The sequence below is a fragment of the Spirulina sp. LEGE 11439 genome (assembly GCF_059821285.1).
The window spans coordinates 1-51,433 of the sequence record NZ_JCAMRX010000045.1 but is presented as its reverse complement, the minus strand read 5'-3'; the positions used below and the strand labels follow the sequence as shown (position 1 = coordinate 51,433).

Below are 51,433 nucleotides of genomic sequence, written 5' to 3'. Positions count from 1 at the left end.
CTGGTGACTGGTGACTGGTGACTGGTGACTGGTGACTGGTGACTGGTGACTGAAAAATAGGCGCGACAGAGACTTGGCATTAAACGGGCAAATTGATTGAGACGATCGCGATCGATGGCACTATCGAGGAGAGGCTGCCAACAACTATTCCACTCATCTTGAGAATCCCCCAAGGAGGTTTCGCGATCGCTAAAGGAAGGACGCAACCCCGGTAAAAATTTACCTCGCGCCAGTAGATCCAAACTCCAGCGATATACTTGCGACCAGAATTGGATTGAGTCCCCTAAGTCCCCCCGACGCGATAGTCGGGATCCCAAAGGTAATCCTTGTAATAACTGCACGGTTTCCCATCCATCCAAAGCGATTCCCTCAACCTGCCACCATTGCAAAGAAATATCTCGTCGCGAGATTTCTCCCTCACCTCCGGAAAGTATGGGGAAAAAATGACGCTGGGAGGAAAGAGAGTTTGCCGCAGAACTTTTCCGTTTTCTGCCCCTTCCTCTCTTCTCTGTTGTTTCCGAGGCCTCCCTCTCTTCCTCACGACTGGGAAGCGCGATCGCCAGACTCGTCCAAGGAAAGTCATCATCGCGATCGGGGAGAAAAATTTTCCGAGCAGTCAGACATGACAAGAGTTCGTCACGCGTCATCCCCAAGGGATGGCAGGGAATCTCTCCCTTCTCCGTCAATCCTTCTGAAGTTCTCGTCCGCCACGTTTCTCCCCAGAGGAAAAAATAACCGTTCTCGGCGGCATTCAAAATCCAACTCCCGTGTAAAATCGCCATATTTTTGATCTCGTTTACTTCTAAAATTGCAAATTGTCAGTAGCTCAATTCTGAGGTTTCCAGACATACGGCTGAAATGTCTGAAAATAGTTTTCAATATCACATCCTTCCCAATGCAAGAAGTCCGCACTCGAATTGCGAATTGCAAACGGAGCGAGTCCAGAAATGTTAGGATTGCGAAAGAGAAACAGTGAAAAAATAAAAGGAAAAGCACGCAAGATGCAAGAATTTGAAAAGTCAATATCCTTTGACGGACGGGATATTCGACTCCAGACAGGTTTCCTCGCTCCTCAAGCTGGCGGTTCGGTGTTAATTCAATCGGGAGAAACGGCGGTTTTAGTCACGGCAACTCGCGCTGCAGGTCGAGAAGGCATTGATTTCCTCCCTCTATTGGTGGACTACGAAGAACGACTTTACGCAGCCGGGCGCATCCCTGGCGGTTTTTTACGCCGAGAAGGCCGTCCTCCAGACAAAGTGACGCTGACCAGTCGCTTGATCGATCGCCCCATGCGTCCGTTATTTCCGCAATGGATTCGGGATGACATTCAAATCATAGCAACTACCCTCGCCCTTGATGAAGAAGTCCCTCCAGATGTTTTAGCCGTCACGGGAGCTTCTGTGGCCGTACTGTTGGCGCAAATTCCCTTTCAAGGTCCAATGGCTGCCGTTCGCGTTGGCTTAGTCGGGGATGATTTTATCATTAACCCCACCTATCGGGAAATCGAACAAGGAGATTTAGATTTGGTGGTGGCTGGCTCTCCCGATGGTGTCGTTATGGTGGAAGCTGGAGCTAATCAATTGCCGGAACACGATATTATCGAAGCGATCGAATTTGGCTACGAAGCCGTACAGGAGTTGATTTCAGCGCAACGAGAACTCTTGGTGGAGTTAGGATTAGAATTGGTTTCCGAAGAACCTCCTAAGGAAGATCCCGCTCTTGGGAAATTTGTGGAAAAATGCGCCAAAGATAAAATCAAAAAGGTCTTGGCTCAATTTGATTTCGATAAAAAAGCCCGCGATACGGCTTTAGATGAGATCAAGGCTCAAGAAGTGACCGCCGCGATCGCAGAATTACCCGAAGATAATGCCCTCAAGATAGCGGCAGAAGGAAAGATCGTCGATACTCTCTTCAAAAAGCTGACCAAAAAACTTATGCGCCTACAAATCATTAAAGATGGCGTGCGGGTGGACGGACGCAAGTTAGATGAGGTGCGCCCCATTAGCTGTCGCACGGGACTACTTCCTCGTCGGGTTCACGGCTCAGCGACTTTTCAACGAGGACTCACACAAGTTTTGTCTTTGGTAACTTTAGGGACACCGGGAGACGCGCAGGATTTGGATGATTTGCATCCACAAACCGAGAAGCGCTACCTCCATCATTACAATTTCCCCCCTTATTCCGTGGGAGAAACCAAACCCATGCGTTCCCCCGGACGGCGAGAAATCGGTCACGGCGCTCTTGCAGAACGGGCGATCTTGCCGATCCTGCCTCACCAAGACGATTTTCCTTATGTCGTGCGGGTCGTTTCTGAGGTGCTGTCTTCCAATGGTTCTACGTCCATGGGATCGGTCTGTGGTTCGACCTTGGCGTTAATGGATGCGGGAGTACCTCTTCGCAAACCCGTAAGCGGGACGGCGATGGGATTGATTAAAGAAGGAGATGAAGTCCGCGTGCTGACGGATATTCAAGGCATTGAAGACTTCTTGGGGGATATGGATTTCAAGGTGGCCGGGACGGATAACGGTATCACCGCCCTCCAGATGGATATGAAAGTTACGGGATTATCTTTGGATATTATTGCCAAAGCGATCGAACAGGCGAAGGATGGACGGCTACATATTTTGGAGAAAATGCTGGCGACTTTGGATCGTCCTCGCGATCGCCTTTCTCCTCACGCCCCGCGCCTGTTAACGATGAAGATCGATCCAGATTTAATCGGCTTGGTGATTGGACCCGGAGGTAAAACCATTAAGGGGATTACGGAACAAACGGGAGCCAAAATTGATATTGAAGATAATGGCACGGTGATGATCTTCTGCAACCGTCAAGAAAGCGCCCTCGAAGCGCGGCGCATTATTGAAGGGATGACGAAAAAGCTCAATGAAGGCGATGTTTATGTGGGTCGCGTGACTCGCATTATCCAAATTGGGGCATTTGTAGAGATTCTCCCAGGTAAAGAAGGGATGATTCACATTTCTCAATTGGCAGATTATCGCGTCGGGAAGGTAGAAGATGAGGTTGCAGTCGGTGATGAGGTGGTGGTAAAAGTGCGCGAGATCGATTCTCGCGGACGTATTAATCTCACTCGTCTCAATATTCACCCCGATGAGGCCGCAAAGGCTCGTGAGGAGGCTGCGAAAAACAATTAACGATTGAGTTCGTATAAAGAGCGATCGCACCAAGCGCGATCGCTCTTTTCTCTCACTCTCGAACAATTATCGAGAAATGTTTGAAACTGCAAAAATCCGTAGTTTCTTTAAAATCCCAAATCTGCCTTACCATTTTCTGCGGCGACTAACACCTCCTCATCGGTTTTTTCACTCCAATCTGTATCACCAATTTCTCGATAAAAGTCGCTATCATAAGCACGAGTCCTTACGACCACAGGCATCGGCACCGCATGACCTAAAATTAATGCCTGTTGTTTGGAATCCAACTTCGCTAAAACCGATCGCAGTCCTTGACCGCCAGAAACGCCGGTAAAAATGGCATTAATATCCTTTTCATCGTTTAACAAACAAGTGACGCGGGTTCCGACTTGAGACATCACCTCGGGATCGATTCCTGAAGGACGCTGATCGACCACCAATAAGGTAACAAAATATTTCCGCATTTCCCGCGCAATCGTCCCGAAAATCGTTTGATGCACGATCGCAGAATCGAGAAAACGATGTGCTTCTTCAATAGTAATCACCAATTGCCGAGGACGATCTTGAGGATTTTTAGAACGCAAAAAGAGATCGGCTTTATTAACATAATTGCTGTGAATGCGACGGGTGATCATATTCGTCACCAACATATACGACAGCATATTAGAATGAGAGCCAAATTCAATCACGATATGCTTGCCAGCATCAATGGATTGCAAAAGGCGATCGATATAATTATGAGGACAAACCGGACGAATATATTTTAAATGATCGAAACGCATTAACTTCCGTTGTAGCGCCATAATTGAACCCATATGACCTTGTTTGGTTTCACAAAATTCTTTAATATCTTCATTGGTCATATTTAATAACTGCACCATCCATGCCTTACCAAATTCAGACGCGAGAATATTAGCATTGTCGATACTGGCATCAGAAAGCCCGAGTTCGTGGGCGACTAAACGCAAATCTTCCATTTCAATTTGATCGTAACTGAGGAAAAGTTCTTGGGCATTGGGAACGCCTCTACGCTTAGTTGCAACGTTATCTAATGTATAAATTTCCACCTGTCCGGGAAACAGTTGCGCTAATCCTTTCACAGTACTCACACCCTTACCTTCTTGCATCGCGTCCCAACCATATTCCGAGTGCATATCAAACATCAAATTCACTGCCGCTTGTTTACGAATAATACCTGAAAGTAACAAGCGGGTTAAAAAAGATTTCCCCGTTCCAGATTTGCCAAAAATACCGTTACTGCGCTCAACAAAACGATCTAAATTGATGCAAACGGGAACATCCATATCGAGAGGTTGACCGACGGAAAAATTCTTGCGTTGCGGATCGTCTTCCCAACCAAAAACAATGCGAAAATCTTTCTCGCTGGCATCAAAAACTTGACTGAAATGAGTGGGAATTGTTTTAACCGGAAGGAGTACTGCGTCGCTATTACTATTGGTTTGAAAAGAGGCGAGAGAGGTATTCTCGACATCAACAATTCCTTGACTTTCTGGGGTGAACATGAGCATGGGAGATAATGTCACCATGCCATAAGTCCCGCTTCCTGCCAAAACTTCCCGCAAAAAGCTATCTTGAGGGGAAGGTGGATTGCTAAAAATTCTCGGAGTGGAGGTACCGAGGGCAACATCTGTGAGCAAACAGAAGAATCGCGATCGCGTTCCTTCCACGACTAAAAATTTCCCAACGCGCATATCTTCTACCGAAATATCGGGATGCAAGCGCACTTCTAAACCTTGCATCAAGGAACCTTGAATGACCGATCCGAGGGGAATATCTGGATTCATACAGTCAACGGGCAATTGTACTATTCTTTCTACAGTACATCTTTTTTGCAAGAGTGCAACCAATCAGCAATTCTCAAATTTATTGAGATGAGTCGGTTGAGGGATGCGATCGCATCTCTCAACCGATATTAACTACCTTTCTGGATGATTTGTAGACAAAGGACAAGGGATAGATTTTTCTCCAGTCCAGTCAGTAAAAGTATTTTCATCCCGGTAATGTCGAGGTGTTTGTAACAACAATCGCCAAACTTTGCCGACCTCCAATAAATTAAAGCGATCGGGATAGTGAGTTTGCAAAAGTTCTTGTACCATCGGATAATAATCTGAGTTCATACCGGGAAAAATATGATGCTCTGTATGATAGGAGAAATTCAAATGCAGCACATCAAATATTTTCGGTACTCGCAGAGAAACACTATGAGCGAGGGGATCGTTCACATCGGTCATCCGACAGAGCATATGATTGGTGTAAATGTAAAACATCACGCCACTATAGCCAATCCAGATCGGCAAAAAGTAACCCAATAGTAACTTAATGGGATTAAAATCAAGGAAAGTCAAGATACTCAAATGAATCCCGATCGCCAGCAGTAATTCCCAACCAATAGCCTTCCGTTCTTGAGAGCTAACGGTAAAGGAAAATACGGGATATTTCGTCGTACCATTATTAAACAAAAACACCGAACTGAGATTTCGAAAAGTGTGAATACCCCAAGAGTGTGCCATGCCAATTGTCAAAAAAATGGGATTCACTTCTGCTGAAGGAACAAACTGATTTTGAATCCATTTTCCCCAGTTTTTAGGATGTTCGGCTAAATAATTTCGATCTGGATCTTGCAAGGAGTTCGTCTTATTATGATGCTCTCGATTATGAACTGCTTTCCATAAAGTGGGTGGCATCCATAACAAAGTCAATCCGAATAAACCGATCGCTTGTTTTAATTGAGGATTTTTAATGGTTGCACTGTGCATGATATTATGCGTACTAAATAGTGCAATTATCACACTATTACCCATAATTACAGCAAAAGGTAAATACAACCACAATAAAGACGTATTCCAGCGATCGAGATAATCGGCAATCCCCCAACCTAGGATCAATATAGTTAGATTAATCCCTAGGATCAAAACGTGGTTTTGGTTGGGTAGAAATGCTTCAGGAGGCAGTAATGGACGCAACTTTTTAGCATATTCAGACTGAGCAATTAAGGGTTTAGACTGAACAAGATTTACCATGAATTATTTAATTCCAAAAAATAGAGGAATGGTATGATGCAAATCAAGTCTATCAATAAATGGTTACGAGTTAAACCAATTGCGATCGCATAACCAATTAAAGCCACGAACGTCAGTTAAGTTATATTGTAAAGGGGTAATGGAAATATAATTCTCGCGGATGGCCTGCACGTCCGTAGGAATCTGAGGGGGTAAGTGTAAATGTTGCGGTTGTTCGACTTCTTCGACGACTTCCCCCGACAGCCAATAGTAAGTTTTTCCACGCGGATCGGTTCGTTTTTCAAACTGTTCGATATAACGGCGAATGCCCTGACGAGTGAGGAGAACTCCGGCAATTTCTGCCTCTATCACAGGGGGGATATTAACATTGAGTAATGTAGCTTCCGGTAAGGGATTTTCTGCAAATTTATCCAGTAATTCTCGAGCAAAATTTGCCGCCGTGGGAAAGACTTTTTCGGTGAAACTGGTTAAACTAAAAGCAATACTGGGAATGTCTTCCATTACCCCTTCCATTGCGGCAGAAACGGTGCCGGAATAGAGAATGTCCGTACCGAGATTGGCCCCTTGATTGATGCCAGAAAGAACCATATCCGGGCGTTCTTCGACTAACGCATAGAGAGCGAGTTTGATACAATCGGCGGGAGTCCCAGAACAAGACCACGCCGTAACCGAGGGATGATAAATAGAATCTACTGGATAGGCACGGATCGGCTGGTGTAGTGTCAAACCGTGACCGGTGGCCGACCGTTCGCGATCGGGACAAACGACGGTGACGCGATGCCCGGCTTCTGCTAAAGTATCGGCTAGGATTCGCACGCCGAGAGCAAAAATCCCGTCATCATTGCCGATGAGTAAGTTGAGAGGGCGATCGCATTTCATCATTTGTTATTTATTATTCGGTTTTATTATTTAACAATTATTCATTATATCTTCACGCCAACATTGCGCCAACATTGCGCCAACATTGAATCATTGCTCTTTGACTTTGCTCGGAAACCAACAACAACTAACAACAAAATCATGAAACGAACTGCTTCTAACAATCGCTTTATATTAATTTTCTCGATCCTTCTCATTATTCTTTTGATTGGTGGGTCCTTGTTACCATTGATGGGAAATTTTCAAAGCGATCGCGTCTCCCGAGGGACGGCAGCCACTCCAACCCCGCAAATTTCTCCTGTTCGATCGGAGAATCTTGATGCGAAAGCGCAAGGTTACGAGTTAGTTTTACAACGAGAACCCGATAGCGCTACTGCACTACAGGGGTTGATCGAAGTGCGCTTGGAACAGGGGAAACTCGAAAAAGCTCTACCTCCTCTCGAACGTTTGGCTGAATCTCATCCCCAACAACCCGATTATACGATCCTGCTCGCCCAAGCGAAGGAATATTTAGGGGATGACGAGGGCGCTTTTCAAGCCTACGATCGCATTCTCAGCACTGCTCCCGGTTATATTAAAGCCTTACAGGGCATGGTTTCTTTACAACTGAAAAACAAGCGTCCCGAACGAGCGATCGGGCAATTACAAGCGACGCTACAAACCGCAGCCCAAGCCAATGCCGTTAACCCCAGTAGCATAGATGTTGCTTCCGTGCAAATGTTATTGGGACGAGTTTATGAAAACCAGAAACGCTATACCGAAGCGATCGCAGTCTATGACAAAATTATCGAGACCAATACTGAGGATTTCCGTCCGGTTTGGGCAAAAGCAGAAATTTTCAAACAACAAGGAGAAATCGATAAAGCACGTCCCCTTTACTCTCGCGCCGTAAATCTTGCCCCACCTAAATACAAAGATCAAATCAAACAACTTGCTGAATCAATAAGCAATGAACAGTAAACAATTGATTTCTGACTCTTCACTCTTCACTCTTTACTCTTCACTCTTATAAAATGTCCAATACTCAAACACGTAAGGCAGATCATCTGCGAATTTGTTTAGAAGAAGACGTACAATTTCGTCAGAATACCAATGGTTTCGATCGCTATCGTTTTCTGCACGCTTGTTTGCCGGAATTAGACTACAATGACATCGATTTAAGCACGACTTTTCTGGGTAAAACCCTCGGTTCCCCTTTTCTCATTTCCTCAATGACGGGAGGCACCGAACAAGCCAAAATGATTAATTATCGCCTCGCAGAAGCCGCGCAAACTTATAAACTCGCAATGGGAGTCGGTTCTCAACGCATTGCCGTAGAAAAGCCTGAGGTTGCCGATACTTTTGCCGTGCGAAATATTGCCCCCGATATTCCTCTATTTGCCAATCTTGGAGCCGTTCAACTTAACTATACCTACGGCATCGATGAATGCTTGCGCGTAGTGGACATCTTACAAGCTGACGCGTTGATTTTTCACCTTAACCCCCTGCAAGAGTGCATTCAAACCAACGGCGATAAAAACTTTAAAGGTTTACTTGACAAAATCGCAAAAATATGCAAAAAAATATCCGTTCCCGTCATCGTCAAAGAAGTCGGTAACGGCATTTCGCCGCAAATGGCACAATATTTGGTTGCGGCTGGGGTGAGTGCTATCGACGTGGCTGGAGCCGGTGGCACCTCATGGGCAAAAGTAGAAAGCGAACGGGCTACGAATACCTTACAGCAACAACTGGGACAAACCTTTGCCGACTGGGGAATTCCCACCGCAGAATGTTTGCTGGGAATTCGCAACCTTTATCCCGAACTGCCCGCGATCGCCTCGGGAGGACTGCGAAATGGACTCGAGGCGGCCAAAGCGATCGCCCTCGGTGCAGACTTAGTGGGTTTAGCCTTTCCCTTTCTCCAAGCTGCCTCTGACTCTCCCGCAGCGATCGATAACCTCGTTCGATTGTTAGAAACCGAACTCAAAACCGTTCTCTTCTGTACGGGAAATAGAACGATAGAAGAACTCAAGCGATCGAATACCCTACAAAAAAAAGCATGAAATCACGGGATAAAGAGGGAAGAAGAAGGAGGAGGAGAACGGGTATTTTTGTCTCTATCCCCATCTCAAACCCCCAATTCCCCAACCGAAATCCCTTACATCGCTCGGCTTTCGCGATCGCGATTAACATAAGCGCACCAAAAGCGAGCGAGATCTTCCGACTGTTTGCGAGCTTCCTCACAGATTTGATACATGCGGCGCGGCCGACCCCGGCCTTCCACCTTTTTCCAATAGCCGGCGATGGTTCGTTCCTGTTCGAGAAACTTGAGGGCACCATAGAGAACCGTATCGGATAAACGGTAAGTCGGTTGCGTTTTCTCGAGTTGCTCGATCAATTCCGTGCCATAGGATTCGCCATTCAACAAGACCGACAGAATGTAACACACTGCCAACTCTTTATTGAGATAGTTTGGGGGAGGATTGTGAAAGAACTGGTAAATATCTTCAAATTTCATTTTTTTAACCCGTCAAGTTTCCCAGTTAACTACGTTCAAACTCACTTGTTTTGAATCACAAGTTGCTGGCGTTAACTGTGGATGCACCCCAGCAGATCGGTGAATATTCTTGGTAAATGCTTTCGAGTAATACGCGATCGCACGCTCGAGTATTTTCTTAACATTTTGCCGCAATATTCTGCTCGGTAAAATTGCCTACTCGACATTGCCGATTTCAGAACCCATCATTCAATCTGGTGAATGAGTCGGGTGAAATTGCAGATCGAACCAAGTTTTAGCTTTTGTTACCGATCCATTGTATAGCGATCTTCTCGCTGGTTCTCTAGAGTTCGGGAGGAATTTTCTCCGCCGAAATACTGAAAACAAATTAAGACCGCATTGCCAATTGCTGGGATATTTGCTCAAAGGCAAGCGCATGCTAGATAAGGGAAGGATTTAACCGCTCGAGAGACTTGTCCGATCGGTCGAAAAAACGCCCTTACGAACGCTCTTGCCTCACTCATTCCAATATCTAGAGTAACAGTATTTTTATCTCGGAGGAGCAAAAAAATTCCTAACAAATCCCGACTCGAAAAAGATATCTTGTTTTTCCTCTACCGCACCCTGCGATCGCCATCAGGAAATCTTGACCTCCAGACGACCGCTTCTTAATAAAAGTTTCCCGAGAAAAAATTCTTGTGACTTTCTCCATTTAAGATGGAAAATGCAAAAGTCCGAGGCGATCGCGAGAGAAAGAAGCTCATGAGCGAAAAAAAGCGAGGGGATCTGGCATCCCCCATCCCCCAAAAAGTCCAGCAAGTCTCCTCCGACCTGAAATGGGCCGGTCGGATCGGATTTTGGCTGCAACTGGTTTTGGGTGTAATTTCTACAGTTACCGTCCTTTTTGCCAGTTCCAGCTTTATTGGTTCGGATAATATTGCCAATACCCAAGGTACGGAATTGGGCGTATTTTGCGCGGTATTGGGGCTGCTAGCTTTGGGAATTAGTATTTATTATTCCTTTCGCTACATGGCGATCGCGCAAATGCTACAAAACCCCGAGCCAACCCAACGCCCCAACCGCGCAGATACCGTTAAAGTGATTCGGGCGGGTTTAGTGGTGAATTTAATTGGCATGCTGCTGACGATTATTGGGGCAGAAGCTAATGTAGGATTGGTTTTAGCGAAATCTCTCGCTAACCCGCCCGGGGCGATCGCTAATGTCGATCCGCAAAAATTAGTCAATTCGATCGATCTCCTTGTCATTCAAGCGAATGCAAATACGATCGCCGCTCATTTTTCCGGAATTGTCTCTTCCCTGTTACTCTTAAATCGCATTACTCGTTAATTTTGTTATTGGTTGTTTGTTATTGATTGTTTGCCCTATTACCCAAAATGCTAGATCTCAAGCAAATTCGCGAAAATCCAAAATTCGTAAGCGATCGTCTCGATCGCCGAGGAGGAGATTACGATCTCTCCCTCATCCTCGACTTGGACAAACAACAGCGAGAATTACAACAAAAACGCAGTCAATTACAGGCACGCAGCAACGAAATTGGCAAAGCGATCGGACAGAAGATGAGAGGAGGAGGAGATCCAAAAAGTGAAGAAATTAAAACCTTAAAAGAAGAAGGAAATCACGTTAAAACGCAACTAGCAGCATTAGAACCTCAAGAAAAAGAACTCATTGCCCAAATTAACGAACGCCTTCTACAACTACCAAATTTGCCTGCAGACTCTACCCCAATGGGGGCAAATGAAACGGAAAACGTCGAGATTTGTCGTTGGGGAGACGAATATTTAAGAGACGGAGAAAATATTCTTCCGCATTGGGAAATTGGCGAAAAATTAGGCATTCTCGACTTTAAACGCGCAGTTAAAATTGCTCAAAGTCGCTTCGTTAATTTACTGGGTAAAGGGGCGGCTTTGGAACGTGCCTTAATTAACTTTATGTTGGATCGACAAACCGAGGCGGGTTATGTAGAAGTCATGCCTCCAGTGCTGGTCAATACGCAAAGTTTAACGGGAACCGGACAGCTACCAAAGTTTGCCGAGGAAAGTTTTCAATGTGCTGAAGATGACCTTTGGTTAACTCCAACCGCAGAAGTTCCCCTCACGAATTTATATCGCGAGGAAATTCTCGACGCAGCCGAACTGCCTATTCATCATTGCGCTTATACGCCCTGTTTTCGTCGAGAAGCCGGAAGTTACGGCAAAGATACGCGCGGATTAATTCGCTTGCACCAGTTTAATAAGGTGGAAATGGTTAAACTGGTGTCCCCCGAGACTTCGATGGATGAACTCGAAGCAATGCTTAAAAACGCGACAGCGATTTTAGAAGCGTTGAAACTGCCCTATCGCGTTATCGAACTGTGTACCGGAGATTTAGGCTTCAGTGCCGCGAAATGCTATGACATTGAGGTATGGTTGCCATCTGCGGGCAAATATCGAGAAATTTCCAGTTGTTCTAATTGTTGGGATTTCCAAGGCAGACGCGCTAATATTCGTTTTAAGGAAACGGGAAAAAAAGGAACGAAATACGTTCATACTCTCAACGGTTCGGGACTTGCGATCGGTCGTACCATGTCAGCAATTCTCGAAAATTATCAACAACCCGATGGGACTGTTAAAATTCCTGAAGTCCTACAACCTTATTTGCAATTTGAAGTATTAAATCCGGTAACTAATAACCAATAATTAACAACAAACAACAAAAATGAGTTTTATCGATCCCAAAACTGATTTTGCCTTTAAGAGAATTTTTGGCTCTCCCAAAAGTCAAGATGTTTTATTGAGTTTTTTAAATGCTTTACTATATGAAGGTGAATCTATTGTAGAGTCAGTTGAAATTGCTGACTTTAATGCACGATCGCTCATTGCCGAAGAAAATCATCCCTTAACGTTAAAAGCAATCCTGAATGGAGAACATAAATGTATTTTCGATCTGCAATTTTTAAGTTTAAAAACTTTAGGTAAACGAGTTTTATATCACGCTGCCAAGAGCTATTCACAACAATTATTTGACAAAAGAGAAAAAACGCCAGAAATCAAGCCCTTAATGGCAATTTATTTAACAGATTTTATGATGTTTGAGGAGATCGATACTCCGATCTCTAGATTTGCCTTTAAAGAAATTGAGACGAATTTGAGTTATCCCAATGGTGAGTTAGGATTGTTTTTTGTAGAACTGCCTAAATTTCAGAAAGAATTAGGAGCATTAGAAACGATTGGCGATCGCTGGATTTATTTTCTTAAAAATGCCAGTATTTTAGAAACGATTCCCGAACAATTGGCTGTTGTTCCTGAAATTCAGCAAGCTTTTGCCCTCGCAGATATAGACTCCTTAACCCGCGAAGAATTCGCCCTCGTTCAACAGCAATTACTCGCGATCGCCGATCGCCAAAATGCGATCGTCCTTGGTAAAAATGAAGGGATTCAGGAAGGCATTCAGCAAGGTAAAGAAGCAGGAATTCAAGAAGGCATTCAACAGGGTAAAAATGAAGGAATTCAAGAAGGCATTCAGCAAGGTAAAACTGAAGGGATTCAAGAAGGTATTCAGCAAGGACGACAGCAAGGAATTAAACAAGGGCGACAAGAAGGCATTCAATTTGGTAAATTAACAATTATTCTGCGCTTATTAAACCGCCGTTTTAAATTAGATGTGACTATCCAAGAAAAAATTAAATCTTTGTCGAATGAACAATTAGACCGACTCGCAGAAGCCGCTTGGGACTTTATTACCGACTCAGAACTAGAGGAATGGTTAGAAAAACAAGCCGAGGGAGAATAAAAGATTAACTTTGGTAAAATTTGAGCAACAATTTGAGAAAATTGCCGTCATGGGAAGACTGGGAAAGGATCGATTTCTCTTTTCTTCTGGAAAATATTCTCTTAATCCTATCATCCCGATCCGAAAATGAACTTCAGAAAAGCAAAAAAAGCAAACCAGACTCCTCAAGATATGCTGAAGGTAACGGGGTTGGCCGCGATCGCCTTCTTCGCTGGGGAATTTCTCGCCTCCCATCTCGCGTTATCGCAAGTTTCCCCGCCCATTTTTGAAAGTCCGATTATTTCCCCCTTTGTTGCGCCTAATACCCCCAATACGATTATGATTCGCGGTATTAGTGGAGGAGAAGTTGCTGCGAGAAATGTTTCCGATCGCGTGGATACTCCTACGGGTCCCTGTGTGGGTTTTGTCGATCGCGAACCGGATCACGTGGTCACGCTAACGGGTTTCTTTAATTTTCTCAATATTCAAGTTCGCAGTCCAGCCGATACGACCATCGTGGTGAGCGGTCCCGGGGGAACGTGGTGTAATGACGATTATCAAGACAAGAATCCCGGTATTGCGGGAGAATGGTTAGAAGGTCAATATCGCATTTGGGTAGGGTCTTACGAGAAAAATCAATATCATCCCTACACGATTCAAATTACACGCGGAAACTAAATCGGCAAATTGTAAATAGCGACTGTAGTAGTTATTTTTTACTATTCTTCCTTACATCAGGTTTAAATTAAACGTGAATACACCCGCTCATCATCCTTCGGATAGATGAGGGGCTTCACTCTCCCATAACGTAGAGAGACTCAAAACAGATTGATGTTGCGCCATAATTGCTAAAATCTGGTGCAATTCGCTTGATGCGACGTAAAGTTTTATCATTGACCCACAACACGATGGGCAAGCATAAAGATTGGTTAAATCCATTGCGAACAAAGTTAGTTTCTTCGAGTAATGTCTCGAGATTGACAACTGACTCTAAACCCGTCACGGCGAGGACATCGGGAGGATTGACACTTTCGCGACGCGATCGCGCGACAGCTTCGAGGGTATCCAACAAATGAACGACAGAAGGATGCAGCGTAACTTCTTGTAAGGCGATCGCCGCGTCATTTGAAAGGTGCTGCATAATTTTCCGACGCACGCGCGAACTCTCGCAACGTGCAAAAATTAAAGCATATTCTCCTCGAGCGATCGCGATCGCTCTTTTTAAATGGGATAAACTCTGCTGATTCTTCCCGGATAAGTAGGAAGGCAAAGAACGAATCGGCTCGGTCTCCGTTGTATAGCGATTAATTAAAGATTGAATCATTGTTAAAGCTGCCATTTTATAGTAAATCCTGGGACTTAATTATATTGTGAACGCGAATTGAGAATTTGCAACAACCAATTTTCCCTACAATCTCTGGAAAAAGGTTTCCGCTCGATAATATTAATTGATGAGTTAATATTCTAGAACTATCGAGAGAGAATCTCAATCCCTCACACCCAAATCCGTAAAAAATCTTAAATTTTTGTTGCGTTTACGATTAGTCCTCACTTTTCAAAACAAAGGAACTAAACAAAATGGCTATTGAATTCGGACGGGACATCTGCGGCAATTTACCCACATCGGAAACGCGAGAATGGTTAGTCACCAATGGGAGTGGCGGCTATGCGGCAGGAACGGTTTCTGGCGTACTGACGCGGTGCTATCACGGTTTGCTCGTTGCGGCTTTGAATCCGCCTTTGGGACGGACTCTGCTTTTAACAAAACTTGACGAACTCATTCAATATCGCGGGCAATTTTATCCCCTTTATACCAACCGTTGGATCGATGGTTCTGTTGATCCTCACGGCTATCGGGAAATTGAAAGTTTTCAGATCGAGGGATCCCTCCCGATCTGGAAATTTGCGATCGCAGATGCACTGCTGGAAAAGCGTATTTGGATGCCGATGGGAGAAAATACAACTTATATTCGCTATACTTTGCATCGCGCTCGCTCCCCTTTGTCTCTCTCCATTAAAGCACTGACCAATTATCGCGATTTTCACAGCCAAACTCACGGCGGAGATTGGCGCATGAAAATTGACGCGATCGAGGGTGGAGTCAGTGTTAAAGCCTTTGACAGTGCTACTCCTTTTTATTTATTCGCCACCCGGGAAGGCAATAATGCCTTGCCCAAACCTCAATGGGAGTCCGCTCATATTTGGTATAAAAACTATGGATTGAGTGTCGAGAAATATCGCGGACTCCCCGATCGCGAGGATCATCTCTATGCCGCTAATTTAGAAGTGACTTTACAGCCGGGGAATTCTCTCACTTTAGTTGCCAGTACCGTGCAAAATCCCAATCTTCAAGGAGGAGAAGCGTTAAAACAACGTCAAGATCGCGATCGCGAGTTACTCGATCGCTGGTATAGCACGCCCTATCTCTTTGCCCCCGAAGAGTCCCACAAGACAGCACCTGATTGGATCGAACAATTAGTTTTAGCCGGCGATCGCTTTCTCGTCGATCGCCCCATTCCCGATGAACCCGAAGGCAAAACAATTATTGCCGGTTATCCGTGGTTTGGAGATTGGGGCCGGGATACGATGATTAGCCTACCCGGTTTGACCCTCTCCACGGGTCGTCCGGAAATCGCCAAGACGATTCTGCGGACGTTTGCTAAGTATTTAGACCAAGGAATGTTGCCCAATTTATTTCCCGATGGGACAAACAGTCCGGAATACAATACCGTCGATGCCATTCTCTGGTACTTTGAAGCCATTCGCGCTTATTACGCTGCGACTAAAGATATTAATTGCATTCGCGAGTTATTTCCGGCTTTAGAAGAAGTTATCGATTGGCACATTCGCGGCACTCGTTACAATATTCAAGTAGATTCTAAAGACGGCTTGCTGTATGCCGGAGAAACCGGGGTGCAACTGACGTGGATGGATGCCAAGGTTGATGATTGGGTGGTCACGCCTCGAATTGGTAAACCGATTGAAGTGAATGCCCTTTGGTATGGTGCTTTAGTGATTATGTCACATTTAGCGAAGGAGTTGGGCAAGCCATCGGAACGCTATGAAGGCATGGCACGGAAAGCGATCGCGGGTTTTAGCCGCTTTTGGAATTACGGTATGGGATATTGTTATGACGTTATTGACAGTCCAGACGGAAACGATCCCGCATTACGTCCCAATCAAATTTTTGCCGTCTCTCTACCGGCTGCACTCTCACAAATTAGCGGCTCACCTCTGCTCCTCCCGCGAGAACAAAAAGGAATTATCGATGCTGTCGCTCAATCTTTACTGACATCTCACGGGTTGCGATCGCTTTCCCCAGACGATCCCAATTATGCAGGCGTTTACGGCGGCGATCGCTATGAACGAGATGGTCATTATCATCAAGGGACGGTGTGGGGGTGGCTCCTCGGTCATTTTGTCCAAGCTCACTTACACGTTTACAACAATCCTGCTTTAGCGAGGGAATTTCTCGCCTCCATGGAACACCATCTCAAAGATGCTTGCGTGGGGAATCTCAGTGAGATTTTCGATGGGGATGCACCCATGACTCCGAGAGGGGCATTTGCTCAAGCGTGGACGGTAGCAGAGGTGTTGCGAGGATGGTTGCTCGCTCGCTAAAATGGCTTCTCTAGAATTATTTGTTCTTTTGGACTCAGAATTAAGGAGGGGCAAGTAAATAATCTAATACGCGATCTCTTCCTTGTTTTGCGTCGTCGCGATCGGGGTTAATTTGTAAAATTTTCTCGTAAATTGCGAGGGCATCTTGATAGCGTTTCATCCCTTCTAAAGCCAAACTTTGACCGAGGAGAACTTCTAAATTATCTGGGCTGAGGCGAGAGGCTTCTTGATAGGCTTGTAAGGTTTGAGGATAATAGCTGGAATTGGATTGCGCCAAACAAAGAAGAACGATCGCTTGGTTATTCCAAGATTCAAGACTATCTGGGTTTAACCGAGTTGCTTGTTCCATTGGCGATAATGCTGCTTGACATTTTTGCAGATAAAATAAAGAAACACCTTTGTTTGTTAAAATATCCGTGCAAGTCCGTCGATCTCTCGGGCTTATCTTGGCACTAATATCTAAGGTGGGCATCTTCAAAATATCCTCACAAGTCATATCAGTAATTGGACGAACCGGGACGACTAACGCTTGATTGTAGGCTTCAACCGCTCTCTCGTAGCGAATGGGGGCAAGGGAACGCAAAATTCTCCCGCGATTAAACCAAGCATGGATATAATTGAGATCGAGTTCGAGAACGCGATCGAGTAAATTCTCGGCATCAGAGACGTGCTTTTGAGCATTGGCGAGCAATCGTTGTTGTTGGTCAATGGTCTCGACTAAGAGTCTTTCTTGCTGTTCGGCTTCATTCAAATACCACAAGGCGATCGCTTGATTATTCAAGCTTTCGATATATAATCGCTGCCATAATTTTTCTAAAATTCCGCTATTCTCCCGAGCAATCTTGAACTTGCGAAGCCGTTTATTATTCGGATTGAATTGTAGTGCTTTTTCCACGGCTTCTAGTGCTTCTGAATATCTGCTTAAGCTCATCAAAGTGCGAGCGTATTGATTCCAAGCAAAAGCATCATCTGCATCCGTTCGCTGAGGAAGCTCGAAAGATTTTTCACAAGCTTCGATCGCCTCTTCGTAACGTCCTAAATGATTGAGAGTCGCGCAATAATTGACCAGTAAAAAAGGTAAGTCGGGTTTTAATTTTAGCGCGTTTTCATAAGAAAATAAGGCGTTGTTATCTTGACCTAAAGCAGCGAAGAGAAGTCCGCGATGAGTCCAGAGGATTGCTCGATCGCGATCGCTCTCCAAAAAGCGATCGTAAATGGAGACTAAAACTTCTAAATTACCGCAATTTTGTTTTACAGTTTGGTAGTATTTGAGTTGTAGGAAAACCGTACAGCGTTCGGCAGTTGTGAGGGCGTTTTCGGGGTCAGAAAGCAAGATTTGATGATATTCATTCAGGGCGTTTTCAAATTTTCCTTGCCAAGCGAAAATTAAACCCCGTTGTAAATTTGCCGCACTGGGTAGTTCTTCCCCCCAATTTTCATCAACCTCTAAAGCACGATCGCAAGATACGATTGCCTCGTCGTAACGACCCAAACGAGACAGGGAAATACAGCGACGCGTTAATGCCAGAGAATGATCGTCTTCGAATTCGAGAACGCGATCGTAGGAAACAAGTGCTTGTTCGTATTGCTTCAGTTCATATAATGCCTCACTCCGAGCCAACCAGAGTTCCGGGTTTTTGCGATCTTCTGCGATCGCCTTTTGGCAAGCCGCGATCGTGTCAAGGGCATTTTCTCGCGAGGAAAGAGTGCGACACAATTCATCCCAAAACTCGAACTCTTCCAACTCAAATTCAGGTAAAGTGAGGGGATTTATTGGAGGATCTGCATTAGGAAGATCGATCTGAGGAAGAGAAGGCGATGACGGAGGAGAAATCCTTAAATCTTGAGATAGCTGCAATTCTGACAATAAAAGGTAATTCTTTAAAAGAGGGTATCTGTTTTCCTTTGCGGCAATAGCACAGAGAGGGAAAACGGTAAGTGCGAGAAATAAAAAACTCGTTTTTAGGACAATAGTAGATAGAGTTGACACGATCGTGGCTCGATACAGATTATTTTGATTTCAATTTATGTTACTATAACTTCAATTCGAGGGCGCTAACTTAGTTAGACTCATTCGCAGTTGAATCGATATTATGAGCGAACAATTTTTTCCTCCTCCCTTCATTAATCCCGATCGCCTCAATGAATCTCCGATTTTAGAGCGCTTAAATGTTTACGATGGACTTGCGATCGATGCAAAGCGCTGGCAAAGCGCCCATCAGTATCATCGCAAGCGACAAAACCTAATTTATCAATCATTAAATCAACCGGGTATTGTGTATGGTTTAGGAATCCGTTCTATTCAGGCTCCCAAAGATATTTCTGAAGAGTTTCGTCAGATTCCTTGGGTAGAAATTCAACCCGGAATTGCGATCGACTGGCACGGGAATCCTATTATTGTTCCCAAACCCGAAACGATGCCTCTCGATCTACCCAGATTATCGCAACCGATGACGGTTTATGTGGTAATTAGCCATCGAGATCCAGACCAATTAGAATATACCGGCGATCGCGAAATGCTGACGGAAAGTTTTCGTTTAGATTTATTCTCAAATCCTCCTCACCAAGGAGAACTAGAATTATGTCGCTTTACTTGGGAAACGCGAGGGAATATGACTCGCTTGAATGCTCCTAATGATGTTTTTGCACCACAAGCGAATGAATTAGATTTACGTTATAGAATGTTGGCTAGTTCGCGATCGATGCGAGAAATACGAGTCGGAATTTTAACTAACCGCGAATCTTATCATAAAAATTTTGAGTATTTTCAAAAATCTGCACCTTCTTTAGATCCAGAGCTAACAATTAATTTGGAGTATTTTAATCATCCTAATTCCCTCGCACCCGATCGAGATGATGTGGAAAAATTAACGACTCGTATCGCTTCTTTGCATCTAAGTTATGGTTTCCATTGCGATCGAATAGACGCGCAAAATAGAAGCATTGATGAAATTGAAAAATTAGCCCTTAAAATTGTATCTTTAGACTTACTATATTGTCTCGAAAACGAACTTGAAAATATAAAAGAAGAAGGTCTTGAAGTGATAAAGACTTACTTGAAAACAGGTGGGATACTATTAATCGAAACCTCTGATAAAGGATGGAGGATTGAAAAGAAAATTGCAACTTTTCTGGATAAACCCAGATCGAAGTTTATGGGAAAAGAGCTAAAATCTTGGCAAGCCTTAGATTTAGATCATCCTTTACACCTTCAACCTTTCCTTTTTTCCATGCTTCCAGAACCTTGTACAGATTTAAAATATGCTGATGGAATTCTGATCGTTGATGGCAATCTCTCCCATTGTTGGGGATTAACAAAAAATCTCGATCTTCCTCGTCATAAGATTCGTACTGCTCAAGAGTTTGGTCTCAATATTCTCCATTTTGCATGGCAGCGTCGCAGGTTAACACAGCTTAGCGGTGCATCTCAAAAAATACCACGAGATAAGTAGATATTTTCAAGATAATTTGTTGTAGAGGAGATAAAAAAATGGGCAATTTTGTAAAAATGCAGCTTTCTAAAAAAGATTTGAAACTGCAATTAGGAAGTCGCGATCGCGAAAGTGAATTTACGGTAATAGTTACGAATCAAAGCGAGAAATTTGTTAGCTTCAAACCCAAACTTTCTATTCGAGAACTCAATCAAACTGCGGAAAATGATTGGTATCGCATTGAGCCTTCTTTTTGTGCAAAAAAACCACCGGGAGATACTACAGAATTTAAAGTCACAATTATTAAACCTCCTTTAAATCTTTATGATGCAACGATTGAAATCAGTTTAAAAGTTTTTGCCATTGAAGATCGTCATATTTATGCAGAAGATATTCTCAGTTTGCGGGTCGAACGTTCGGAACTTCCTTTAAAATTATTATTACCGATCAAACATCTTAAAGTTTTTCCTGGAGAAACTCTCGAAATCCCGATTGTTCTTTATAACTTAATGCCGAATATTATTGATATCGATCTTGGGATTTCTGCTCCCGGTTTGCAAAGGAATTGGTTTAAGTTTAAAAAGTCAAAATTTGGGGAATCGAAGAAATTTGCCCTCGAATCCACACAAGATATAGAAGAAGTTTGTCTATTTTGTCCGCCTAAAAACCCCAGAGAAATTTTAAGAGAAAAATATGAGTTTAAAATTGACGCAAAAAATGATAACTTTCCCACTAATATAAGCGGAACGATTGAAATTCTTCCGAAAGGAGAGGTTGAGTTTAAGATAATAGGAAAACGATTAAATCCCGCCAACTTCTTGATTAAATCTTTTAGAAATCGCAGAACTTATTTACTGAATTTCCAAAATAATAGTAATTTAAAACAACAGGTTATTCTCGATCGCCAACATATTACAGAGGAAGCAAAACGAAAATTTAGTTATCAACTCGACGATGGAGAAATTATCCTCTCACCGGGAGAAGAAAAGAATATCTCATTAATAATTTGGAAGGAACGAACTTGGTTAATTTTATTGAGATTTACTTATCGACTTCAGTTAACGATTGCCCCCATTTTAATCGATCCAGAGTCTGGTAAACCTTCACCTTCATCCCTACACCCAGAAAGTCAAGTTGTCAATTTACCAATGTTTCTGGTGGTTCAATTTGCCATTCAGATTCTTTTATTGGTCGCTTCTATTGGTTTTTGGTGGTTTTCTCCTCAATTTGGCGATCGCCATCAATCTTCTGTCAATGCAGTGCGTTTTAATCGAGATGCAAGTACAGTGGTTAGTGGGTCTAGCGATCGAACCTTACGACGTTGGCAAGTTGATAAAACTTTGTGGCCAGAACATCATCGTCTGAAGGATCGAGGCACGATCTGGGAAGAGATTGACATGAATGGAAAAAAAATTGAACAACCTAACCATGCAATTCAAACTATTCGTGCAACTCCTAATACTTTGACTCAGAATAATATCTTTGTGATGGGTTTAGAGAATGGGGAAATACAACTTTGGGATATTAATAAAGAAATTTTGTTAACTCGACTTTATTTTGTTGACGATCGCGGTGAAGTGAGAAATAATCGGATTTTTGGGATTCATATTACTAACAACTATTTTTTTACCAGTCATGGTAGTAATACCGTTTATCAATGGGATTTAAACAGTATTTTAGATTCGATTGAAACCATCGAAATATTACCCTTGTCTATTCCAATTAATGAAAAGAAACCACAAAATCCTTTGATTACTCCGATTTATTCTCAGTTTGTTCCTCTGAGTTTAGCTGTATCGGAAAAAAACAATTTCCTTGTTCTTGCAGGACGATACAATAAGCTCGCTTTTTGGAGATTTGGGGATAATACAGAAAAAATAAGATATGAAGGTCAATTTTATTTTAAACCGGAAAATTCTCAAAACTCAAAAAAAGAGGTTTTAAAGCCTATTTTAGGTCAACAAAGTTATATTACGAGTTTAGCGATCGCTGAAGGAGGTAGACATGAAACTTTAGCAATGTCAGATAATAATGGTTATATCACTTTATGGAATCTCAAAAAAATCAATCGCTGTATTTCTCAATATTCTAATTCTGATAAAAATACTGACGAAATTAAATCAATTCCTTTACAAGAATGCGGTGCAGTTATCGAACAATGGTCGGACGGTCATCAAGGTCAACCCGTGCGATCGGTTGCTATGACTCCTAATGGTTGCTATCTTGCGAGTACGGGGGATGATGGTCGAGTTAAACTTTGGTTGCTAGATGAAGAAGGAAAGCGAATTGATGAAAAAATACTGGGAGAATTTCCCAAAACTAGACTCAATAGTGTCGATATTAAAGAAGATAAAAATTATCTTTGGGTTGTTAGCGATGCTGCATCTCATCGCATTCAATTATATCGAACAAGCATCAAAAAAAATAATGAGGAAAGATGCTCGCAATCTTTCTAAGTTTTAAATCAGAATAAACAAGGAAATAATGCAAACTCCCATTCAAAATGAACTGGTTTTAAAAGAACTCTCCTCTGGCGATCGCGAACAAAAAGTGCGGCGCGGTTTACCGATTAAAAAAGTATTTTCTCTGAAAAATCAAGGCAAACAGTTAGCAAAAATTCAAGTTCGGATTAAAGGACGAGATGAACAAGCTCAACGCTTGCATTTATGGTGTCCGATCGCGCCAGAATTCTTAGAGTTAGCAGGAAATGAAACTAAAAATTTTACTCTCAATTTTGAAATTCCCGTTGGCGAAAAAGTAGAAGTTTATAATTACGAAATTCTCCTTATTGAATCTTCTCAGTATCCACCGCGCATGACGCGCCATTTTCAACAATTACGCTTACCAAAATCGGAATGGGTAGAGTTTCCAGAATTTCTCGTTCAACCACCAACCAGTGCGGAAACTCCTTATGCTTTGCAAGCAGAAGAATTATTTAAAGTTTCTATGAGGGTTGAGAATCGTTCTGAATTAGTCGATCGCTTCTTTTTAAACTGTCCGGATTTACCGAAAGAATGGTATCAAATTAATTATCCCGGTAACAATTTTGATTCTCTTTTGGAAGGAGGATTGAATCTCAATCCTAACCGCAATGGTATTATTGAATTATTATTAACACCTCCCCAATATGCACCGGCGGGAATTTATTCTCCAACCTTATGTTTAACTTCTAAAAGTTATCGAGAAGTTATTCTTTTAGATATATTTTACTTTAGAATTATTCCTGACGATCGCTTAGAAATTGAGCTTTCTCCTTCTCTCTATAAATTCCCGACACGCAAGCCGAAAAAGAAACGCGATCGCCACCAATTCAATTCTGAAAAACAAGTTTATGAATCCGAATTTTTTGATATTTTTCCTCCCGAACAAGAAGCGCGTTCGTCTTATTTGAAACAAGATCGTTCTACATGGAATCGAACAAAAACAAAACTACAAAATGAATCCTCTCAACAATCCGAACCTGAATTTGATGTTCGAGTCAAAGTGATTAATAAAGGTAATATTAGGCGACAAATTATTGTTAAAGCGGCTGACTCGGAGAATCTGTTTAAATACGATCCTCATTCTCAATTAGTGACTCTCGATCCGGGGGAAATAAAAACTACAGGTTTTCAGCTTAAATCTCCTCAATGGTGGCGGCGATCGCTCAAAGGAACAGGAAAAGAAACTCAATTTTTACCAGAGTTTGAGAATTATCGCGATCGCTTGCTTCCCGATACACAAAAGCCTCCTATTATTCCCGATATTGAAGAACTAAAACGCGATCGAGGAATATATCGCGATAAAAAGTTAAAGATAGAAACAACTCTTCTATTGAAGCCTTATCCTTGGTGGGTTTTATGGATGTTGATTTTATTAATTATAACGATAGTTTTAGTGTCACTGGCTGGATTATCAGTGGCTGCTTGGTTTATGTTTTTTAATATGCCTGCTTCTCCCCAAATTAAAAGTTTAGAAACTGTTGATAGACAACAAAAAGAGAGCAATATCTATAAACTTGAAAATAATGAATCGGTTTTTCTCAAATTTGCGATCGCCGTTCCCGATGAACTCGATACAATTGTGGTGACACAGATTGATGAAAAACAACAGAAAATTCGTAAAACTTATTCTACGTCTGAATTATCGAGTAGTTCTTTTCTTCCGTCGAAAGTCAATCAAAAATCTTCTCTCAGAATTCGCGATCGCTTTTCAAGTCTTCTTGGTGTCCTTAACCCTCGATCGAAGTCAAAATCTTCTCCAGAGCTAGATGTTTACTTAATTGATATCGAACAAAATAAATTAAGTATTATCGAGCAAAATAGACAAGAAATATATTTTAGCTTAGCACAAATACTAAATGAAAAAGCTGAAAGACTTAATCTCTCTTTGCTGGATTTATCAAGTCAAGATATTCAGAGATCCTCAGAAAAAGTAGAGAACGAAAGAGAAGTTTTGTTACCTGGTAAGTATCAATTTGAAATCGAGATTTTTCCCAAAGAATATCAAACACTTTTAGGAGTCAGAAAAAGAAGCAATCAAAAGCACGTTGATTCTCGTATTACTGATACGATTGAAATCACTCCTAAACCAAAACCAAGTTTATCCGATCTGAAAAGCAGTAACTCTGCTTATCAACAAAAAGAACGTCTTCCTTTGATTTTAGAATGGAATGTGAACAATAAAGAACAACTCGGAAAAATCGCAATTTTACGTCAAGCAGAAGCAGGAGATGTAGAAGTTTATAGCTATCTGGCTGATGATATTGAGATAAAAAGCGATCGCAGCACGGAAGAGGAAGAAATAAGCGATCGCAAAAATGCCAAAACTAAACCAGAACGTTTACAATGTGAAGAAAAATCGAACAAACAACTCACTTGTTCTTGGCAACAAGATATTTCTAGTTTATCAGCAGGTCTGTTTACTTTTGCTGTAGAAGTTTTTCCTCGAGATGATCTTGAAAAAGCTAGCGATCGCAAGGAAATTCAGAACACAGTGTTTGTGATTCCCAAGCCTTTACCAAAAATTGAAGAATTTGCTGTAGTTGAAGGGAAATATGAGGAAAATAAAGATGAGATTTTCGTTAACTTTGAGATTGAGAATCCTCAACAAATTAAAGCATTACAGATCCGCTTAAATTCTCAAGATGGTAAATCTAAAGAGTTAAATATATCCCAATATCCTCAAGATTTACAAGAATCTTGTTCAATTCCTAAACCAGAAGAAATTGATAAAAATTTATTATGTCAAAAAATTTCTCTGGGTAAATTACCGAGTGGAGAATATAGTTTTCAGCTTTCTGTGATTCCGAATCTTGAGAATAGCCAAGAAGAAATTACTAAAATTACAGATTCAATTACAGTAACAGCTAAGCCGATTCAAATTATATCCTTTACAATTAATGACAAGGAAGTAGGAAATAAAACTTCTTATCTTCATGCGAATCATACTAAAACTCCCGGATTTCTCAAATTTTCTTGGCAGGTTGAAGGCGGAGAAGAGACAATTGTAGAATTTTTTCCAGTAGGAGGAAAATACAAACTTAGCGATTCTTTCAGCTACGCTTTACCACCGGGGACATCACGAGAAATATTTATTTTGCAAGCGACAGATCCGCTCGGAAAAATAGTCACTCATGTTGTTACAGTACAGGCTTATGAATCAAATCGTCCTTCTTCACCTAACGATCGTTCTGGAGATACTTCGTCACCTCGAGGAGTTCGGAAAAAACCAGCTTTACCTCAACCTTCAGAAAGACCGCCACAGCTTAATTAAAGCACTGCTTAAAGGTATTGATGCAGAGTTTTACCTTAGTTGACCGAACCCAGTTTAATCTTTTTATTTGTGCAATAACAATTTCTCAAATAATGCCTCATAGCGATCCAATGCTGTAGAAAACGAATAAGTTGCGATCGCGTGCTTGCGACTCGCTTCTCCTAACAGTTTTACTTGTTCTGGATGGTTGTATAGCTCTCGAATTGTCTTGGCTAAAACTTGTGGATTTTCTGGCGGAATTACAATTCCTCCCTCACTATTACGAATCGCATTTGCAGCCGTTCCCGTATTCGGAACAGAACCAATGATGGCTCGACCACTTGCCAATAAAACCTGAATTTTAGAAGGCATATTAAAGGAAATGACATTCTTTTTCTGTACAACCAAACCAATATCTGCGGCTGAAAGCATTTCTGGCAATTTTTCTCGCGGCTGAAACGGTCGTAAAGTCACATTATTAATCTCTTTGTTCTGACAATAATCTTGCAATTTTGTCAAGGCTCTTTCCTCTCCGACAATCACCACAGCAATATCAGGAATATCTTGCAAATATCCTGCTGCATCAATAACAGTTTCTAACCCCTGCGTTAAGGCAATATTTCCCGAATACAAAACAACAAATTTTCTTCCTAACCCATTCTCGCGGCGAAAATAATTATCTTCCTTTGATAAAGGCTTAATAAACTCCACATCTACCCAATTAGGAATGAGTGTAATCTTTTCTTCTGGAACATTTTTTCCCAACAAATTCTCTGTAAATCCTTGAGAAATTACCGAAATATTCGTCGCCGTGCGATAATTATACTTCTCTAGCTGAGTAAAAACTTTAATGGCAAATTTAGAAGTTAATAAACCCACATGAACCGCCGCATCGGGTAAAATATCTTGTAAATTTAAAATTGTCGGGCACTTATAAATCCAACCGAGAATTGAGGCAGGAATGCCCACAGGAAGCCCCGGTACTGTTAAAATCAAAATATCTGGTCGTTGATTGTATTTACCGAATAACGCTTGAAAAAAGCTCAAAACCATAAAACTGAGTTCAAATAAAGCGCGATTGAAAAATGTTCGCTTTTGACTCGATCGCACGTAACAACGTTGAATCATCACCCCGTTCCTCTCTTCTACGAGATACATCTTGCCGCGATACTCTTCGTAAATTTCACTTTTAGGATACCAAGGGACTGCTGTTAGCACTCGCACTTCATGCCCTCGCTTAGCCAACCCTTCGGCTAATTCCGTCATTAAAGGAGCAATGCCAATGGGTTCGGGGTAGTAATTGTAGGAATAAAGTAAAATCCGCATTATTTTTTGAGATTACAAGGCTATCTTTCCCTTTTACTCCTTTTTGCACCCTCTGCAATCCCTAGTAAAGGAAAGTTAAGGATCGCGTTAATCTGAAAATTGCAAGCCACAATAGGAACTGAGTCCAATTTTGACGGAGGGCAGATGCACTTGTTTAAATTTAAGAAGATATTCGCAATTTTTATTTTGCTAGCGGTGTTTGGCTTTACCGCTTGCTCATCCTCAACGCCTTCAGAATTTGCCCAAGCTGACCGAGAAAGCCGACAGCAAAATGTCACCACGACAACCTCAGAAAGTCCCTCAACCAGTCCTCAAGCCTCCCCTCAGAAATCTCTCAAGGAAATTCAAAGAGAAAGCAGCAAGCGAGGAGCCAGTGCGGTTGCTGATAATGCGATCGCAGGGGGAAAATTTAATCGGTTTTTCCCTCGACCCGGGAATGGCTATGATGTCGTCTATACCCAAGAGAAAGCGGGATTTGCTCAAGCAAAATGGAAAAAGGGTAGTACAGAATTGGCTGTGATGTCCATTTCCGATACGGCGAGCAATCCTTCGGCTGCTCAGAAATATGCGAGCAGTACGAGCAAAATTAATGGATTTCCGGCTGCCAGTCAAGGGAAAAAAGGAACGGGTGTTCTGGTTGGCGATCGCTTTCAGGTGAAAGTTCTCTCTCGCAATGCTAATTTTAGCGAAAGCGATCGCAAGGCATTACTCGCCAAGTTCAATCTCACTGCTTTGCAAAACCTTGCCAAACCAGCTAATACAGCCCCAACGCGACAAACCAAACGAGATACCAAGGAAGAGTTTAAAGACACTCAAAAAGAAAGCAGCAAGCGCAAAGCAAAGGCCGTTGCGAAAGAAGCTATTCAAGGCTCGAAATTCAACAAATTCTTTCCCAAGCCCGGGAATGGTTACGATGTCGTTTTCTCCCAAGAGAAAAAAGGTTTCGCTCAAGCTAAGCTGAAAAAAGCAGGGAAAGAAGTTGCTTTACTCTCAGTATCGGACATTGCCAGCACTCCTGATGCCGCGAAAAAATATGCCAGCAGTCAAGAAAAAATTAATGGCTATCCCGTCGCCAAAAAAGGCAAAAAGGGAACCTTAGTCTTGGTCAAAGGTCGCTTGCAAGTTCAAGTGATGTCTAAGGATGCAGCCTTTGCTGAAAGCGATCGCAAAGATTGGTTGAAAAAGTTCAATCTTTCCGGGTTAGCCGGATTGGTTAAATAATATTGAATTGCCAAAACAATTAACAAATACTGGAGAAAACAATGAGCAAGCCGTTTTATGAAATTGTCGACAATTTAGCAACAGGAAATATCACTGTTAAAGCCTTAAATGCCCTCGATTTTGTCGCTCCTGGAGAATGGGAAAACATTGTCGGTTTTAAAAACACGATTCGCCAAGTAACCGGAGAAGATGACGACGATCTCATTCATCAAATTGGCGAGCGGGTGATTTGGCTCTACAATGACAAATCTGAGGGCTATCAACGGGCAATGTGGCTGTATCAAACCGTCGATAATGCCGATACTGCATTGGGTGCGGCGGCTTTAGCCAATAAGGTCGGAGAAAAAATCGGTTTTCTCGGCTTTCTCAATAAAGTTACCCCTAAAGCTGATAAAGCGCAAAGTATCGATCTGAGCCTGAAAATTGTGGTCGAATTACTGGCCTTCTGTTCGATTAATGGCATTCCGGGAGATAATATCGGCGATTTTGTCAAGTCTTTGGCCGATTATGGTGGCGAATCGATTATGCGAATGGCCGCGTTAGTTTGCTTTGATGCCATGATTCCTCTCGGTCCGGATTTCATTCAAAAAGCCGGAGATATTATTGAAGGGTTGAGTGCAAATGAGTTGGAAAAACATCCGACTTTTAGTAAAGTTAGCGAGATGATTCCGGGGGGAAGTTCCTCGGGGAAATTGGCTTTTATCGGTAATAGTTTTGGTTCCGTAACAGGTTGGATGAATAATTTTGTCGAGTCTAAAGGTTTAACCGTCGATCGCATTACCGGACAGTTAAGCAAATACGTTGAAATTGCTGACGATAAGCTCGATTATTTGGCAGCTTTCCTTGATATGACTACGAATTACTACGAGCATACCGGAACGCAAACGATCGCCAAACATATCATCGATCGCGCTTACGCCGAAATTTAGCATTTCATTAACATCTAAAAAGAGGGATTGAAAAATCCCTCTTTTGGTATTTTGCCTCGAAAAGCAAGATAAGCTCATTGACTCGATAGCAAATGTACTCGAGTAAATATCGCTCTCGTAGCGATCGTTAAAACTCTAGACTCCTCATCTAGGATTGTTTTTTACGATTGCGAAGCCAACGTTTTTCCTTATGTCTTGCCAGTTCTTTTCGCTTGCGTTTTTGTGCGGGCGTTTCAAAGTGACGATGTTTTTTCATATCGCTAAAAATGCCCGCTCGAGAAACTTTGCGTTTAAATCGGCGTAATGCTGATTCTAACTGCTCGTTTTCGCCAAGAACAACTTGGGCCATTCAATATCCTCCCGCTTTCATTATGTGCAAATAACTTCGGCAATGATGCCTTTCAATTGATAAACAGATGACAGACATAAAACATATATAAGACAGGAAAGGATAGCTTTATTGTCTATCCTCTAACTCTATCATTAGCTTTAGTTGTCTCTTCCTACCTTAATAACGATCGCGCTGCGATGAGAAATTGCGATCGCTATTGTCCCAACTGCGATTGGAAGTCCGGCGCTCCCGAGGTTTGGCTTTATTGACCTTTAACGTGCGACCCATCCACTCCGCGCCATCAAGATTCTCGATCGCCGTCGTTTCGTCATTTTCTTCTTCCATATCGACAAAACCAAAACCTCGTTGCTTCCCCGTTTCGCGATCGATGGGCATTTTCACCCGCTTGACAGAACCATATTCTGCAAAAACGTTCTGTAAATCTTCCTCTGAAATATCATAGGGAAGATTACCGACATACACTGTCATAGCTGACCTCGCGAATTAATTGGATAGTATGTAGAGATTGGAATTCGGAAGAAAGCTTGTGGCTAATACTCAATTGGAAAACCTCTAAGACTAGCAAGACTCAACTACCGATACTCATTCTCGTTTACTATCATACGACAAAAGGCGAGAGTGCGATCGCCCCCTTCCTGCTGTTTTTTTCATAATTAACCCGCCCTTTAGCTAAATCATTCCCATTGGGTCAAAATTTAGCATGGAGTGGGGCGGGTTTCAATCGAACGACTGTAATGGAGAATATGTTTAGCTTTCTTGAACTAAGGTGGACTGGATTCAACCGATCTGGATTCAACCAATCTTATCTTTTAACGCGAACCTTGCATCAGAACGCCGTTTCAGGTGCGATGACCGTGGTTTTTATTCCTACTATTGCAACTCAATAACAGTCACTCACTTCTCAATAGCTTCTAAATGGAAAAATGAATAGCATTGATTGTTCTTTCTATTCATTTAGCGTTCATTGGCAACGCTTTTTACATAACGTTTTTCACATGACGTTTTCTACATTTAGAAAGCGAATCTAGAAAGCAAGCATCGATCGAAGTTCTACAATAGAGAATCCACTTAACTTTTTTGCTGATGCAATCGATCCAGAGATTTAAAGCGATTGGTTCGATTGAAGAGATTGATAATTAGGAGATGCAAATTTTATCAACCTTACTTTTGGTTCGAGGGATTCAGCCTCGTTGCATCTAGCTTTAATTTATCACCCTGTTTTCGAGATGATCAGAGGACTTTATTAAACTTTATTGTTTTTGATAAATTGCAATTGATTCGTAATAACTTGTAACATACGGGCTAGGTTGGGCCATCGCCGAGGGCCGAAACGAGAGATTCTTCGGGCTGATAGCGAATTCCCGCATTTCGCCAACGGTTTAAAGCTTTGCCCAAGCGATCGCGATCGGCAATCAAACTGATACGCACGTAACCTTCTCCTGCTTCTCCGAAGGCATTACCTGGAGTGACGACAACACCAGTAGTTTGCAATACATCTAAGGCAAAATCCGTGGATTTCATGCCTACGGGACAAGGTACCCACAAATACATCGTCGCTTTGGATTTCGGAACGTTCCAGCCCAATTCTGCCAAGCCTGCAATGAGGAAATCTCGGCGGCTGCGATAGCGTTCCTGCACATCCTGCACGTAAGTATCGGGCAATTGTAAAGCTGTTTCTGCTGCCTTTTGAATGGTGGCAAAAATACCGTAATCCAAGTTTGTTTTTAAGGTCCGCAACCCTTGAATAATACGGGAATTGCCCACAACAAAGCCCACGCGCCAGCCCGCCATATTATAAGTTTTAGAAAGAGTGTGGAATTCAACCCCCACTTCTTTAGCTCCTTCTATTTCTAATAAACTGGTGGGTTGATAACCATCAAAAGCGAGTTCGGCATAACAGAGATCGTGAACCAATAAAATCTCGTAATGGCGGGCAAAGGCGACGATTTCCTCAAAAAATTCTCTCGGGGCCGTGGCGGTGGTGGGATTATTGGGATAGTTGAAATAAAAGAGTTTAGCCCGTTGTGCCAAGTCTTCGGGAATGGCAGAGAGATCGATCAACCAATCATTTTCCGCAGAAAGCTGAAGTTGGTGTAATGTGGCCCCAGCAATGAGAGGACCGCGAAAATGAGCGGGATAAGAAGGACTGGGAACGATGACGATATCTCCCGGATCGACGTAAGCCAAAGCGAGGTGTGTTAACCCTTCCTTGGAACCCAAAAGAGGCAAGGCTTCGCTGTCTGGGTCTAAATTGACTCCATAACGCCGCTTGTACCAAGTTGCGATCGCACCGCGAAAACTGGCGGTTCCTTCAAAGGGAGGGTAGCCATGATGGAGAGGATTATCGAATGCTTGAATTGCCGCGTCAATCACAGGACGCGGGGCAAAACCATCGGGGTTGCCCATCCCCAAATCGATTAAGTCCAACCCTTGCTCTCGGGCGCGGGCTTTGAGTTCGTCGAGACGAGCAAAAACGTAAGGGGGTAGTGCTTTAAGACGTTGGGCGGGTACGATCCAATTAGGGTTCATGGCACGGACGAGGGCAATGGGTGAATCGGAGTCGGCGATCGCGACCAAGGATTGCGATAACTGCTAAGTCCCCGATAATCGCATATTTTTTTCACTCTCGCAAACTAAAATTTTTTCACCTCATTTCTTCCTTGTTGAGAGCGATCGGTAAAACGATTGCTGGCGAAAGACTTTGATTCATTTTTACTCGGACTAGAGAAAACGTTAAACTAAATAATATTGCCTCATTTTTCGTAACGATGACTCTCTCATCTTTGAAAACCCCCATTATCTACCCGGAACCGGATGGCGCACCGATGGCAGAAAGCGATCCCGCACGAGATTATCTTGTTTATGGGGTAGAATCCCTGAAACTCTACTACCAAGACCGAGCAGATGCTTATGTTTCTGGCAATCTTTGGCTCTCTTACGAGCGAGGTGTACCGGATGCAGTAGTTTGCCCCGATGTGTTTGTGGTGTTTGGGGTGACAAAGCGACCTCGCAGAAGCTATCGAGTTTGGGAAGAAAATGACAGAATCCCCAGTTGGGTACTAGAAGTGACTTCAGCCAGCACTCATCAAAAGGATGACCGAGATAAGCCTATTATCTACGCTCAAATGGGAGTCTCAGAGTATTTTCAATATGACCCGACAGGAGACTATCTCAATCCGCCTTTGAAAGGTCGGCGTTTGATAGAAGAAACTTATCAAGTTATCACCCCAGAGATTTTAGACGATGGCTCGATATCTCTATTTTCGGAGGTGTTGGCGTTGGAAATGCGGTTATTGTTAGATGGGCGTTTACGGTTTTTTAATCCTCGGACAGAGGAGTATTTGAGAACTTACGATGAGGTAGAACAAGCGAGAGAGCAAGCTGAAGTTGCACGGGAACGAGAGCGACTCAGAGCAGAACAGGAGCGACTCAGAGCAGAACAGGCTGAAACCGCTTTGCAGGAATTGCAAGAGCGCTTGCAGGCAATGGGATTAGATCCAGATAATCTCTCAGAGTAGTGAAATGATTTGCCCGCAAAACTTCCTTATTAATCAATACCCTTTTTAAGATGTGCTATGTTCCAATAGCTGTACTTTTGCCTCTTTAATGGCATTGCGAACTTGCTCGAAGCCCGTTCCCCCATAACTATTCCGGGCTGCAACCACTTTCTGGGGCGCGATCGCCACATAAATATCTTCCTCAAATTTGGGGTGAAGTTCTTTCCATTCCTCCAAAGTCAGTTCCTTGAGCAATTTTCCCGCCGCTAAACTGGTTTTAACCGCTTTCCCGACTAAATTGTAAGCCTCACGAAAAGGGACTCCCTTGGCTGCCAAATAATCCGCCACATCCGTCGCATTGGAAAAATCTTCATCCACCGCACTGATGAGACGATCGCGGTTAAATTCCAAGCCTTCTCGCAATAATACCGTCATTGCACCCAAACATCCTTGCACGGTTTGCACGCCATCAAAGATAGCCTCTTTATCTTCTTGTAAATCCTTGTTATAAGCCAAAGGCAATCCTTTCATTAATACCAACAGCCCTTGTAAATGACCAAAAACTCGCCCAGTTTTCCCGCGCACCAACTCGGGAACGTCCGGGTTTTTCTTTTGGGGCATAATGCTCGATCCCGTGGAACAATTATCCTTGAGCGTAATGAAATTAAACTCCTGAGAAGCCCACAAAATAAGCTCTTCACTTAAACGACTCAGATGCACCATAATTAAACTAGAGGCACAGAGAAACTCAATGGCAAAATCGCGATCGCTGACCCCATCCAAGCTATTGCCATATAAGCCCCCAAACTCCAACTCCGAGGCAGTATAGTGGCGATCGATGGGAAAAGTCGTTCCTGCTAAAGCCCCGCATCCCAAGGGTGAAATATTCGTGCGCTTGTACACTTCTCCCAAACGTTCCCAGTCCCGTTGCACCATTTGAAAATAGGCAAGGAGATGATGCGCCAAACTTAAGGGTTGCGCCCGTTGCAAGTGAGTATAACCGGGAATCGTCGTTTCGACATTCTGTTCGGCGTGTTTGAGGAGAACGTGCTGAAAATCGCGGATTTGTTCGCGAATTTCCTCAATGCGATCGCGTAAATAAAGACGAATATCCGTCCCCACCTGATCGTTCCGCGATCGCGCCGTGTGCAGCTTTTTCCCCACATCTCCCACCAATTCCGTCAAGCGGCGTTCGACAGCGAAATGAACGTCTTCAGCTTCAATGCCCGGATTAAAGCGACCTTCTTGGTATTCTAGGAGAATTTGTTCCAATCCCGTCACCAATTGCAAGGCTTCATCTTTACTAATAATGCCCGTATGCGCCAACATTTTGGCATGAGCGATAGAGCCACGAATATCATACTCGAGCAATTCAATATCGAAACCAATACTGGCATTAAATTGAGCAATAACCGGATTTAAAGCGCTTTCAAAGCGATCGCTCCACGTTTGTTTTGACATGGCAATGATAAAAGATGAAGAATAAAGGATAAAATTTCCCTGTTTTGTCACTGGTGACTGGTGACTGGTGACTGGTGACTGAATAATTAGCCTGCTGTTAGACCTCGAACAACATAACCAATAATAAAACCAATAATTAAAGCCCAAATTTGACCAGAAGAAATGAAATTGTTAAACGCATCTTGCATTTGCCCAATGACATTGGGATCGCTGACTTGTTGTGCCAGAAACATCCCATCAAGAGAAACAGGAGGGAATGCCATTGATAAATTCGCTAAATTTGTGGCGATCGCATCTAATCCCGTCAGTAACATCATTTTATTTTTCCTCGTGTAGTAGTTTGATTCTTTTGCATTTTACAACCTCAATCGCCCGATATATTAATTACGAATTGCGAATTGAATAATTATTCATTGCCAACCTGCATGACCACTAAAGTCATATCATCTTCGTAATGATTGCCCGCGCCAATAAACTGCTCTAGGCGATCGAACAGGAAATCTAAAATAGCTTGCGGGCGATCGCCTTGTTTGCAGGCTTGTTCGATGGTTTGCAATAATCGATCTTCATCAAAGCGTTCGCCTTCTTGATTGACGGCATCGGTAAAACCATCGGTATAATAGATTACCGTATCTCCTGTTTCTAATTGGATGCGATCGTCTTCATATTGAGAGTCAATTTCCAAGCCAATCAGCATTCCCCAAGTATCTAATTTACAAATAGATTGCGTCGCGGCTTGCCAGAGTAAGGGAGGATTGTGAGCGGCATTCGTATAGGATAGAATGCGCGTTTGGGGATCGTATTCCGAGTAAAATAATGTCAAGAAACGATGGGATTTCTCGAGGTCGTCATACATGACCCGATTGAGATGATTGAGAATTCTGGCTGGAGAATGACGATTGAGAACTTCTGCTCGTAACATTCCCCGGGTCATGGTCATAATTAGCCCCGCCGGTACGCCTTTGCCCATCACATCGCCGATCACGATACTCCAAGGAATGGAAGAGGGAAACTGTTGGGGATCGGAACTAAATTGCTCGTAATTGGCGGGAATAAAATCATAATAGTCTCCCCCCACGCGATGGGCGGTTTGACATCGCGCCGCCAATTTCACTCCAGCAATAATGGGGCATTGCTTGGGAAATAAATGATCTTGAATTTCCGAGGCGATTTCCAGTTCGCGATCGAGGCGTTCTTTTTTGCGAAGTTCGTTCGTGAGTTCATTATTGGCGATCGCGACTGCGGTTTGATCGGCGACTAACTGCACTAATTTTTTCCGCGTCGAGGTCCAACTATAGTTCGGATCGTAACTAAAAATATAAAGTCTGCCTCGGTCTTCATTTTTAACGAGAATCGGGGTGCCGAAAACATGAATTTCCTCGCCTAAATCTCTTTTCAATTCCTCGTCTAGCAATTGGGGCTTAAAGGAGGTGACGGCAGGAGCAGCAGGAGAACTCAAACCCATTTCTCGTGTAATGCGTTCGAGCGATCGCCGCATATCCCGACAGGCCTGCCCTTCTTGGCAATGTAATTGCTCTAAGCGCGGCTGGCCATTGGGTTTCAGTAAAACAAGCGCCCCTCCGTCGGCATCCGTCACCCGCGCAGCCATCAAGGGAACGATTTCGAGAAATTGATTGAGATTGTTAAAACTGCGGAGGGCAAATCCTAACGAACTGAGGAGGTTTTGAATGCGATTTTGCTCCCGATGCAACCGCGCGACCAAATCTTTGAGGACAGCAATCGGGGGATTTTGAGAGAGAGAACTATTGTTAGGTGAGGATTGAGGGTGAGGAAGAGGAGCAGCAGTCATTTCAATGAACAATAAATAATGAGCAATACCAACCGCTTAAGTAAGATGGAGGCTTGCAATCGGGATATTTTCTTTTGCCGTTGCCCCTTTGCCCGCGTAGGGTAGTCTCAAGAGTGATACCACCGTTTAATGATTTTGTCAAGTCATAAATTGACAAAATATCAAGAGATTCATCAGAAGTTTTTCCGTTATTTGTCCTCGACGAGTGACAATTAAACGGGAACTTCAATGCGATCGCCTCCCCCGAGGGCAAAGGCATCATGGACGGTTTGCAAGGCTTTAACCCCTTCGGCTTCGGTGACAACACAGCTAATTTTAATTTCTGAGGTGGCAATCATTTGAATATTAATTTGCGCTCGAGCGAGGGCGGCAAACATTTGCGCGGCAACTCCCGGATGAGCGATCATACCCGCACCGACAATACTCACTTTGGCGATATCCGTAGCGATAGAAATGTCCCCCAACCCCCAATCCGAGGCAATCTCAGTGAGAATTTTTTTTGCTTCAACCGCATCGGCACGGGCGATAGTACAGGCAATATCGCGGCTGGCAGAGCCTGCAATAATCTGACATCGCTGGGATTGGACGATGGTATCGACGCTAATGCGATGTTGGGCTAAGAGGTCGAAAATTTGCGCCGCCATACCGAGGCGATCGGGAATATGACGGATGCCCAAACGCGCTTGCGAGCGATCGAGAGCGACCCCTCGGACTGGGGGAGTATTGGGGGAAGGTGGTGATTTGGGGGCGCTTTCGAGGGAAGACGCTCGAATTTCAAAGACCTTGCAAAGGGCGGCGATCGCTTTTTCGCAATCGTCCTCGTCAATGGTACAACTCACCTGAACTTCCGAGGTGGAAATCATATTGATATTTACCCCTGCGTCAGAAAGGGTCGAGAACATTTTGGCAGCGATCCCCGGACGACCGATCATGCCAGCTCCGATAATGGCAACTTTAGCAATATGACGATCGACGAAGACTTCTGCTTCTGTGGAGTTGGGGCTGTTATCAAAGCGCAGGATCGGCGCGATCGCTTCGGCGACAGCTTCGGCGGGCTTCAGGGCATTTTTAGCGGTCGTGAAGGCGATATCGTTGGTATTGCCTTCGTGGATAGATTGGATAATAAGATCGACATCAACACTGTGATGGGCAATTTCTCTGAAGAGTTTGGCGGCGATGCCGGGGCGATCGGGGACGCGTAAGAGTGCGACTTTCGCTTGATCTTTGTCGAATTCTACCCCATCCACCGCTTTATTAATTTCCAAGTTTTCCAGCGATCGCCCTTGTCGCGGTGGAGGAATAACCCGGGTGCCGGGGGTATCGCTCCAACTGGAGAGGACGACGAGGGGAATACCATAATTGCGGGCGAGTTCCACAGCGCGAGGATGGAGGACTTTTGCCCCTAAACTGGCGAGTTCGAGCATTTCATCGCAGGTAATTTCCGGCATTAACTGAGCTTCGGCAACGAGACGAGGATCTGTTGTGAGAATTCCCGGTACATCGGTATAGATTTCGCAGCAATCGGCGTTGAGGGCGGCGGCGAGGGCAACGGCGGAAGTATCGGAGCCGCCGCGTCCGAGGGTGGTAATTTCGAGATCTTTGCTTTTGCTAATGCCCTGAAATCCAGCAACAACGATCGCTTTCCCTTCTTCGAGGTGGCGTTGCAAGCGATCGGTTTTAATGTCCAAAATACGGGCGCGGCTGTGGTCTTGTTCCGTCACGATCCCCACTTGCGCCCCGGTGAGGGAAATAGCGGGTTGTCCCAATTCTTGCAGTGCCATACTTAAGAGCGCAATAGAGACTTGTTCCCCTGTCGAGAGAAGCATATCCATTTCCCGACGGCAAGGGGTGCTAGAGACCTGATTCGCCAGTCCCACGAGCATATCGGTGGTTTTCCCCATTGCGGAGACAACGACAACCACAGAGTTTCCCTGTTGAATGGTTTTGCAAATTCTTTGGGCAACAGCTTGAATGCGATCGACGGATCCCACGGAGGTGCCGCCAAATTTTTGGACGATTAGCGCCATAATTTCAGTTCACAATGCAGGAGGTTGGGGTGAAAAGCGTTTATATTGTAGCTCTCGATTTGAGCGATCGCAGTCCTTTTCGTTTTAAGTTTTGTTGGGGGTGCTGCGATCGCATTGCCAAAGAAACATCGATCGCCAAGACGATCGACGTTTTCTGTATCTACACATTCGCAATCTCGAGATCGCAATCGGATATTAGTTTCCCTCTCTTCTCATTCTTCTGTTTCGACTCGCAAGCGATTGGTGATCACAATTGTTCCTTCGCCACTAATCAGAATGGCAGAAATCCAGCGATCGCCGCTTTCGTCTGGTGCCGTGCCTTGTTTGAAGAGTCCTCCAGCTTGGAGCAATTCTAGATCGAAGGTCTCGGGGTTAAAATAAAGATTGCCTTTTGCTGCTTCTTCAACGGCTGCCCCGAGGAGCAAATCTTCTCCCAAAGGCGTTGTTACGATCGCATCAAAATTAAATTGTTCTCCCGGTGCGACGCGATCGGGGAGATTAATTGTCACCTCTGGCGGATTATTTCCCATCAAAATTTCCGTGCGTTCTGAGAGAATTTCTTGGCGAGTAATTTGTTCTCCTTGTAAGAATTGGCGCGATCGCATCTTGGCTTTCATTCGCATTTCCCGACCGTTATCCGTGCGCGTTCCAGTAATAAACGTGGTGGTTTCCAGAACAACGCTATCTCCTTCCTGTCGCCAAGAATCCAACTGGGTAAAGTAATTGAGATTCGTATACTCTTCCCACAAGGTTTGCAACTTTTCCGACAGTTGAGAACGATCTAAGTTATCAGAGTTGGTAAAATCCGGACTATAGAACTGCACAATCTCATCCGAACTGTGACGATTTGCCGCATTTTCCAACCGCGTTAAAAAAGTTTTCAACTCCGATGGCGTATTGCGAGGATATTGGTCTTGGGCGCGAACTGTTGCCCCCATTCCCAGAGTTAATCCCAAACTCAATCCCGTTGCTAGTAAAACTCGCCAGCCCATTTTTAACATAGTTCTTGTTTGACTCCCCACTCGTGCAAAACTGCCCATTGATGATAGGTTGAAATACAGCCATCCTATTAGTTATAGCAAACTCTCAATCTCCGTGTCTGAAACTTCTCCTCGCTTGTCGATCGCTGCTAGCGGAACTGGCGGTCATCTCTTCCCCGCGTTAGCCGTTGCGGAACGCCTGTCCGACTGGAAAATTGATTGGATCGGAGTACCCGGTCGCCTCGAGCAAACCCTCGTAACCAATTATCCTTTGCACGTCGTCAATGTGGAGGGCTTTCAATCGCGAGGATTAAAATCAATTCTCGTTTTATATCGCCTAATCCGTGCGGTCTTTAAAGTTAGAAAGTTATTCAAGCAATTAAAAACCGATGTTGTATTTACAACAGGGGGCTATATTGCCGCTCCTGCAATTTTAGCGGCGCGATGGTGCGGCATTCCAGTTATTATTCACGAATCCAACGCAATTCCGGGGAAGGTAACAAAATTACTCGCTCCTCTTTGTACGCAGGTTGCGATCGGGCTTGAGATGGCCGCAAAGTCTTTACCCAAAGAGAAAACGGTTTGGGTCAGTACCCCCGTTAGAGAAACATTTCTCAGCCCTCAACCCCTTGATTTTCCCATTCCCGAAGATGCCTCTTTAATCGTCGTAATGGGGGGTTCTCAAGGGGCAGTTGCGTTGAATCAATTGGTGAGAGATTGCGCGAAAACTTGGCTGGATGCTGGGGCATATATCGTACATTTGACTGGCGATCGCGATCCTGATGCGGACAGTTTTCAGCATCCTCATTATTTTGTTCGCCCGTTTTACAATAATATTGCCGGACTCTTACAACGGGCAAATTTAGCAATTAGTCGGGCAGGAGCAGGAACATTAACTGAGTTGGCAGTAACAAGAACTCCCGCCATTTTAATTCCCTATCCTTTCGCCGCAGAAGACCATCAATATTACAATGGTTTGGCGTTTAAGGAAGCAGAAGCCGCGTTAATTTATCGTCAAAATCAGTTAACGCCAGAAATCTTAGAAAAAGAAGTTTTGCATTTATTGAATTCTCCTGATGAGTTGACAAAAATGGCAGAAAATGCAGGAACGTTAGCCGTGGCAGATAGTGCCGAACGGCTCGTGCATTTAGTAAGAAGACACTTGTAGGAGCGGCACTTCAAAAATTTAAGTCAGTTTTGTTAGTGTTACAGTCGACAAAAGAACAAAATTGATGACTAAATTAAAATGAGAAAAGTATTTGCTTGGGTCTATCCCATCGCTGGCGTTATTTCTACCTGCATTTTATTTTTTCCTCAAAATCTCAAAGCCCAAACCGCCTCTGCTGTTGTCGATCGCATCATTGATGGCGATACTGTCATTTTGCAGCAAGGAGAAACGCAGATATTCGCACAACTTGCCTGTATTAACGCACCAGATTGGGTCAACGGACAACCCGAAACCCATGCCCAAACTGCAAAGAATCGTCTCAGCACGCTGATTCCCGTGGGTTCGTCCGTTCGCTATCGCAAAGAAATGGCGATCGCGGGCTTAGGGATGAGTTCATTGCGAAAAGAAAATTAAGCGAAGTCTTTGACATCCTCTCCCGTCAAATCAAAGATTCTGACGGGAGATTCCCAAACTCGCGATTGGGAGTTCCTGCTTCATAGATTCTTGACTAGACAAAGTTACCCTTGCCCCCGTTAGACCATCTCTACAGGCATTTTGATTGAAGTCTAAGCCCAGCCCGGACTCAGACGATTTTAGATTGAACGTCGCCGAAATCCCGCGATTTCTGACCACTTGAGCCGCCGCCACATCTCTGGACGTACAATATCCGCATTCGGGACAAGAATGAACTCGGACATCGAGAGTCTTTTTCCCGGTATGCGCTCCGCATTGGGGACATTCTTGAGAAGTTCTGTCTTTGTCAACTTTGGCAAAGTAAACATCTCGTTTCCAACACACCCATTGCAAGATGGTGACAAATTGCCCAAATCCAGCATCGGCTGAATGTTTAGACAACATTCCCCTTTGCCATGAGACAAAATTGATATTCTCAACAAACATCATGCCCGCACCATCGCAAAGATGATGAGCTAACTTAAAATGCCAATCCTTGCGAGCGTCCGAGATTTTTTGATGCAGCCGAGCTATTTTCTGGTTTAATTTCCGACGATTGTTTGACCTCTTTTGCTTCTTTTTAAGCCTGCGTTGCAGCAATTGAATCTTGCGTTGCAGAATGTTGAGAAACCGAGGTCGCTTGACTTCTTCGCCATCACTCGTCGCGACAAATTTATCAAATCCCAAATCCAAACCTCTAGGATGACCGTGAGGAAAAGGTTGGGGAATATTGATATTTAATTGCAGTGACAAAGCGATAAAATAACCTGATGCTTTTCTGATGATTCTGGCTTGTTTGACCTTGAAATTATTGGGAATTTCTCGCGATTTTCTGAATTCGACCCATCCTAATTGGGGGAGTTTAATTTGATTCCCCTGCCAGCAGTCTTTGAGCATTTGTGGATACACAAATGAGCGCATCCGGTAATGATTCTTAAAGCGAGGAAAACCCAGTCCTTTCGATTTCATATCTTCAAAGGCACGCTCCAGCCTTCTTAAGACTTGTTGGAGGACTTGAGCATTGACAGATTTGAGTAGGGGATGAATTTTCTTGGCTTCGGTTAGTTGCTTGGCTTGGTAATTATAATTTGGAAAAGCTGCGTCAGCCGGAATGATATATTCCTTTTCGAGAGAGCAAGCATTAACGAGAGACTTACGAGAATTCAGCCAATCTTTACGCTCTCTGAGGGCGTAATTCCAAACCGAGCGACAGACCGTTAGGGTCTGTTCGATAATCTCGATTTGCTTGGCTGTTGGCTTTAATTTGTACTCGTGAGTAATTGTTAACATCTTGACCTCCTCTTGCTCGAATTTAACACTACTTACTCAGAACATCAAGTTTTGTAGACTCCCTTGGGTCGAGTGTCTTTTGAGTCGCGATTCATCTCGCCGCTAAACCCTTTGGGTTCTAGCGGGAGTCTTCTCACTCCATTTTGATAGCCTGTCTGCCAACAGACAGGCTTATTCTCAAATAATGTGGGTCGTAAGGTATTCTAGATCGGAGAATCAACCTCGATAAAGCTGGGTTATTAAAATCTAGCCGTCCAAATTATATAGATTGCGATCGCTCAATGAACTCAGGAATCGACTTACAAGGAAGTTTTATTCAAACCCTCACGGAATTGGGACTATCCCCAGATGCGGCTAAAGCCCTTTGGATTCCCATTCCCATGACCTTAGTGCTAATTGCCTCTGTCGTCGGAGTCTTAGTAACCGTGTGGTTAGAACGGAAAATTTCCGCCGCCGCCCAACAGCGCATCGGTCCCGAATATGCCGGTCCCCTCGGGGTTTTACAGCCCGTCGCTGATGGTCTCAAACTCGTATTCAAAGAAGATCTCGTCCCCGCCAAAGCCGATCCCATCTTATTCACCCTCGGTCCGGCTATTGTCGTCATTCCCGTTATTTTGTCCTATCTCATCATTCCTTTCGGACAAAATTTGCTCATTTCGGATCTCAATATCGGTATCTTTCTCTGGATTTCCATCTCCAGTATTGCCCCCATCGGTTTATTGATGGCGGGCTATTCTTCCAATAACAAGTATGCCCTCTTAGGGGGTTTGCGGGCAGCGGCTCAGTCTATTAGTTATGAAATCCCTCTCGCTTTAGCCGTCCTCGCCGTGGTGATGATGTCCAATAGTCTCAGCACCATCGATATCGTCCAACAACAATCCGGTTATGGCATCTTGGGTTGGAATATTTGGCGACAACCCGTCGGTTTTCTCATCTTTTGGATCGCTGCTTTGGCTGAATGCGAACGCCTTCCTTTTGATTTACCCGAAGCGGAAGAAGAATTGGTCGCAGGATACCAAACCGAATACATGGGAATGCGTTTTGCACTCTTTTATGTGGGTTCTTATATCAACCTCGTTCTTTCTGCCTTAGTGGTAGCAATTCTCTATCTCGGCGGTTGGGAATTTCCCATTCCCCTCGATAAGGTCGCGGGATGGTTGGGAGTGAGCGAAACAACCCCTTGGCTGCAAGTCGTAACAGCTTCTTTGGGGATCATTATGACCGTTCTCAAAGCATATTTTCTCGTCTTCATTGCCATTCTTTTACGCTGGACAGTGCCTCGGGTTCGCATTGACCAACTTCTCGATCTGGGATGGAAGTTTCTCCTTCCGGTTGCTTTGGCTAACCTTCTCATCACGGCAGCTTTAAAATTAGCTTTTCCTTTTGCCTTTGGTGGCTGATTTCCAGTCACCAGTCACCCGTTAATTCCTGTCAAAGGGGGGAAGATAGAAAAGAATGCGATCGGGTAAAACTTGATTGACAACTCATTTCTATCATTCCTGCCCTAAACTCAATCCCGAAACAAACGAATGTTTAATTTTCTCAAACAAGTTAGCGACTATGCTAAAGGAACGGTGCAAGCCGCAAAATATATCGGTCAAGGTCTTTCCGTGACCTTCGATCATATGCAGCGCCGTCCCGTCACCGTCCAATATCCTTACGAAAAGCTGATTCCCTCGGAACGCTATCGCGGCAGAATTCATTTTGAATTTGATAAGTGCATTTCTTGCGAAGTCTGCGTTCGCGTTTGTCCGATTAATTTACCCGTCGTCGATTGGGAATTTGACAAAGTCGCGAAGAAGAAAAAGCTCAATCACTACAGTATTGATTTTGGGGTTTGTATTTTCTGTGCCAATTGCATTGAATATTGTCCCACCAATTGCCTTTCTGCAACAGAAGAATACGAACTCGCCAGTTTCGATCGCCACGAACTCAATTACGATAATGTCGCCTTGGGACGCTTGCCTTATAAAGTGACGCAAGACCCAATGGTAACGCCCTTGCGCGAATTTGCTTATCTCCCCAAAGGAGTTACCGACCCTCACGATCTCCCTCAAGGATCGCAAAGATCCGGGAAACGCCCCGAAGAGATTAACGAGTCATAGCACACAACCAATCACGAATAACAAAAATTAACAAGGAGAAAACGTGAATTTAGCAGAAGGAGTTCAAGATATAGCCTTTATTGTTTTAGCGGTGCTGACGATTGGTTCCGCTTTAGGGGTTGTTTTATTCGATAAAATTGTTTATTCGGCATTTTTATTGGGCTTGGTTTTTATCAGTATTTCCGGGCTGTATATTTTGCTCAATGCCGATTTTGTCGCGGCTGCACAGATTTTGATTTATGTGGGTGCGGTTAATGTTTTAATCTTGTTTGCGATTATGTTAGTCAACAAGCAGGAAGATTTTGCTCCCGTTAAAAATCGCTGGATTCGCCAAGGAGCAACGGCGGTCGTGTGTGGGGGTTTATTTGCTTTATTGGGAACAATGGTTTTAGCCACCCCGTGGACGATTGATGACACCATGGGAACAACTGGAACAGTTGTCGCGATCGGCAAACATTTTTTCAGTGATTTTCTCTTGCCCTTTGAACTGGCTTCGGTATTACTTTTAATGGCAATGGTGGGGGCAATTATTCTGGCGCGTCGAGATTTTATTCCGGCAGTTTCTTCTCCCTCCCAAGAACCGCAACCGGATTTGAAATTACCAGAACGTCCTCGAGATGTCGCAGCGATTGCGAGTAATTCTCCTGAAAATTAATCTCTCAATATTCAACACTTATGCACTTACAACTTCAGTATTTTCTCATTTTAGCGGCGGCTTTATTTTGTATCGGCATTTATGGTTTAATTACCAGTCGCAACGCAGTGCGCGTTCTCATGTCGGTGGAATTGCTTCTTAATGCCGTCAATCTCAATTTAATGGGATTTTCTAACTTTCTCGATCCAGAGGCAATCAAAGGTCAGGTTTTTACGGTATTTGTCATTACGGTGGCTGCAGCAGAAGCAGCAGTCGGATTAGCAATTATTCTGGCTATTTATCGCAACCGAAATACGGTAGATATGGAGCAGTTTAATCTATTGAAATGGTAATAAACGGCAAACGATCGCCGTTTATTTCAGAACCAGATTGACAATTCTCAAGCAGCAGAACTTTTGATTCTGCTGTTTTTTATGGCTCAGATTATTTTATTGAGTAGAATCGGGTGGATGAATCCAGAAATCGAACAGCTTAAACGGGAAATTGAGTTCGATCGCTTCCTGTAAGATTTTGGCCTGCGATCGCGCTACTATACCCATTATCATATTACGGATTGTTAAAAAAACTTTTAACAATTCTCAAATTACTTCATCGACAACTAAATCTCCCTGAGTTAAAATTTTAGCGAGATCTAAAAGTCCGAGCATCTTTTCTTGATAAACAGTTGCCCCTTGTAAGTATTCATCTTTAATCGCATGAATAGCAGTTGGCACTGGAGCAACTTCCGCAGGATCGAGTAAAAGAACATCAAATACTTCATCAACGATAACACCTGTAACTAAACCGTCAACGTCAACAATAACAACTTTAGTCTGCGGCGATCGCTCGATCCAAGGTAGCTCTAATAAGCTACAGATATCAATTAAAGTGACAATTTCTCCGCGTAAATTAATATTTCCGACAATATGACGAGGACAACAAGGAATAGGAGTAATTTTAACAATTTCAGTAAATTCGCGAACGATTTTTAGATCGATTCCAAAAACTTCTTTTCCTAACCTAACAATAGCTAAAGGAATAAATCGATGAGTATCGATTACTTCATTTTGCTGCATTAATGCAACAGTTCGTTTTTTGAGAATTATTCTTTCTTCTGAAGTTGCATGGGCATAAAATATGCGAATAGGTTGTAATTCCTGTTCGGGTTCTCTGTTTAATTCCTCTAAATCATTAATATCTAAATCGATTAACTTTTCTGGGTCGCGATCGCTATTCTGTTTCGCCGTCAAGGTTAAAGATTCAGGATTGAGCAAAACGATAATATTATCTTCAATTCGTGCGATCCCTTTTTGTAAGGATAATTCCTTGCCTTCTTCTTCCTCTCCTTCATAAATTATATGGGTAGCAATTTCTGCGATCGACAATTGACAAACTTCGCGAACTTGATTAACAATAATTCCAATTCGTCGCTGTTGCCAATGAATAACAATAATACTATCTGTTAAAGAATATTCGAGAGCATGATAGCCAAAGCGTAAATAAATATCAATAATAGGGAGAATTTCGCCTCGCAAATTAATCAATCCGACAATTTCGCGAGGTGCATCGAGAATCGGAGTAATTTCAGGAAGAAAAAAGATCTCTTCAACGGCAGATGTTTCGATACCGTAGACAGATTGACCCAAACTAAATGTTAGATAATTTTGCATATTTGTTGTTGGTTGCTGGCTTCCTATTTTTGGGCTTGTCTTTCCAGTTCTAGAGCAGTATAGTACATTTTATTGGCGCGATCGCGATCGCCTTCGCAATGGTAGAGATAGGCGAGTTCGTGGTAAGCTGAGATTGAATAAGGTTCAAGGTAAACAATTTTTTTGTAGTATTGCTTTTCTTTTATAAAATTGCCACACTCTCGAGCAATTTGGGCGAGTAAATAATAAATAGCAACTGAAAAGCTATCAATTTCTAAGGCTTTCTGGCAATAGTTATTTGCTTGTTGGTATTGTCCGGAGTTGGCATAAATTTGAGCTAAAAGATAAAAAGCATTAAAACTCTGGGGTTTTAATTTTAAGGCACATTCTGCCTTTGCAATCGCGGCAATATATTCTTTTTGCAAAAATAATATTTCAGCTTCTTGGAGAAATTGTTCTGGCAAAATCTGAGTTTGCTTTTCAAGCAAAATCGGACTAGATAGAGGAATTTTATAAGATTGACGATCTCGTGAGGAAATACTATTTTGCAATTGTTGTTTTAAGAATGGCTCGGGTCGATCGCAAGATTCTAATTGTAATGGTGGATTTACGAACCAAGGATTAGCTAGTTTTTTTGCCTGAAAACCTTCCTCTGTTTCTTGTTTGCTGACGGTATTTTTGGTTATATTTTTTTGATAAAGGATTGATTCGGGAAAAATTTTACTTTGAAATAAACTTAAATCTTGTCCGTATAATTCTGCATGACCTGTAAGAAGATAGCCGTCAGAAGCCAGAGATCGCGAAAAAGTATTGAGAGTTTTTTGCGTTGCTATTGGTGTAAAGTAGATAAAGACATTACGACAAATAATTAAATCAAAATAATCTGAATCATTGTAGTGAAAATTAGAGCAATCAGCTAAATTAGTGTAATGAAATTGTACGCGTTGACGAATGCGATCGCGCAGAAGATAGCCGCTATCGGTTTCATGAAAATACTGTTGTTGTAGTTCTGTATCCGCAGTCCGAAACGACCAATTTCCATACAATCCTTCCCTCGCATTTTGTAATGTTGTCAGGTTAATATCCGTTCCTAAAATTAACAAGTCCCAGCGATCGATATCGGGTAGCAATTCTTCGAGTAAAATCACCAAAGAATAGACCTCTTCTCCTGTAGAGCATCCTGCACTCCACAACCGCAGGTTTTTTGTTGATTGGCGGCGTTCGATTAGTTCTGGAAAAATACGGTGTTTGAGCAGAGAAAATTGACCGCGATCGCGTAGAAAATAGCTCTCCGGATTGGTAAGCAAACCGATTACATTTTGCCATTCTTCCGAGTTTTGCTGGGTTTCCACAGCTAAACGATCGTAATAAGAATTAACCGCAGATAAATGAAGAGACTTCATGCGGGATAAAATGGTGCGTTCGAGGATTTTGCGATCGCGATCTCGGATTTCTAATCCCGTTCGTTGAGCAATCAAGCGAACAAAAGACTCGATGAGGAGAGGATTGAGTTCTCGTCTCGATGACATGAAGTTTCTTTTAATCCACAACAGAGAAAATTGTAGATGCGTTAAGGGTTGGGTAATGAGTTTTATTTTAGCGCTCGAGTCGGGCCAAACAACCGGGAACATGATTTCTCAAGAAATTGCCCATTTCTTGGCGGGCTTCCCGATCGCCTCGTTCTAGTGCGCCAAATAGTGCGGTAAACTGTTCGTGGGAATAATCTTGTTGGAATTGCTCTAATAAGCAGACACAAGCCCCGACTCGTTCGGACACTTCTTCTCGCTTGGAAAAATCCGGTGCATTATCTTCATCCAAAATGCAGCCTGTGAGAAAAAGAGTCCGGCTGTTTGCAGGATAAAGATCGGTGTGAGCAAAGAGAGGACGAGGAATCGCGATCGCAGCCATTCCAGCGACTAAGGCCAGACTCCATCGAGACAGTTTCATTGAGTAAGTTCCCTTGTTGATTGACTATATTGTAAGATAGCATCCTCAACTCACCCTCAGCCGCAAAAAAAGCGATCGCCCACTTCAAGCGATCGCCAATAATTCATTTAAGAAACTTTTAATCTTTACCATTAGCATAATAATCTCGCGTCCCTTTCGCATCTAAGGCTTCTCCGAGACGGTTGAGGGCGTGAATATAAGCCGCCGTTCGCATTGAGGTATCGTACTCTCGGGCGATCTTCCATGTTGCTTGTGCCTCTTCAACCATTTTCGGTTTTAGATGTTGGTGAACTTCTTCTAATGTCCAATACATCCCGCTTCGGTTTTGCACCCATTCAAAGTAACTCACGGTGACTCCCCCAGCATTGACCAGAATATCGGGAAAGACATAAATTCCGTTTTTCTCTAAAATGCGATCGGCCCCAGACGTAATCGGACCATTCGCCACTTCAAAAATATACTTTGCAGAGATATTATTCGCATTGGCTGCGGTAATTTGATTTTCCAAAGCGGCTGGGATTAAGACATCAACCTCTAAAGCCAATAATTGCTCATTCGTTAATACTTCATGTTCGACGATACTGCATACCGTATCTTCGCAATACACTGCCTTAATACTGCGACTTTCGTTTTTATATTGACGAATACTGGGAATATCCAAGCCGCGATCGCAATAAATTCCCCCTTGAGAATCGCTCACTGCGACCACTTTATATCCCGCATTAGCCAATAACTCCGCCAAAGCTCCCCCCACCTTCCCAAATCCTTGAATGGCCACCGTCGTGCGTTCGGGAATGCGATCGAAGTAAGGTAAAAGGGTATTAATAACATAAAATGCTCCCATTGCCGTCGCCGTCTTGCGACCTTGAGATCCCCCCATCATTACGGGTTTCCCTGTGACCACCGCCGGACTGACCTTTCGCTTAATAATCGAATATTGATCCATCATCCAGCCCATAATCATCGCATTGGTGTACATATCCGGTGCAAGGATATCCACATCCGGTCCGATGAAATCCGCGATCGCATCAATATATCCCCGACTCAAGCGTTCTAATTCCTGACGGGATAATTCTTTCGGATTTAGCGCAATTCCCCCTTTTGCTCCCCCAAAAGGGAGATTCATTAATGCAGCTTTAAAAGTCATCCAAAAAGCAAGGGATTGCACTTCATCTAATGTCACATTGGGATGATAGCGAACGCCTCCTTTTCCCGGTCCTCGCGTGTCATCGTAACGCACTCGATAGCCTTGAAAGATTCGCAAAGAGCCATTATCCATTCGCACGGGAATAGACACGCTTAAACTGGCTTTAGGGTATTTTAAACGGCCCAAAGCATCTTCAGAAATAGAAACATATTTTAATGCCTCTTCGAGGCGGCTGCTGGCATCTGCCAACAAAGACAGCGATAATTGATCTGCGGGTGCTGCGATCGTCATAACTGAATTTAAACCTCATCTTGATTCTCAGAACGCATTTAAATATCGGCGAAAATAAAACCTCACAATTCAATACTTCTGAAAGAAAAGTAAGTCTTCCTTTCCTTATTTTATTTTCCGCTCACCAATTGCGGTTCTCGCGACTTATTAACATCTTGTTTGGGAGTCTTAAAATACTAACAGAGATTGGTTAATCCGGTATTTTTCACCGCACTTAATTGTTTTGTCCTTACAATACATTAAAACACAGAAAAACAGTATAAAATGTTACTTTTTGACAAAAATTAATTTTTAGAAATATATTGAAATACTTTAAATGACAAAGGTTCATAACATCGTCCACTTTTTAACAAAAGAAGGCAAAATGGAGAGTAAGGAATCGCTCAAATTGAGAGAGCGCCTGAAATCAATTGTTTAGGGTGCAGAGCTTTTCGTTACGTTGTAGGTATGACCATCGTGCTTGTTGGACTCTTAGCCGCACTTTCCGCCGCCGCCGCCGCCGGGATGAGAATTGCGCTTCCTTTATTAGCGATCGGATTGCTGCAAAGCGATAGTCTTTGGTATAACGTGCCATTATTGTCTGCCATTCATCCCCCAGTTTTATTGGGAATTTTAACCAGTTGGTCGCTCTTTGAACTCTTTGGTTCCAAAAAACTTTTAGGGCAACGAGTCAACCAAGTTTTGCAATTAATGCTCAGTCCTGTAGTCGGCGGGTTGATGGCCATTACAGCCATTAAAATTAGTTCGGTAGAATTACAACCTTTATGGATTGTGGCAACAGTCGGAGGACTTTTGGCCTTTGTCCTCAAGTTAGTGCAGGTGGGTTGGTTCTTTCGCTTACAAGGCTTACCATTATGGATTGTTTTTATTGAAGATGCCTTATGTGTTTTTTTGGTCTTTTTCGCTTTTAATGCACCCGAACAAGGCGGTTTAATTGCCATGTTTTTACTGTGGTTATCCGTTCGCAGTTCGGGAGAGTGGTATCGCTGGTCTAAGTACAGGACAAAAATTGGAGAGAGTCAAGAAAAGCATCAAACTTGTGGTC

42 protein-coding genes and 1 pseudogene are annotated in these 51,433 nt (G+C 43.3%); 21 read left to right on the top strand and 22 right to left on the bottom strand.

Going from position 1 to position 51,433, the window contains the following annotated elements; translation table 11 throughout:
* Positions 1-782 (bottom strand): annotated as a pseudogene (locus AC6RV6_RS23140) (hypothetical protein); the annotation flags it as partial.
* Between the two features lie 219 nt (positions 783-1,001).
* On the opposite strand from AC6RV6_RS23140, the gene AC6RV6_RS23135 reads away from it, so the two are divergent.
* A complete protein-coding gene (locus AC6RV6_RS23135) occupies positions 1,002-3,152 on the top strand; it encodes a polyribonucleotide nucleotidyltransferase (RefSeq protein ID WP_500243247.1) in 2,151 nt (716 codons plus the stop codon).
* A gap of 107 nt (positions 3,153-3,259) precedes the next feature.
* Here the strand turns inward: AC6RV6_RS23135 and AC6RV6_RS23130 are convergent, their stop codons facing one another.
* The 3 genes from AC6RV6_RS23130 to surE all read right to left on the bottom strand — a co-directional run bounded on the left by AC6RV6_RS23130 (position 3,260) and on the right by surE (position 7,072).
* Positions 3,260-4,957, bottom strand: a complete 1,698-nt coding sequence (locus AC6RV6_RS23130) for a helicase HerA domain-containing protein (RefSeq protein WP_500243246.1) — start codon at positions 4,955-4,957, stop codon at positions 3,260-3,262.
* A gap of 132 nt (positions 4,958-5,089) precedes the next feature.
* On the bottom strand, positions 5,090-6,193 hold the full coding sequence (locus tag AC6RV6_RS23125; protein ID WP_500243242.1) for a fatty acid desaturase family protein: 1,104 nt from the start codon (positions 6,191-6,193) through the stop codon (positions 5,090-5,092).
* 63 nt (positions 6,194-6,256) lie between these two features.
* Positions 6,257-7,072 (bottom strand): 5'/3'-nucleotidase SurE, encoded by an 816-nt coding sequence (surE, locus tag AC6RV6_RS23120; RefSeq protein WP_500243245.1) that lies wholly within the window; start codon positions 7,070-7,072, stop codon positions 6,257-6,259.
* A gap of 141 nt (positions 7,073-7,213) precedes the next feature.
* Between surE and AC6RV6_RS23115 the strand changes: the two genes are divergently transcribed.
* Both AC6RV6_RS23115 and fni read left to right on the top strand, forming a co-directional pair.
* Positions 7,214-8,032, top strand: a complete 819-nt coding sequence (locus AC6RV6_RS23115; protein WP_500243241.1) for a tetratricopeptide repeat protein — start codon at positions 7,214-7,216, stop codon at positions 8,030-8,032.
* Positions 8,033-8,085: 53 nt separating this feature from the next.
* Positions 8,086-9,114 (top strand): type 2 isopentenyl-diphosphate Delta-isomerase, encoded by a 1,029-nt coding sequence (gene fni, locus AC6RV6_RS23110; protein WP_500243240.1) that lies wholly within the window; start codon positions 8,086-8,088, stop codon positions 9,112-9,114.
* 95 nt (positions 9,115-9,209) lie between these two features.
* On the opposite strand, the gene AC6RV6_RS23105 is transcribed toward fni, so the two are convergent.
* A complete protein-coding gene (locus AC6RV6_RS23105) occupies positions 9,210-9,569 on the bottom strand; it encodes a PadR family transcriptional regulator (RefSeq protein ID WP_500243239.1) in 360 nt (119 codons plus the stop codon).
* A gap of 696 nt (positions 9,570-10,265) precedes the next feature.
* Between AC6RV6_RS23105 and AC6RV6_RS23100 the strand changes: the two genes are divergently transcribed.
* From AC6RV6_RS23100 to AC6RV6_RS23085, 4 genes are all read left to right on the top strand, one after another.
* Positions 10,266-10,895, top strand: a complete 630-nt coding sequence (locus AC6RV6_RS23100) for a DUF3611 family protein (RefSeq protein WP_500243238.1) — start codon at positions 10,266-10,268, stop codon at positions 10,893-10,895.
* A gap of 47 nt (positions 10,896-10,942) precedes the next feature.
* Positions 10,943-12,244 carry a serine--tRNA ligase gene (gene serS / locus AC6RV6_RS23095; RefSeq protein WP_500243237.1) on the top strand — a complete coding sequence of 434 codons (1,302 nt, stop codon included), beginning with the start codon at positions 10,943-10,945 and terminating at the stop codon, positions 12,242-12,244.
* A 19-nt stretch (positions 12,245-12,263) separates the two neighbouring features.
* Complete coding sequence (locus tag AC6RV6_RS23090) at positions 12,264-13,337, top strand: Rpn family recombination-promoting nuclease/putative transposase (protein ID WP_500243236.1); 1,074 nt, start codon at positions 12,264-12,266, stop codon at positions 13,335-13,337.
* A 126-nt stretch (positions 13,338-13,463) separates the two neighbouring features.
* Positions 13,464-13,994 (top strand): hypothetical protein, encoded by a 531-nt coding sequence (locus AC6RV6_RS23085; protein ID WP_500243235.1) that lies wholly within the window; start codon positions 13,464-13,466, stop codon positions 13,992-13,994.
* A 115-nt stretch (positions 13,995-14,109) separates the two neighbouring features.
* On the opposite strand, the gene AC6RV6_RS23080 is transcribed toward AC6RV6_RS23085, so the two are convergent.
* Complete coding sequence (locus AC6RV6_RS23080) at positions 14,110-14,655, bottom strand: hypothetical protein (protein WP_500243234.1); 546 nt, start codon at positions 14,653-14,655, stop codon at positions 14,110-14,112.
* Positions 14,656-14,894: 239 nt separating this feature from the next.
* Here AC6RV6_RS23080 and AC6RV6_RS23075 point away from each other — a divergent pair, with 239 nt between their 5' ends.
* Complete coding sequence (locus tag AC6RV6_RS23075; protein ID WP_500243233.1) at positions 14,895-16,937, top strand: amylo-alpha-1,6-glucosidase; 2,043 nt, start codon at positions 14,895-14,897, stop codon at positions 16,935-16,937.
* A gap of 40 nt (positions 16,938-16,977) precedes the next feature.
* On the opposite strand, the gene AC6RV6_RS23070 is transcribed toward AC6RV6_RS23075, so the two are convergent.
* Positions 16,978-18,795, bottom strand: coding sequence for a tetratricopeptide repeat protein (locus AC6RV6_RS23070; protein ID WP_500243232.1), 1,818 nt, complete (start codon positions 18,793-18,795; stop codon positions 16,978-16,980).
* A 235-nt stretch (positions 18,796-19,030) separates the two neighbouring features.
* Here AC6RV6_RS23070 and AC6RV6_RS23065 point away from each other — a divergent pair, with 235 nt between their 5' ends.
* From AC6RV6_RS23065 to AC6RV6_RS23055, 3 genes are read left to right on the top strand one after another with little or no spacing between them, the layout of a single operon-like run.
* Positions 19,031-20,389: a hypothetical protein gene (locus AC6RV6_RS23065; protein WP_500243231.1), complete on the top strand. Its 1,359-nt coding sequence runs from the start codon at positions 19,031-19,033 to the stop codon at positions 20,387-20,389.
* Positions 20,390-20,427: 38 nt separating this feature from the next.
* Complete coding sequence (locus AC6RV6_RS23060) at positions 20,428-22,824, top strand: hypothetical protein (protein WP_500243230.1); 2,397 nt, start codon at positions 20,428-20,430, stop codon at positions 22,822-22,824.
* Between the two features lie 28 nt (positions 22,825-22,852).
* Complete coding sequence (locus AC6RV6_RS23055; protein ID WP_500243229.1) at positions 22,853-26,122, top strand: COG1470 family protein; 3,270 nt, start codon at positions 22,853-22,855, stop codon at positions 26,120-26,122.
* Between the two features lie 63 nt (positions 26,123-26,185).
* Here AC6RV6_RS23055 and AC6RV6_RS23050 read toward each other — a convergent pair whose 3' ends face one another.
* Positions 26,186-27,427: a glycosyltransferase family 4 protein gene (locus AC6RV6_RS23050; RefSeq protein ID WP_500243228.1), complete on the bottom strand. Its 1,242-nt coding sequence runs from the start codon at positions 27,425-27,427 to the stop codon at positions 26,186-26,188.
* Positions 27,428-27,571: 144 nt separating this feature from the next.
* Between AC6RV6_RS23050 and AC6RV6_RS23045 the strand changes: the two genes are divergently transcribed.
* Positions 27,572-28,648 carry a hypothetical protein gene (locus tag AC6RV6_RS23045; RefSeq protein WP_500243227.1) on the top strand — a complete coding sequence of 359 codons (1,077 nt, stop codon included), beginning with the start codon at positions 27,572-27,574 and terminating at the stop codon, positions 28,646-28,648.
* Positions 28,649-28,689: 41 nt separating this feature from the next.
* Positions 28,690-29,577, top strand: coding sequence for a hypothetical protein (locus tag AC6RV6_RS23040; RefSeq protein ID WP_500243226.1), 888 nt, complete (start codon positions 28,690-28,692; stop codon positions 29,575-29,577).
* Between the two features lie 148 nt (positions 29,578-29,725).
* Here the strand turns inward: AC6RV6_RS23040 and rpsU are convergent, their stop codons facing one another.
* From rpsU to AC6RV6_RS23025, 3 genes are all read right to left on the bottom strand, one after another.
* Positions 29,726-29,926 carry a 30S ribosomal protein S21 gene (rpsU, locus tag AC6RV6_RS23035; protein ID WP_500243225.1) on the bottom strand — a complete coding sequence of 67 codons (201 nt, stop codon included), beginning with the start codon at positions 29,924-29,926 and terminating at the stop codon, positions 29,726-29,728.
* 159 nt (positions 29,927-30,085) lie between these two features.
* Positions 30,086-30,397: an RNA-binding regulator gene (rbp, locus tag AC6RV6_RS23030; RefSeq protein ID WP_500243224.1), complete on the bottom strand. Its 312-nt coding sequence runs from the start codon at positions 30,395-30,397 to the stop codon at positions 30,086-30,088.
* Positions 30,398-31,231: 834 nt separating this feature from the next.
* Positions 31,232-32,458, bottom strand: coding sequence for an aspartate aminotransferase (locus tag AC6RV6_RS23025; RefSeq protein WP_500243244.1), 1,227 nt, complete (start codon positions 32,456-32,458; stop codon positions 31,232-31,234).
* Positions 32,459-32,697: 239 nt separating this feature from the next.
* Between AC6RV6_RS23025 and AC6RV6_RS23020 the strand changes: the two genes are divergently transcribed.
* On the top strand, positions 32,698-33,447 hold the full coding sequence (locus AC6RV6_RS23020) for a Uma2 family endonuclease (protein WP_500243223.1): 750 nt from the start codon (positions 32,698-32,700) through the stop codon (positions 33,445-33,447).
* 45 nt (positions 33,448-33,492) lie between these two features.
* Here the strand turns inward: AC6RV6_RS23020 and argH are convergent, their stop codons facing one another.
* From argH to AC6RV6_RS22990, 6 genes are all read right to left on the bottom strand, one after another.
* On the bottom strand, positions 33,493-34,887 hold the full coding sequence (gene argH / locus AC6RV6_RS23015) for an argininosuccinate lyase (RefSeq protein WP_500243222.1): 1,395 nt from the start codon (positions 34,885-34,887) through the stop codon (positions 33,493-33,495).
* An 86-nt stretch (positions 34,888-34,973) separates the two neighbouring features.
* Positions 34,974-35,204, bottom strand: a complete 231-nt coding sequence (locus tag AC6RV6_RS23010; protein WP_500243221.1) for a hypothetical protein — start codon at positions 35,202-35,204, stop codon at positions 34,974-34,976.
* An 89-nt stretch (positions 35,205-35,293) separates the two neighbouring features.
* Positions 35,294-36,697: a PP2C family protein-serine/threonine phosphatase gene (locus AC6RV6_RS23005; RefSeq protein ID WP_500243220.1), complete on the bottom strand. Its 1,404-nt coding sequence runs from the start codon at positions 36,695-36,697 to the stop codon at positions 35,294-35,296.
* Positions 36,698-36,909: 212 nt separating this feature from the next.
* The gene (locus AC6RV6_RS23000; protein WP_500243219.1) at positions 36,910-38,724 is read right to left on the bottom strand and encodes an aspartate kinase; all 1,815 of its coding nucleotides are present in this window, start codon (positions 38,722-38,724) and stop codon (positions 36,910-36,912) included.
* Positions 38,715-38,912, bottom strand: coding sequence for a hypothetical protein (locus tag AC6RV6_RS22995; RefSeq protein ID WP_500243218.1), 198 nt, complete (start codon positions 38,910-38,912; stop codon positions 38,715-38,717). The genes AC6RV6_RS23000 and AC6RV6_RS22995 overlap by 10 nt, the downstream gene beginning before the upstream one ends.
* A 24-nt stretch (positions 38,913-38,936) precedes the next feature.
* The gene (locus tag AC6RV6_RS22990) at positions 38,937-39,764 is read right to left on the bottom strand and encodes a DUF8623 domain-containing protein (RefSeq protein WP_500243217.1); all 828 of its coding nucleotides are present in this window, start codon (positions 39,762-39,764) and stop codon (positions 38,937-38,939) included.
* Positions 39,765-39,819: 55 nt separating this feature from the next.
* Between AC6RV6_RS22990 and murG the strand changes: the two genes are divergently transcribed.
* Together murG and AC6RV6_RS22980 are read left to right on the top strand one after the other, a co-directional pair.
* Complete coding sequence (gene murG / locus AC6RV6_RS22985) at positions 39,820-40,872, top strand: undecaprenyldiphospho-muramoylpentapeptide beta-N-acetylglucosaminyltransferase (protein ID WP_500243216.1); 1,053 nt, start codon at positions 39,820-39,822, stop codon at positions 40,870-40,872.
* A 78-nt stretch (positions 40,873-40,950) separates the two neighbouring features.
* On the top strand, positions 40,951-41,286 hold the full coding sequence (locus AC6RV6_RS22980) for a thermonuclease family protein (RefSeq protein ID WP_500243215.1): 336 nt from the start codon (positions 40,951-40,953) through the stop codon (positions 41,284-41,286).
* A gap of 30 nt (positions 41,287-41,316) precedes the next feature.
* On the opposite strand, the gene AC6RV6_RS22975 is transcribed toward AC6RV6_RS22980, so the two are convergent.
* The gene (locus AC6RV6_RS22975) at positions 41,317-42,615 is read right to left on the bottom strand and encodes an RNA-guided endonuclease InsQ/TnpB family protein (protein WP_500243214.1); all 1,299 of its coding nucleotides are present in this window, start codon (positions 42,613-42,615) and stop codon (positions 41,317-41,319) included.
* A gap of 281 nt (positions 42,616-42,896) precedes the next feature.
* Here AC6RV6_RS22975 and nuoH point away from each other — a divergent pair, with 281 nt between their 5' ends.
* The 4 genes from nuoH to nuoK all read left to right on the top strand — a co-directional run bounded on the left by nuoH (position 42,897) and on the right by nuoK (position 45,707).
* Entirely contained in the window at positions 42,897-44,015 is a 1,119-nt protein-coding gene (gene nuoH, locus AC6RV6_RS22970; protein ID WP_500243213.1) for an NADH-quinone oxidoreductase subunit NuoH, read from the top strand.
* Between the two features lie 129 nt (positions 44,016-44,144).
* Entirely contained in the window at positions 44,145-44,720 is a 576-nt protein-coding gene (gene ndhI, locus AC6RV6_RS22965) for an NAD(P)H-quinone oxidoreductase subunit I (protein WP_500243212.1), read from the top strand.
* A 43-nt stretch (positions 44,721-44,763) separates the two neighbouring features.
* On the top strand, positions 44,764-45,375 hold the full coding sequence (locus tag AC6RV6_RS22960; RefSeq protein WP_500243211.1) for an NADH-quinone oxidoreductase subunit J: 612 nt from the start codon (positions 44,764-44,766) through the stop codon (positions 45,373-45,375).
* A 20-nt stretch (positions 45,376-45,395) separates the two neighbouring features.
* Positions 45,396-45,707 carry an NADH-quinone oxidoreductase subunit NuoK gene (gene nuoK, locus AC6RV6_RS22955; protein ID WP_500243210.1) on the top strand — a complete coding sequence of 104 codons (312 nt, stop codon included), beginning with the start codon at positions 45,396-45,398 and terminating at the stop codon, positions 45,705-45,707.
* Positions 45,708-45,953: 246 nt separating this feature from the next.
* On the opposite strand, the gene AC6RV6_RS22950 is transcribed toward nuoK, so the two are convergent.
* The 4 genes from AC6RV6_RS22950 to AC6RV6_RS22935 all read right to left on the bottom strand — a co-directional run bounded on the left by AC6RV6_RS22950 (position 45,954) and on the right by AC6RV6_RS22935 (position 50,388).
* Positions 45,954-47,024 carry a chemotaxis protein CheW gene (locus tag AC6RV6_RS22950; RefSeq protein WP_500243209.1) on the bottom strand — a complete coding sequence of 357 codons (1,071 nt, stop codon included), beginning with the start codon at positions 47,022-47,024 and terminating at the stop codon, positions 45,954-45,956.
* Positions 47,025-47,047: 23 nt separating this feature from the next.
* A complete protein-coding gene (locus AC6RV6_RS22945; protein ID WP_500243208.1) occupies positions 47,048-48,532 on the bottom strand; it encodes a CheR family methyltransferase in 1,485 nt (494 codons plus the stop codon).
* A 67-nt stretch (positions 48,533-48,599) separates the two neighbouring features.
* Positions 48,600-48,950: a hypothetical protein gene (locus AC6RV6_RS22940; RefSeq protein WP_500243207.1), complete on the bottom strand. Its 351-nt coding sequence runs from the start codon at positions 48,948-48,950 to the stop codon at positions 48,600-48,602.
* A gap of 118 nt (positions 48,951-49,068) precedes the next feature.
* Positions 49,069-50,388, bottom strand: coding sequence for a Glu/Leu/Phe/Val family dehydrogenase (locus AC6RV6_RS22935; RefSeq protein WP_500243206.1), 1,320 nt, complete (start codon positions 50,386-50,388; stop codon positions 49,069-49,071).
* 456 nt (positions 50,389-50,844) lie between these two features.
* Between AC6RV6_RS22935 and AC6RV6_RS22930 the strand changes: the two genes are divergently transcribed.
* On the top strand, positions 50,845-51,433 hold a 589-nt coding region (locus tag AC6RV6_RS22930; RefSeq protein WP_500243243.1), incomplete at its 3' end, for a DUF4126 domain-containing protein.

Excerpts from the sequence above, each read along its gene's own strand:
- AC6RV6_RS23135 (WP_500243247.1), top strand. The coding sequence starts at position 1,002 with ATGCAAGAATTTGAAAAGTCAATATCCTTTGACGGACGGGATATTCGA.
- AC6RV6_RS23130 (WP_500243246.1), bottom strand. The coding sequence starts at position 4,957 with ATGAATCCAGATATTCCCCTCGGATCGGTCATTCAAGGTTCCTTGATG.
- AC6RV6_RS23125 (WP_500243242.1), bottom strand. The coding sequence starts at position 6,193 with ATGGTAAATCTTGTTCAGTCTAAACCCTTAATTGCTCAGTCTGAATAT.
- surE (WP_500243245.1), bottom strand. The coding sequence starts at position 7,072 with ATGAAATGCGATCGCCCTCTCAACTTACTCATCGGCAATGATGACGGG.
- AC6RV6_RS23115 (WP_500243241.1), top strand. The coding sequence starts at position 7,214 with ATGAAACGAACTGCTTCTAACAATCGCTTTATATTAATTTTCTCGATC.
- fni (WP_500243240.1), top strand. The coding sequence starts at position 8,086 with ATGTCCAATACTCAAACACGTAAGGCAGATCATCTGCGAATTTGTTTA.
- AC6RV6_RS23105 (WP_500243239.1), bottom strand. The coding sequence starts at position 9,569 with ATGAAATTTGAAGATATTTACCAGTTCTTTCACAATCCTCCCCCAAAC.
- AC6RV6_RS23100 (WP_500243238.1), top strand. The coding sequence starts at position 10,266 with ATGGAAAATGCAAAAGTCCGAGGCGATCGCGAGAGAAAGAAGCTCATG.
- serS (WP_500243237.1), top strand. The coding sequence starts at position 10,943 with ATGCTAGATCTCAAGCAAATTCGCGAAAATCCAAAATTCGTAAGCGAT.
- AC6RV6_RS23090 (WP_500243236.1), top strand. The coding sequence starts at position 12,264 with ATGAGTTTTATCGATCCCAAAACTGATTTTGCCTTTAAGAGAATTTTT.
- AC6RV6_RS23085 (WP_500243235.1), top strand. The coding sequence starts at position 13,464 with ATGAACTTCAGAAAAGCAAAAAAAGCAAACCAGACTCCTCAAGATATG.
- AC6RV6_RS23080 (WP_500243234.1), bottom strand. The coding sequence starts at position 14,655 with ATGGCAGCTTTAACAATGATTCAATCTTTAATTAATCGCTATACAACG.
- AC6RV6_RS23075 (WP_500243233.1), top strand. The coding sequence starts at position 14,895 with ATGGCTATTGAATTCGGACGGGACATCTGCGGCAATTTACCCACATCG.
- AC6RV6_RS23065 (WP_500243231.1), top strand. The coding sequence starts at position 19,031 with ATGAGCGAACAATTTTTTCCTCCTCCCTTCATTAATCCCGATCGCCTC.
- AC6RV6_RS23060 (WP_500243230.1), top strand. The coding sequence starts at position 20,428 with ATGGGCAATTTTGTAAAAATGCAGCTTTCTAAAAAAGATTTGAAACTG.
- AC6RV6_RS23055 (WP_500243229.1), top strand. The coding sequence starts at position 22,853 with ATGCAAACTCCCATTCAAAATGAACTGGTTTTAAAAGAACTCTCCTCT.
- AC6RV6_RS23050 (WP_500243228.1), bottom strand. The coding sequence starts at position 27,427 with ATGCGGATTTTACTTTATTCCTACAATTACTACCCCGAACCCATTGGC.
- AC6RV6_RS23045 (WP_500243227.1), top strand. The coding sequence starts at position 27,572 with ATGCACTTGTTTAAATTTAAGAAGATATTCGCAATTTTTATTTTGCTA.
- AC6RV6_RS23040 (WP_500243226.1), top strand. The coding sequence starts at position 28,690 with ATGAGCAAGCCGTTTTATGAAATTGTCGACAATTTAGCAACAGGAAAT.
- rpsU (WP_500243225.1), bottom strand. The coding sequence starts at position 29,926 with ATGGCCCAAGTTGTTCTTGGCGAAAACGAGCAGTTAGAATCAGCATTA.
- rbp (WP_500243224.1), bottom strand. The coding sequence starts at position 30,397 with ATGACAGTGTATGTCGGTAATCTTCCCTATGATATTTCAGAGGAAGAT.
- AC6RV6_RS23025 (WP_500243244.1), bottom strand. The coding sequence starts at position 32,458 with ATGAACCCTAATTGGATCGTACCCGCCCAACGTCTTAAAGCACTACCC.
- AC6RV6_RS23020 (WP_500243223.1), top strand. The coding sequence starts at position 32,698 with ATGACTCTCTCATCTTTGAAAACCCCCATTATCTACCCGGAACCGGAT.
- argH (WP_500243222.1), bottom strand. The coding sequence starts at position 34,887 with ATGTCAAAACAAACGTGGAGCGATCGCTTTGAAAGCGCTTTAAATCCG.
- AC6RV6_RS23010 (WP_500243221.1), bottom strand. The coding sequence starts at position 35,204 with ATGATGTTACTGACGGGATTAGATGCGATCGCCACAAATTTAGCGAAT.
- AC6RV6_RS23005 (WP_500243220.1), bottom strand. The coding sequence starts at position 36,697 with ATGACTGCTGCTCCTCTTCCTCACCCTCAATCCTCACCTAACAATAGT.
- AC6RV6_RS23000 (WP_500243219.1), bottom strand. The coding sequence starts at position 38,724 with ATGGCGCTAATCGTCCAAAAATTTGGCGGCACCTCCGTGGGATCCGTC.
- AC6RV6_RS22990 (WP_500243217.1), bottom strand. The coding sequence starts at position 39,764 with ATGGGCAGTTTTGCACGAGTGGGGAGTCAAACAAGAACTATGTTAAAA.
- AC6RV6_RS22980 (WP_500243215.1), top strand. The coding sequence starts at position 40,951 with ATGAGAAAAGTATTTGCTTGGGTCTATCCCATCGCTGGCGTTATTTCT.
- AC6RV6_RS22975 (WP_500243214.1), bottom strand. The coding sequence starts at position 42,615 with ATGTTAACAATTACTCACGAGTACAAATTAAAGCCAACAGCCAAGCAA.
- nuoH (WP_500243213.1), top strand. The coding sequence starts at position 42,897 with ATGAACTCAGGAATCGACTTACAAGGAAGTTTTATTCAAACCCTCACG.
- ndhI (WP_500243212.1), top strand. The coding sequence starts at position 44,145 with ATGTTTAATTTTCTCAAACAAGTTAGCGACTATGCTAAAGGAACGGTG.
- nuoK (WP_500243210.1), top strand. The coding sequence starts at position 45,396 with ATGCACTTACAACTTCAGTATTTTCTCATTTTAGCGGCGGCTTTATTT.
- AC6RV6_RS22950 (WP_500243209.1), bottom strand. The coding sequence starts at position 47,024 with ATGCAAAATTATCTAACATTTAGTTTGGGTCAATCTGTCTACGGTATC.
- AC6RV6_RS22945 (WP_500243208.1), bottom strand. The coding sequence starts at position 48,532 with ATGTCATCGAGACGAGAACTCAATCCTCTCCTCATCGAGTCTTTTGTT.
- AC6RV6_RS22940 (WP_500243207.1), bottom strand. The coding sequence starts at position 48,950 with ATGAAACTGTCTCGATGGAGTCTGGCCTTAGTCGCTGGAATGGCTGCG.
- AC6RV6_RS22935 (WP_500243206.1), bottom strand. The coding sequence starts at position 50,388 with ATGACGATCGCAGCACCCGCAGATCAATTATCGCTGTCTTTGTTGGCA.